The organism is Deltaproteobacteria bacterium IMCC39524, from assembly GCA_029667085.1.
GTDB lineage: Bacteria > Desulfobacterota > Desulfuromonadia > Desulfuromonadales > BM103 > M0040.
The window spans coordinates 170,490-228,160 of the sequence record JARUHJ010000004.1 but is presented as its reverse complement, the minus strand read 5'-3'; the positions used below and the strand labels follow the sequence as shown (position 1 = coordinate 228,160).

Below are 57,671 nucleotides of genomic sequence, written 5' to 3'. Positions count from 1 at the left end.
CCGCCTCCATGAACCCTGCAGGGACGATAAACGACAACACCTGGGAGGTCCATGACGCTCATTTTAATTCGGTTGTTATCGGTACCAACTGCAACATCTGTCACGCCAACACCGCCATCGACGCGACCACCTTGACTGCCAACGCCACCGACCATCGTGCAGGCGGTCAGCACGTCAACGGTGTGCAGGATGTCGTTTACAACGCGACAATTCTATATAATGCCCTTGCTGGTGAAACTTACGATTCCAACGGCGACGGCACCTGCTCGGTCTACTGCCACGATGCGACTTCTACGACCCTTCCCGCCGGTAATGGCCTGTCCGCCGACTGGGACGTGGCTGGCGCCATGGAATGTGACTCTTGCCACGGTGGCCGACCTCTCCTTGATGGCACTGTGATTTCTTCTGGTACGCATACCCGGCACGTTTCAGATCCTTTAGGCCCTCAGCTTGACTGCTCCGATTGTCATGATACGGGTGCCGATACCGGTACCAATGCCGGTCATATCGATGGCCTGCTTACTCTCAACTCGGCATTGCTCGGGGTTCATGGCGATGGCACCCTTGTCTCCGATACCGCGGACATCTGTTTGAATTGTCATGGTTATGATGGCGAAGCGGGTGAAGTCATGCCCAAGTGGAGCGATCCAAATACAACCGACTGTGCAACCTGCCATGCCGGCAGCGCCTGCGGTGGAACTTTTGACGGCCAATCTCCGCCCCTGATGCCATGGGCCCGAACTGGCGGTCACGACCGCAAGGATGCAGATAATGGAGCCTATCCGAGCGGCTACAGGGCAGCAGAAGCTGACTGCCTGACCTGTCACGTTGACGACAGCCCCAACCACTGGGATAGAACCTCTTATGCGTCCTCTGCCGATGAGCTCGATCTGCTGCTGCTCTATAACACCGCCGGATTTGCCCCTGCACCTTACGTTGGCCAGGAAGACCAGTACTGTGCCAACTGCCACGGTGACGCACCCAGCCGAAACCATCCGACCCATGTTGCACAGAATGCAGATAATCAGAACATGGCGACCCACAAAGGCAAAAAATGCGTGGCCTGTCACAATGTTCACGGCGAAGAGTTTAATCTCACCATGATCTGGAGTTCCCCGAGCGACCAGATTCCTCACGACCAAACATCTACCGGTAAATACGCCGCCGGGAACGTTGTTTTCACCAACAGAACCGACTTTACGGGCGGTAACCAGAATTCCTACGATGAGGATGATAATTGGCCCGACGGCGTTGATAATGTCGCGATTCTGGAAAGCAACGCTGACGATATCTGTGCTGTCTGTCATAGCGTGGCCGCAGGTATAGACCATAACAACATAGATAATATAAGTAGTAATTCGAGTCATGCTAGCCTCCCTGATCAACTTGGGACAGACTGCTTTGAGTGCCATCTTGCTCATAATTCTGCAGATCCGACGGATGTTTTCAAGCCCGGAGCGGGAACGTCATGTACCGGCTGTCATGGATACCCGCCGCCAATAGGCGCCCATCTGCTGCATAGCGCTACGACCAACGATGATGGCACTGATGATCGTTCAGACTGTGCTTATTGCCATGGTGCAGACGTTCTTAGTTACACCTACGCGGTCGGCGAGTTTAATCACAACGTCAGCAGGGCTTATCGTCAGGATGTGCTCAACACCACGATCGGTTTCAACAATGCTGCAACACTTACGGACAATACGGACGATACCTGTACCAATGCCTGTCACAATACGGACCTGTCCGACGGTACCTGGGCCGGCGATGCAAACGGCCTGGATTGTGACAAGTGCCACTATTATTCCAACAGTCCGTCCGGCCCTGCCAACGACAATCATGGCAGCGTTGGTGACGGTCGCGCCGAATCGATCAGTCTCAGCCATAGCGAGCACTTTGAAGCGGGTAAAGTCTGTGGTGATTGCCACGACATGACCAGCTCAGAATACAACAGCGGCATCCTTGGTAATTCCATTCCAGGTCCGCTGGCCCATATCAATTTTAACAGTGGTGTTATCGATTCGATTGCATACTATAACGGCGCAGCACTGGCAGAACCCAACGAAGCCGGTTTTGATGAAGGCGGTGGTGTGCGCGACGTCCTCCCCGCTCTTGGTTATGATGATCTCAACACCTGTTCAAGCGCCACCACCGGCTGCCATGCTACGGGCGCAGCGGAGTGGTATACCCCCATTGATGACGGCAATGCAGGTTGCCTGCAGTGTCACACTGATACCCTCGACACCAACTTCAACCCGACCTCTGGCCTGCACAACAATACCGCGCCCCTGACGGTAACCGGTAACGCCCATGATGGCAGCTTCTACAACGGCTCCACCTTGGCCGTCCCTGCTGATTGTGTCACTTGCCACACCACGGACCCCTCCAGCGGTCACATGGATGGCAACCTGCTTGGTACGCAGGCGGTCATCGACCTGGCCATTGGCTATAACGCAACCAACCTGACCTGTAACACCAGCTGTCACCTGGCCGACAAGAACGGTACTTCATGGGCCTACAAGTGGAGCCTCACCGCCTACAGCAACGCTGGCGATGGTGCCGAGTGTCAGAATTGTCATGGCGTATGGGACGATTTCCGGGCCGGCGTCAATCACCGAGGCCAGGTTCTGGCTACTGATCCCCAACCGAAAAATACTCACGGTAACGGGACCTTGGGGTGTAAAGACTGCCATGCCCTGCAGGCTGCAACCGGTTACACCTATACTCCCCTTACGGCAGACTGGAACGACAATGATCCGGGCCAAACCGGTTTGACTGCAGAGACCAGCAACCATGGTGACGGCCTGATCACGCTCAACTATAACGGCTTTACTTTCGGTCGTGACGGAGGCACCCTCTCCGGTTGTCTCCCTTGTCACAGCCCCCAATATGACGGGATCAACCCAGGCCAGTTCTCTTTTACCACAACCAGTTGGCCATTAGACCAGGTGCTCGGTGATACCCTCGCATCGACCTGCTATCAGTGCCACGGTGGTCAGCATACCGGCCCGGCTCAAAACAGTTTCTGGCCGTATGGTGATGGCAATGAACAGAACAACGCTGAAGACAATAACTCCGGCGCGCACAACACTCATATTCTGGAACTCGCCAGGGTGGTTTACCCGTCAGATGTTGGCGCGAACGATACAGAGATGATCACTAACCTGCTTACGGACAACACTCTCCACCCAGGGACCTCCGAAGAGAAGCAGAAGGAGCTGTGTTCCTACTGTCACGTCACCCCGAACCTGGTGGGCGACTCTGGTCATAACGATGGCCTGCCGGCCGATGTTAACAACAACAACTTCTACTTTATGGTGGGTAAGACGCTTGACGGTGACGGCGTCTATTACAACAGCAGCGCCATTGTTAGCCTGCAGGACACCTGTGCCTCGATCGACTGCCATTTCAATAAGGATACAATAAACGACGTCTACGGTTGGTACGACGGCAACGACGGCGACTGCATCATGTGCCACGTCGATGTCACCGACGGTTCAGTAGTGGACTCCAACGGCGGCACCCACGTCGCCCACATGAACTCGGCGGTTCTCGGAACCACCGCAAACTTCGGCATGACGATCGCCTGTAGTGATTGCCACGGTCCCGGTACGGTTTCCTGGGATAGCAATGCACCCACAACCTCGGACGGCGTTGCACCGACCAGCAACCATATCGATGGCACCTTTGCCGTCGAAGGTGGCGACAAGATTGACGGCAGCACCTATGTCTACACCACCGATGTGGGCTGCGGCACCAACTATTGCCATAACGATGGTAACGGCGGAGCACCTGCTTATGATACCAGCCCCGACTACAGATGGGGTGTGGGCCTGACCGACTGTGATATCTGCCACGCTGATCCGCCGGCGGCAACGGCTGCGCACACGGACCACATGACCAGCACCACCTACGTGCCGGGCGGTTGTGGTGAGTGTCACACGGCTGCGGATGACATCAAACACATCGATACCAAGGTCGATTTTGGCGGCGCGATCACGGACCCGCTCAACAACAGCGGTTGGGACAACACCTGTACCAACAACTGTCATGCATCAGCACTGGGGGGCACTCTCTGGTCCAGCACGACGGTGGTGAACTGCGTCGACTGTCACGCAGGCACTTTTGTCGGCGGAAACAACTGGCGCGGCATAACAGGCAAGAACTACAATTCTGTGTCCGGTCTGCATGCCACCACGGCAAGTAATGTCACCTCACATGGAGAGAACCCGCCCGACATCTACTGTGTCGACTGCCACCTCGATTATGATGCGGCACCACCCAGCCATGTTGACACTGTCTGGGAAGATGATTTGACCAGCAACGGAGAAACCCGCTTCCTGAATTCTGCCACCATGACCTATGGCGAGCAGGCTCCCAACAGCTCGACCTGTTCCGGAACCGGAACGGCTCTCGGCAGCTGCCACAGTGATGGCGGCAACTGGTTCCGACTCTGGTCAACAGACGCCGATGTCGACTACGTCGCCAGTCCGGATCCAAGCCAGGCGGTTTGTAATGTCTGTCACGGAACCTATTCGAGCATCGCCAATTCAACAGGTTGGCGTGAGGGCACGGTCCACTTCCGATCCGGCTCCGGTGCGAACGAACTGAAGGGCGATGGCTCCCACACGCCTGATGACCCGAACCAGTGCGAAGCCTGCCATGGTTATGATTCGGCGATTTCTCACGAAGTGGCGAATACGATCACATTCTCCGGAAGTGGGACCACATTTACCCTCGCATCGGGCGCAACGGGTTGGTATTGTACCAACTGCCACGATGATCGCAGTGCCGAGGTTGCATATAATACTGGCACCCACACTTTCCTCGATTCGCTGGCGTTCCCGGCATCTATCAATTATGTGGCTGGTACAGAAACTCCCGAAGGGGGCTGCACCAGCTGCCACGGCCAAGATGAGTCCTGGCCGCTCCTGGCTTCTCGCGACGAAGCGGATTGGCCAAACCGTGACGGTAAGCACACTGAGCATGTCCACGCCATTGCTGCGCACATGGGCGCCGACAACGCCACCAACCGTGACAACACCTGTAATTACTGTCATGAGAACCATGGCGGGAGCGGCCCGACCCATGATGATTCAGCGCTTGGATATCCGGACTACATGCCTTCGGCCGACTGGGCCTTTACCGACATGTTCGGGGTTGATGATACTGATGTTATCGTCAACTACGCAAACCGTGGCTCGACAGCGGTCGCTCCTTATGAGGAAGTCACCTGTACAAACGTCAACTGTCACTTCAGTAACAGCTACACGCCGCAATGGTATGACGATGTCTATGGCCCTGAGCAGATTACAGATCTGACTTCGCACCTAGGCGATATTCCCGGCCGGATCAAGCTGACCTGGACCTCTCCGGGCGGCGACACGAACTATCCGAACACAACAGCGTACAAGTACGACGTCCGCTACAGTGATGACGGCGGTTCTGTCGACTGGAGCGCTGATTATAACTCGGCGACCAACTTTGTTGGCGGCTTGCCGATCACGTATCTGCGCGGAGAGGCAACTGAGTTGATGGTCGATAACCTGGACCCTGCCAAGAGCTACCGGTTTGAGATTAAAGCCCAGGATACTGCAGGCAACTGGTCACCGGTGTCCAATACGGCGACAGACGTACTCTCACCTGCAGCTGACCAAGTCGCTCCAGACTTCTATGGCATTGACAGTGTGAAGCGTGGTGACGAGGGCGGTGCCCTTAACCTCTGGTGGACCAACGCCGAAGACCACTCGATGTACAACATGGCGACTCTGGCTATGAAGCCGATCACCTACGACATCTGGTGGAGAGATGAAAATGTTGACGGTGACCTTGATATGGATAATCCTACTCACGGACCCCAGGTGACCGGCTTTACCGGAACCGCCTACGAGATTGAGGGCCTGGTAAATCAGGATACCTACCAGGTGGGTGTCCGTGCCTGTGACGCGGAAACACCCAAGAACTGTGATGACAATACCATCATCGTGAAAGGGACACCGACCAAGGTTCCCGACACCCCGCTCTCCATAGATATTTATACTAGCGAAGGCAGTTTGGTCATGCCGATAGATGGCATACCGGCTGGCTCGCCAACAGGGCCAACGGCATTCGGCGAAGGTGCAGCCGGGATTACCTTCTACGCTCCGGCTGCCGGCGCGGAGACCAGGTATTATGTCGACAGCTTCTCGGCTTATATTGATCCGGGGAACACCAGTCAGACCATTTACGCGCAAGCCGGGGTCTGGACTGGCAGTAGCTTTGTCAGCGGCGGGGCCATGGGTCAATCAGCCTTTTCAAAGCGTTCGCCAAAACTGGCGACATTCAAGATTGCTGATACCGGTGGCGTTATTGTGCCTAATGGCCAGTCTATTGCAGTTCGGCTAACGACAGAAACGTCGAGCGGCAATACCGCTAACGTCGAATATGGCTCGGGGACAACCGGCGGCTCAGCAACGATTGGCTCACGGTTTATCAACACCGTCCCAGCCGCCGTTACGGGGGCTGCGCAACTCAACCCGGGTGAGGCGATTGTTCAGATTTCATGGACGCCGGGTCTCCTTGATAGTGACGGATTGGACAACGCGACAGAAGACCCGATTCACTTCGATGTCTATGGGACAGACACGGGTGGCGCTCCTTACGAATACGTCATTGCCGAAGAACTCGATTTTGCCACCAACAACATTGAATGGAACACCCAGGCCGATGGCATCACCGGCGGTACCCTGGGGGTTCTGATCAGGGCCGGTGACGGCTATGAACACACGCCTGTAGAAATTCCTGTCTTGCCTCAGACAACCGCTGACCCTTGGGATTATGTCGCTCCCGATAAGATTACCGATCTGAGTGTCAGGTCGCGGCCCAAGTCGGGTACGGTCACGCTAAGGTGGACGACTCCAGGCGATGATACTTACAACAACGGTCGCGCCAGTGCCTTTGATATCCGTTATCTGGATTCCGATATTGCCCTCACTGATTACAATAGCGCAACTGTGTTTAAACGTTCGCCTGCCCCCGATTTCGGTGGCCATATCAACGAGCTCGAGGTCACCGGTTTACTCCCCGATACACCTTACTGGTTCGCGATGAAGACGATGGACGAGGCGGGTAACCTCTCTGAGAAGTCTAACATTGTCGGCCCGGTCAACGGCGGCCCTCGCTGCGGCATGTGTCATACCACCGGCCCGAGTGTTGTCGAGTCGGAAGGTAACCACAAGCTGCACGGCTACACCCTGAACGATTGCACAAAGTGTCATGGCGCGGTTTCTGCTAACTACGGCCTCGACCACCAGGATGGCCAGCTGACCATGGGTTATCTGCAGGACGGGCCTGTGACCCCAACGATCAATGGCGCCATCATCACCTACTATAATGCGAGTGGTGTCATCATGTATCAGGACACTGATGGTTTTGGCGGCTTCGGCGATGGCAGTTACAACTCGGTAGGTGTCGGAATCGACGACGGCGGTTGCTTCAACTTCGGCTCACAGGGCTTGTTCGGTTGCCACGGCCTGGCCGGCGAAGATCCCGATGGTGCTGGTAGTCAGTACCCGCTCTATAACACGCCGATCTGGCTTAAGTCTGCCAACCTGGACTGCGGTCGCTGTCACGGTAATCCGAACCGGACTACCGATCTCTACGGTCGTGATTATGACAGCACCGTGCTCTATAATGCCGTTCAGGATCAGATTATCGGTTCACCGGGCGCCGACAACCGCGGTGGCTGGGATTACAACTCCGCGAACGTAGATGAACGTAAGCATATCGGCCAGCATGAGAAGCACCTCAACTACAGCTTCCGCTTCAGCAAGGGCGACAGCTGTAACCTCTGCCATCCAGGCCATTACGATCTGAGTCAGGTGGAAGAGCTCGACGGCAAGCACGGCGACATGATCGTCGATGTGGAGCTCGATACCATCGCAGCAGGTCCCGATGCCTACTACGCTGAAGGCACTACTGGTGTAGCGGGATCTTGCGGTAATATGGACGCCTACAGGTGTCATCCTTACGATGAAACCCCTCTGTGGGATAACCAGGACAACTTCCCCTGTATCGGCTGCCACACCATGGGTGGCGTTGACAATATTTACAATATCGGTCACCTCTCGGATGAAGTCGGAAGCCTTGTAGTTGATCCTCTAGAGCAGAATAGCTACGAGGGCAACCCGGGCAACTGTACCTGGTGCCACTTTGCCGGTCATCCGCGCGATGATGTTAATGGCACTGCCCTGATCCTGCCCAACAACGCGCTGGTCGGTGTCAACTACGCGTCGGAGGGCATCCACCTGCGCAAGCAACCAGGAGGCACAGGCGGCGGGCACTCGGTTTACCAGACACAGGCTGAGCTCTGCTGGGGCTGTCACGATGCACAAACAGACCAGGTCAGTGAGTGGTATGCCGATGATGGCCCGGGCGGTACGCCGAACAATAACCTGAACACTGTTTCATTGACGGCCGGCGATTCCAACTATAACTACGGCTACCTGAACCAACTCAACTGGATTGGTGCTACCTGGACCAGTGACAAGTTCGCCTACAAGACCGGCCTCATCATGTCCACGCATTCGACCAATACGGGTGGAACCAGCTTGGTCTATAACTCAATCATTAACGATACCAATAACGGCAACACGAGTATTGATGTCTGGTCGGAAGACCTGGATACGGTTGGCAACCTGCAGTGTCACAACTGTCACGATGTCCACGACATGAACTTTGCTGAGAACGATAAGATGAACGGCCCTCCCTACCTGCGTGGCAGCTGGGTCCGTAACCCTTATCCCGAAGACGGTGCGCCGCAGTCCGGCACCGATTTTAGCGCCGGGCAGACGAACAATAATTACGGCGCCGTGCCACGCGCTGGTTCTGGCTACAATCAGTCGGGCGGCTTCCAGATCGACCAGAATAACCCGGACGCCACCAAGGGCCTGTCACTCTCTAACTCGGCCGGTATCTGTACATTGTGTCATGGCACAGTTGTCAACACCATGGACTACACCTCGGATAATGGTGGCGATGGTCTGTGGATGACTGCCGGTAAAAACGGCCACTCCAACTCGGCCCTTGGCGGTACTCCTGCTACCTCGGGGGAGGCGTCCGATATCCTTAACTTCACCAACGCCGGAGGACGGCACACGATCAGCGGTACGCCTCCGCCTGAACTGACCGCCAACTATGCCGACCCGCAGAACCCTTCGATGGGTTATCAAAGCGTGAACATCGCAGATGGCGCAACAAATCGCCAGGTGGACGGCTTCCGTTCGGTCTACAAAGGTACCTACGGCTGGTTAATTGAACCGAAGATTGATGCCAATTACGCCTACGCTTCGTATAGCTGGGGAGCAACTCAAGATAACGGGACCATCAATCAGGGGTATCATTCCTTTACCTGTTCCAAGTGCCATAACCCTCATGCTTCGCGTCTGCCGAAGTTGCTGATTACCAATTGTCTCGACACCAAGCAGAACAGTTGGGACGATGGCAAAGTTATTTCCGGCACCAGTGGCGGAGAAACTCTCTCTCCGAATGCCGACAACAATAACAAGTCGTTCTCTAACCTGACTTCGGCACAGAACTGTCACCGCCTCGGTGATCCCGCCCAGAATGGCGGTCAGGGTGGCACGGGCGGCGGCTGGAACCTGGTCACCCCGAGGCCCAAGATGCTGTAATGGCAGACCATGAAATGATGTTGAAGATTGAAGGCCGGGCTTGTCCCGGCCTTCTTTTATTGTTTTTCGTAGTTATTAAGGTGTCTATGGTTTGTATCCTTGCACGGAGAAGGGGCTTTTTTGAGTCCTTTGCTCAAGAGACCTGTTTTTGATTGTGGTTTGGAAATAAGGAGTGCCTTTAGTTTTTAGGCAAAGAAACGGCTGACCCGAGCCACTGGTGTCACGTTAACTGTTTGTCTCTACAGAGCCCTGGCTGCGGGCTTCGTCAAGCAGCCCTTGCAGGTGTTCACGGATGTTGGGGTAAAAAAGGGCCGCCCACTTTAGCTCTAAAAGCTGTTCAAGGAGTGGTATGGCACTCTCACCATGCTTGGCATCGATAAGACCTTGAGCAAGTTTAAGGGCGATAAAGGGATTGTTCGGGTGGCTTTCAAGCGCCAGACGAAGCATTCTCTGGGCTTCGTAAGGCAACCCCTTCTCGCCGGCCTCAGACGCTAAAGCCAGGTACTCGAGGCTGTATACCGGGTCGTGCTGTACGGCTTCGGCAAGGTGGCCGAGTGCGGCGCCGGCGGTTGCTTTGAGTTCCCGGCTGACCTGGTACAGAGCGAATTGCAGCGAAGCGTCTTCCGGGTTGTTCTGGGCCAACTGCAACAAGAGCTTGCGGGTCTCTCCGGAGAGGAACATTTCCGGCAGGTAAAGCGCGTTGGCACGCTGTTGCCATGCCTGGGGCAACTTCTCGTCCAGCATGTCAGGTTGTTTAAATAGCTGGGCGAGGACATCGCCAACAAATCGCGAACTCAGCGGGATTTCGCCAGAGACCTGTGAATAGGAGACGCTGGCGAAGATGGCTTTAACCTGTTGGTCGCGCAGCTGCTTCAGCGTCTGGTAAACAAGCGAATAGATGCCGGTTTTGATCTCTCCCTGGTAAAGTGGCGCCAGAAAACTGAGGTCGAAGTGGAGAACTGCCGGTCCGGAAATCTTGACCTCTGCCTGAGGGTGCAGGGCATGGAACGGCAGCCCCCGCACTGTTCCGGAGAAGACTCCGTCATGCAGAGTCAAGCTTTTCGCTTCTTCGTCAGACATTGCGCCAAATTCGACCATCTGAGTACGGAAGGTTTCGACCGAGAGAGTTTCTTTGTTCACACCTGTCGGCATCATCCAGTAAACTGCTGAAAACAGGCCGGCTTCGAGCGCTGAGTGGAGAGCCATCTTCGGCATAATGGCAGGATCTGGGCTATCGTAGCGTAAAGCTTCCCGGTCTTGCGCGGCGAGCCGCTCCAAAAGCCTTTTTTGAATGGCAGCGGGGGCCGGTTGCATCAGGGGGTCGTTCGAGTAGAGCAGTAACGCGGGGCGCAGATCCCGAAAGGTGTACCACTTCTGCAATGCCTGGAAGGGCAACTCGTAATGCTTCAGTTCGATCGAATCATGCAACAGGATCTTTCCCTGCGGTGTTTCGTTCGCAGACTCTGCTGCCTTGTGTGGCAAACTGGCAGCCAGGGCGTCTTGGCAAAGATGGACACCGGAGAAGAGCAACAGCGTGGCACAAATCAGTGTGATGTGACGGAACATGGAAACTCCAGGCCGAGGATCATAACAACTCAAGGCGATTTTTAGAATTATTGAGGTGGAGGTAAAGGCTCATCTATCAACAGGTTGTGATCGTCTAAACGAGCGGAGCATGTTATATTATCAAAAACTCATACATGGTGGAAGTGTGCATGAAAAGTTTGCCGTTATTTCTCAAGAATTCGGAGTCAGGATGCGTAAGCTATTAATTCTGTTTGTTATCCTAATGGTTTATGGTTGCACAAGCATGACATCTCAGAACTCGGTGCTACGCCACGAGCAGGATGAAAGCAGGGTGCTCACCGAGAAGGAATTTATGGCGCGTGTCTCTCAGTCGGCGGACATTATTTACGATGGCATGAACGCCATCAGTGAGGCCGCTGAGCGGTATGCGCTTGATCATGATGGTCGCCTGCCGCCTGGGAATCTGAAGACAATAAAATCCCAGTTTCTGGATTCTGGCTATCTCAAGGCATGGCCGGAGGTTCCCCCTTTCGCGTTTGCTGATCCTGTTCAGTACGAATTTAATTATGTAAACGGATATGACAACCTGGATAACATCGGGGCTCATGATGATGTTATTTTTGTGCCGGATCTAAAAATTGAGGTTTGCGAGGAATTTGTCCGACGTTATTCAAACTCCGCTACGGAAGACCTTATCTACGACCATGAAGCGAATAATGATAGGTATCCCGGAGAGACGATCGGCAGGCATGTGAAAATTTATGCCATTACTTGGGACAGGAGTGAGAAACCTGATTATTGTGATATCGAGTGGGTGATGCAATATAACGATTGATCTCTGTTAAATCGGTGACAGTATACTTATCTCAAAGTATGCGAAGCTAGTAGGTCTCCTGTCGCCGAGAACCTGGATGCACTCAAACGGGGAGACTCGAATTGTCTGACCCCGTCGAATTAATAGGTCCAATGACATTTCTCAATCGATTGTGTTGTATGTAAGAACGGGTGGGAAAAACACTGGGCTTAAAATGTATTGAAATCTACCTCTGTTGATCACTTGAATGCAGTCTTCTATGAAACCGAAAAAACCCCTGGGATTTTCATCCCCTATACTCCATTGTTTTTTTCTGCTGATTCTGACCTATGGTCTTTACTATCAGACTTTTTATAACGAATGGACTCTCGATGACCTGAAGGTTTTAGTCAACAATCCAGACATAAAGTCGTTGTCAGGCTTTTTTGAAAATACCAAACCGGGCAGGCCTTTAAGAGAATTTACTTTTTTAGCTGATTACGCCTTCTTCGGGCAAAGCCCGTTCGGCTACCATTTCCAGCATCTCTTTTGGCATGGGCTTAATGGCATTCTCATCTATCTTCTGGGGCGAAAGCTCTTTTCCCGGGCGCTCCCCGCACTTTTGGGTGCGGCCCTTTTCCTGGTCCATCCACTCACGGTTGAAGTCGTAGCCAACATTTCCCATCGCAAAGAAAGCTTGTCGCTGGCCTTTTCTCTCCTTTCTTTATTCGTGTTTGGGTGGGCTCATCGCAGCGAAAAAAGCAAACGGTTGATTCTCTTTCTCGGGTGCTTTTTGCTCTACCTGGTTGCCTGTACGGCAAAACAAAATGCGTTTCTGGTCCCCTTGCTCTGGCTCGCTTATGAATACCGTTTTGTCGCTTCGGGAAAACGTGTCCTGGCAATAACCTCGCCAGGGAATTCATTGATCATTCTTTTCTGCGCTGGTTGCAGCGCATATCTCTGGAAATTGATCTCTATGGGCGGGGTGGGGGCGCTGCAGCTGCATGCGTGGAAGGCCATAAGCCGCATGGATTTATACCCGAAACCTGATTTTATCGATTATGTTCACCTGCTGCTGAAATCTTGGGGAACCATGCTGGCAAAGATTGTGTGGCCTGTTAACCTGGCTCCTGAGTACTCTATTCAGGCCCCGGCGACATGGCACGAATTCCCAGTCATCCTGGCTGTTCTTACGAGTGCCTCGGTGTTGATAGCCCTTTATCGATCCAGCGGGCAGCATGAATCTAATGTCTTCTTTGCGCTTCTCTGGTGCCTGACCTTCTGGTTGCCAGTCTCCAACCTTTGGCCTGCGGCAGCGCTGGCTGCGGATCGGTATTGGTATGCGATTCTTCCCGGACTGATTTATTTGTTTTTGCAGGCAATAAGACCGCTTTTTGAAAGCCATCACAAAATAACAGCGGCAGTGATTGTATTTCTGTGCCTGGCTTTTGCGGCTATTAGTTTTCAACAATCACAGTACTGGCGCACCAATGCTCTACTCTGGCAACGTGCCGTGACTGTCAGCCCGCAATCCTCGGTTGCCAATCACAATATGGGGGTCACTTTGTATTTGAACGGTGAGGTGGAGCCGGCGCTTGAGTATCTTCACAAATCGGTGTCATTATATCCTTACAAAAAAATTGGTTACTATAACCTTTCTCAGATCTACACCAGGCTTGGCCGACATTCTGAGGCCCTGGATGCCAAGCATAAAATGCGTCTTCAACCACCTTGGGAGCGCCACTAGCAGCCTGAATTCGGTGACAAGCCTGAATTCGGTGACAGTATACTTAATTCAAGGCATGCGAAGCTAATAAGTATACTGTCACCGAATTGATTTGGTTGTATTGACAGGTCGCTCGCTTTGGTTAGACTGGGTGGCATTGTATTGTTATGAAATTTTTGAATGGAGGGAGTCATGGCACGTATTGCTCGGGTTGTTGTCCCCGGCTATCCACACCATGTCACGCAACGTGGCAGTCGTCGTCAAGCAACATTTTTCCGCGAAGAAGATTATCAGAACTACCTGGCCCTGATGGCACAATGGTGTCGCCGTCAGAGAGTCTCGATCTGGGCCTATTGCCTGATGCCAAACCATGTACACCTGGTTGCCGTGCCCGAGACTGCCGAAGGACTGGCGCGCGCCATCGGTCAGGCACATCGACATCACGCCCTGATAGTCAACGCAAGGGAAGGCTGGAGTGGCCATCTCTGGCAGGAGCGTTTTGCCTCATTTGTCATGGATGAGTCATACCTAATGGCGGCCGTGCGCTATGTCGAGTTGAATCCGGTGCGGGCTGGATTAACCACCTTTGCGGAAGATTATCCCTGGAGCAGCGCCCGAGCACATTTGCATCAGGCGGATGATATCCTTGTGAATACAGCTCCCATGCTCGAGCGGGTTGACGATTGGAAGGGCTTCCTTGCCTCGGGTGATTCTCAACATGATAGCCGGTTTATCCACCATGCAAATACAGGCCGACCGCTTGGGCGAAAGGAATTTATCCTGGGACTGGAGCGTATCTTTAACCGGCCGATGCGTCCTCAAAAACCCGGCCCGAAAAGGTAAATGATTACAATTTGGTGACAGTATACTTATTTCCCGGCATATGGTTGGGTTAAGTATACTGTCACCGAATTAATCGATGGTTGGGATGTTGAGTTCTGCGAGTTTTCTGTGTAGGGCTTGTTGTGCGTGGGGTTCGCCGTGGACGAGGCGAACGTGTTTGGGCTTTTTGCGCATGCGTTTGATGAAGTTGACCAGGTTCTGCTGGTCGGCATGGGCTGAATAACCGGAGATGCTGTGGATGCGGGCGCGGATGTCGTAACGTTTGCCGTCAAGAACGACATAGCCTCCCTGTGGACCATATTGCTGGATGGCGCGTCCCGGGGTGCCAGCGGCCTGGTAACCGCTGAAGAGGATGTCGGTGCGTGGGTCGCTGATTGTGGCTTTCAGGTAGTTGACGATGCGGCCGCCACTACACATGCCAGAGGCGGCGATGACGATACAGGGTCGCGCTTTGCGTTGCAGATAGTCGACGGTGTAGAGATGATCCTGATGACTGTCGATCGTGGTCATCTGTTCGAAAGCGAGAGGCCTGCGGCCGCGTTTGAGCTTGCCGCGTGCTTCCGCATCCCAGTAGGGCTGCAGTTGCCGATAGAGAGTTGTGAAGCGGCTGGCGAGGGGTGAGTCGAGAATGATTTCCAGCTCTTGCCAGGGCAGGTCGCATGCAGCAAAGCTTCGCTGATTGCGGTGAATTAAATCTTCTATTTCGTAGAGAAGTTCCTGGGTTCGACCAATGCTGAAGGCTGGAATCAGGATGACGCCGCGATCCTGGAGTGCGAGTTCTATCATTCTCTTTAGCTTTTTCTTGCGGTGTTTGCGGTCTTCGTGAAGACGGTCACCGTAGGTGCTTTCAAGGACCACCAGGTCGGCTCCATAGGGAGGCTTCGGCGCTGGAAGGAGAGGGGCATAAGGGGCACCGAGGTCGCCGGAGAAGATGATGCTCTCTTGTTGGCCGTGATGCTTTTTGAAACGGCATTCCAGATAGGCGGAGCCGATGATGTGACCCGCAGGTTGCAGGCGAATGCTCAGGCTGTCCCTAGTTGACGTTTCAACCTGTTGCCAGCTGTTGTACTCGATGGGGTGCAGTTGCTTCTTGATGATTTTTAAAAAATACTCGATTTGCCGTTTGTCACGGGTGAAGCTGATTTTCAGGGCATCCTCGAGAACGGTTGGCAGGAGGTGTGCGGAGGCCAGGCTGCAGAAAATCGGCCCTTTGAAGCCTGCGGCAATCAGGTAGGGCAGGCGGCCGACGTGATCAATGTGGACGTGGGTAATGACCAGACCACGAAGATGCTTGACGGCAAAGGTGATCTCCATTTCTTTGCCAGATTCTTTGCCTTGAAAGATCCCGCAATCGATCAGAAGGCCACACTCTTCTGAGATACGCAGTTCGTGGCAGGATCCGGTTACACTGTGCTGAGCGCCATGGTGAATGAGTTGATAGCCAGAGGCTGTGAACATGTGGTGTTCTCCGGAGGAGGCTGATGGCTAGCAACCTGCCGGACTAACCATGAACTGGCTGCTAGAGGTTGAGTTGCTTATTAGTGTCTCTTATCCTTTTGAGTGGGCGGATAGATATTAGACGAAACTTAGAAAGTTTTCCACGAATTATCTGTGGCTATGGTCGTCAGGCTGTCACTTACGGGTAAACCGGGCGTCTTTTTGTGACAGTCTGGTTTTGTCTTGTGCTTTTAGGCTCATGTTTTGCAAGTATAATGTATGACCATAAGGCTCGTTAGGTTGTTGAAGATACGGAAATCTTCGTGAGCCTTGTTGGTTCGGGTTGATTTGTTGCTATATTTCGCTATATTAGAAGTGCTTTTCAGAAGCGTTCCTCTGTACGGAGTGCGTGCGGAATCGATTCTGATATATGATTTACAATCGTAATGTCGGTGAAAAGGAGAAAGCCATGAGTAAGAAAGCAGGTATTTGGCTGATAAGCGTTGCACTACTTGCCTTGGCGGCTGGTCCGGCCATTGGGCAGGAGTTTGTTGACGTTTCCAAGCAGGCGGGTGTCGCTGATGACGGTCTGGGTAAGGGGGTTGCCTTTGCCGATGTCAACAACGATGGTTTCGTCGACCTGTATGTGTCGAATAAGGGAGGCAGCAACAAGCTTTTCCTCAACAAAGGTGACGGCAGCTTCAAGGATGTGACGGCCACCGCCGGAGCCGGTATCGACTCTCCTGGGTTTACCATGGGTAGCGTGTTCGGTGATTATGACAATGATGGTGACGTCGATCTCTACCTGGCGACAGGTGGTCAGTACGAAATTGAAGCCAACCGCCTCTTCGCCAACAATGGCGATGGCACTTTCACTGATGTGACCGCCGCTGCTGGCGTTGGCCTTAAAGAGTTTACTTACTCGGCAAGCTTTGCCGATTACGACAACGATGGCGATCTTGACCTCTACTGCGCCAACTATGGTGTCGGTGCCAAGAACGTACTCTTCGCTAATAACGGCGACGGTACCTTCACTGATGTGACCGATGCTGCCGGCGTGGGCGATAAATCCTGGAGCTGGATGGGCGTTTGGTCCGATATCGACAACGATGGTGATGTTGACCTCTATGTTGTCAATGGACGTTACCCGGCCGGTGAGCCAAACAAACTTTTCGTCAATAACGGTAACGGTACCTTTGTCGAAGGTTCTGCTGCTGCGGGTGTCAACGATGCCAACTGGGGCCTCGGTGGCAGCTTTGCTGATATCGACAACGATGGTGATCAGGATCTGTTCGTTTCCAATTATATCGGCGGCAACAACCTGTACCTGAACGATGGCGTTGGCGTCTTTACCAAGGCCAGTCACAAGATCGCCGGTGAAGAAGGCTGGGGCAAAGGGCCGACCTTTGGTGACGTTGATAATGACGGCGACCTGGACCTCTACGAAGGTGACTGCAAGCTGGCCAACCAGATGTACATGAACGATGGTGACGGCAACTTCGTTAACGTCGCTGCTGATCAGCCTCAGCTGCAATGTGCAACCGTTCGTACCAAGGGAACCGCTTTTGCTGATATCGACAACGACGGCGACCTGGACCTCTATGTGATCAACTGGGGGGCCGAGAACAAGCTTTACAAGAACAACCAGAACGATGGTAACTTTGTCAAGATTGCCGGTCTCGGCTTTGGTGCCAAAGTTGCTCTCTACGATGGTGAGCAACTGGTCGCGACCCGTGAAGTCAGATCTGCCACCGGTTTCTGTGCTCAGGAGCCTGCTGTCGTGCATTTCGGTGCTGAGGCTGGCAAGGCTTACGTGGCAAAGATTTCCAAACCTGGCAGTGAAGCGGTCAGTCTGGCTGTTAAGACGGGTCAAACCGTCAAGGTTAAATAAGGAATTCGTAAAGATAACCATAAAACCGTGGGCTGGTTCTCAGATGGGCGGCCCTCACAGAGGAGGATGTTATGAAGAAGTACATGAAGCCTAGAGTTGTAGGGAGCAGTAACGTACATCCCTGCTAAAGAAAAAAGAAAGAGCCGGCGATAAGCCGGCTCTTTCTTTTTGTGGTTATTTTTTAGTGGGAGGGACGGTTAAGTTACAATGCTTGGACAGAACCTTGAATGGGGTAAGTTTTGTTCCTCAACCCTCACTCCTTTACCAATGTGATCTCGATATCATCAAACATCAAGCTGTTGCGGTCATGGGCGCCTTCCCGGAAGAGAATCACGTGAACCATATGGGTCTCAGGACCTGTGGTGAAGGTGAAGGAGTGTGTGTCTGAGGTTGTACCGGTAACACGTTTCCCCTCGTGTACGCCACGGTAATGCTTATTGTGTAACTCTTCTGTGTACTGAGATGGAATCCAGAGGAACTGGTCAAATTCGAGGATGCCGATTCCGGCCGACGCTCCTTCAGGCAGTTCCGCAGCCAGTCTAAAAGAGACTTGGTATTTAGACTGCGGTTCAACCGCCAGCGGCGAGAAAAAACCGACAGAGTCGATGGTGTTGATGCTGCGGAAGGTCCAGCCGCGGTTGCCTGAGCTTTGTTCTTCGGCCACGCCGGTGACTTTGACCAGGTGCTCGATAAAGGTGTTCCAATAGGGCAGACGGTCGCTATCGTCTGCTGGCCTGAAGTCGCCGGCCCTTGGAAAGAGCGAGAGTTTGGGAGCTCCCTGGAAATCTTCAAAGACTGGTGGCTTGGGTGGCTCTTGCTTCTCTTGCTCAGCCTGAGAATCCGTTTCTTCGAGGCTCGTGGCCTGTTCTGAAACGATTGTTAGTTCTTTGGTTTCTTCCTGGTCTTTTTGTGCTGACGCTGGCGGTGTTTCAACAGGTTGCTGAACCTCTTCCTGGCATCCTGAGGCAAAGAACAGAGTAAGGCAAAGGCTTGCAAATATCAGTGTGCGCATAGGAGTTCCTCTTGGTTGGCAAAGTTTTCGCATTATAGTTGAGAACACAACGCGAATCCAGTCTAACTGAACAACCACAGCAACAGTTCTTGTTGTTTGCTTCTAGTGTCGGTCAGAGTTGTTGACCGAATGTGCGTGTGAGGGCTAGAATTCGGTATCCGGTCATCTTCTCCATCTTGAGGACGTATTTATGAATAACTTATCGAGGGTCTGTTTATTTTTGGTGGTTGCCAGCCTGATGCTGACAATTACCTCTCACGCCGCCCTCATCAAAGGTAAAGCGACAGTCAGCTCAGGGGCCATCGCCGGTATTGTCGTTGTCGCTTATCCGGCCGAAGTCATGACTTTTGACGGCCCGGCTCCGCACTCTTCCAAGGCGACGGCAGACGACGGTCTCTTCTCGCTGGAGCTGCCCGGCGGGCGGTATTACCTGTTCGCCGAGGGGGCGCAGCTGTCTGCTTTTTATGGCCGGAATCCGATAACCGTACCGGAGGAGGGCCTGACTGATGTCAACCTTCTGCTGACCCCCGACAATCTTCCTGTTCCAGGAGAACCAACTACACTGGAAACCGGGGTTGCCGGTACCGTCAGTGTTGATGGGCAGCCGGTGCAAGGTGCAATTGTGACCGTTTACCCGGATCTCTCCAGCCAGTTGAAGGGCATGGGCTTGGGAATGGCGGCGCCGACAGATGAGCAGGGCTATTTTGAGCTGCCGCTCACTGTCGGCACCTACTACCTGGTGGTCAGGGTCCGTCAGAGCGGCCAGATGGCAGGGCCTTTAAAAGCCGGGGATCTATTTGGCTACCTGGCCGGGAATCCTTTGGTCATCAATGAGGGCGCTCCGGCTCGCGTGCATATCCCACTGATCGAGGTCCCGGAGAAGGTGTCTCGCCATGCGGCCAACCTGTTTGGCAATACCTCGATTTCCGGTGTGGTCCTTGATCCAAAGGGAGAGCCTGTGGCCGGGCTGCAGGTCCTGCTCTACGAAGATTCGATGATGCTCAATCGACCCCTTTATGTGTCGCAGAAAACCGCTGCAGACGGGCGCTATCAATTATCTTTCCCTAAAGGGGGATACTACTACCTCGCTGCTCGCAATGAACTGGGCGGAACACCTGCTCCTGGAGAGGTCTACGGGCGCTACCAGGGTACGCCGGATCACTCGATCAAGATAGAGACGGGCAAAGCCCTCGTCGATATCGAGATTGTCGTTGATGAAGTCTATTAGTTTGCAATGCGAAGGGTGAACCCTGATCGTAAGCAGAGAGGGACAGTCACCATGCGTGCGCTGTCCCTTTCTGGTTGAAGGAGGAAATTATGCTGAAATACGATGAACTGGGCCAAGGTCTTCCTGTGGTGCTGCTGCACGGTTTTCCGCTCTGCCGGCAGATGTGGGCGCCGCAAATGACTGCTCTTGCTGATGCCGGTTACAGGGTTATCTGCCCTGATTTGCCAGGCTTCGGCGAGAGTGCTCCCCTGGCAGGGCCGGCCAGCATGTCGAACTATGCCGATGCCATCATCGAGCTGCTCGATGAACTCGGTATTGACCAGACCGTGGTTGGAGGCATGTCGATGGGGGGCTACGTGTTGCTCGATCTGCTTGAACGTTATCCTCAACGACTGCTGGGGGCGATGTTCCTGGTCACACGGGCGGCTGCAGACGATGCCGCTGGCAAGCAGAAACGTACGATGATGGTGGAGCAAGTCAAGGCTGGCAACGTCCTGACGATTCCGGAAACCTTTGTCCCCGTTCTCTTTGCCAAGGAAACGCCCCGGCAAAATCCCCAGTTAATTCTCACGGTGCGTCAATGGGTGGAATCGACTCCCTCCTCCGGGCTTATCTGGGGGCTTGTGGCCATGCGCGAGCGTTATGATGCCGTGGATAAGTTGCCTGCCTTTGCTCTTCCTGCCCTGGTGGTCGGTGCCGAGCAGGATCTGGCTGTGCCCCTTGAACACTCTCAGGTGTTGGCAGAAGGCTTGCCTGACGCTATGTTGAAAATTATTGCCGGGGCCGGGCACATGGCAAACCTTGAACAGCCGGAGTTGTTTAACGCGGCATTGCTCGATTTTCTTGACAGCCTGACTTGATTCGTCCCTTCTGGCACATAGGCACGACATTCTTCGCCAAAGCTGGCGCATTTTTGTTATTATTCCAGCTATGAAATGGCTTCTCCTTACACTCTACCTGCTTGTCCTCGCCTGCCGCCTCTGGCTGCGTCACCTGAATCTGCAACACCTGAAAGCCTACGGCCAGGAGGTCCCTGCCGGTTTCGAAGGGATTGTTGACCGGCAACTGCTTGCCAGGACATCGGCCTATACTCTGGCCACCAGTCGGGTCGGCTTGATCGAATCGTTGTTCTCGAGCCTGCTGCTGCTCCTCTTCGTCTTCGGTGGCTTGTTGGCATGGTACAATGGCTTGATTGTCGGTGTGACAACGTCTTTTGTTGGTCAGGGCTGCCTGTTTGTCCTTGGCCTTCTCTTGGCGCAAACGCTGATAGACATCCCGTTCAGTCTTTATCGCACTTTCGTTATTGAAGAACGCTTTCAGTTTAATACCTCGACTCCGAAACTGTGGATCACTGACCTGCTCAAGTCTTTAGCTGTCGGTATGATTCTTCTCTCATTACTCACCGCGGGTTCCCTGGCCCTCGTGCAAGCCAGCCCGAAACTCTGGTGGTTGTGGGTTTGGGGGCTCTTTGCCTTGATGACCTTGATTCTGATGTACCTCTCTCCGGTGCTGATAGAACCGCTTTTTTTCAAGTTTCAGCCATTACAGGATCAAGCGCTGGCCGAACGCGTCAAGGACGTTATGAAGCAGGCCGGTTTGCAGGTTGAGCGGGTTCAGCAGGTCGATGCTTCGCGGCGGAGCAAGCATTCAAACGCCTATTTTACAGGCATCGGACGCGTCAAGCGAATCGTCCTCTTTGATACGCTTCTGGAGCAGATGTCCGATGATGAAATTCTCGGTGTCCTTGCCCACGAAGCAGGGCACTGGAAGCTTGGACATATCTGGAAACGCTTGTTAAGCATGGAGTTGGTTTCTCTTGTTGTCTGTTGGTCGTTCTGGCGGGTGCTCTCTTGGGATGGCTTGTCTGGTTGGTTTGGCCTTGTTGAGCTTTCTTTTCTCGGCAAGGTCCTGCTGGTTGGCTTCCTGGCCAGCCTGGTCAGTTTCCCTTTGACGCCATTTTCCAGTTTGAGGTCAAGACGCCACGAATGGCAAGCTGATCAGTTTGCCCGTAATCTGACCGGTGAGCCCGGGTCTTTGGCCAGCGCCCTGGTGAAACTCTGTAAGGAGAATCTGAGTAACCTGCATCCGCACCCCTTTTACGCCTGGTTCTATTACTCTCACCCGCCTGTTGTCGAGCGGATTGCCAGGCTGACAGGCACAGAGAGACGTCTTTAAGCGCCATGGCGGCTATTCTTTTTACCACAGTTCTGGCTCTTTCTGCGCTGTACGTGCCGCAGCCATTATTGCCTGTCCTTTCCGCTGAGTTTGGCGTCAGTCGGGAGACCGCAGCGCTCCTGACGACGATTGCATTCATCCCTTTAAGTCTTGCTCCGCTCTTCTACGGCGCCTTGCTTGAATCGGTTTCAGCGCGAAAAATGTTGCGCTTGGCGGTTCTGCTTCTGGCCGCAACTGAGGGACTGATGTTCCTGGTTGAGCCGTTCGCCTGGTTGATGGCTTTGCGTTTGCTACAGGGTCTCCTGATTCCGGCTATGCTGACGTCCTTGATGACCTACGTTTCGCAAGTCTCTGCGAAAAGCGATATGGCGCGGGCGATGTCCTGGTATATCGCGGCAACTATTTTGGGCGGTTTTGCCGGTCGTGCCATCTCCGGTCTGATTGCGAGCCTGTTTCATTGGCGGTTCAGCTTTCTTCTCCTCGGTGTCGGCCTTTTGGTCGCCTGGCTCTGGCTCGGGCGTATTGCCGATACGGACGCGGTTAAGTTGGCGCGACCGAGTATGAAAACGATTGGTGGCGTTCTCTCTGACCCTGTCGTACGGACCACTTACGCCATGGTCTTTTGTTTCTTTCTGGTCTTTGCCGCGATGATGAATTTTCTGCCTTTCCGTTTGACTGAGTTGAGCAGCAACGCCGATGAGTTTCGCATTGGCCTGGCTTATTCCGGCTACCTGATGGGTATCGCGGTCTCTCTGAATGCTGTGCGCATTCATCGCCTCAGTGGTGGCCCCGAGAAGGTCATGGTTGCTGCTCTTGCTTTTTTTATAATCGCTTTGCTGGTGATGCTGATCCCGCAGGTCTGGGCTCTGGTCGGTGGCATGTTTATTCTTTGTGGTGCGTCCTTTCTGACTCATGCAACGGCAACCGGCTGCCTGAATCAGCATCTTACACAGTCCAAAGGTGTGATTAATGGTCTCTACGTTGCCTTCTACTACGGCGGAGGGGCCATCGGCTCTTACCTCCCCGGTTATGTGTATCGAGACTTCGGTTGGAATGGTTTTATCCTTCTGCTCTGTTCGGTTCTCATAATTGCTTTGTCCCTTGCTGTGCACCTGTCACGTTTGACGGGTCTGTCCTCAACTCATGATATTCCAGCAGGGTGACCAGATTTGTTGAAACAGACTGTTAATCTCGTGGTTTGTATTGACACTGAGCAAACCCATAGTTATCTTTAGTGCTTCGTTTATTGAATTCACCCATAATTTTTCCAAGAGAGGGTTATTTATGTATTCCAGGTTATTTGTTCTCATGTTTGTTCTGCTGTTTGCCGTAGGTTGTTCTGCTGAAGAGGCCAAAGTTGCTCCCGAATTGAAGTTGGAGACCCCGAAGGATCGTATCAGTTACACGATCGGCGTGAATATTGGTCAGGATTTCAAGGGCCAGAAGATCGACGTTGATACCGATATCCTGTTGATGGGCCTTAAGGAGAGTCTCGAAGGTAAGGAACTCAAACTGACCGACGAAGAGATGATCGCCGAGATCCAGGCCTTCCAACAAAAAATGCAAGAGAAGATGGTTGCAGAGATGGAAGCCTCTGCAGGGAAAAATCAGGCAGAGGGCGAAGCTTTCCTTGCTGAGAACGCAAACAAGGACGGTGTCGTGGTCACCGAGAGTGGCTTGCAGTACAAGGTCCTTGAAGCGGGTGAGGGTGATTCCCCAGGCGCGGCGGATGTCGCAACCGTACACTATAAAGGCACACTGATCGACGGGACTCAGTTTGACAGCTCTTACGATCGTGGCCAGCCAGCGACCTTCCCGGTGGGTGGCGTCATTCCTGGTTGGACCGAGGCTCTGCAGCTCATGAAGCCTGGCGCAAAGTGGCAGCTGTTTATTCCTTCTGCTCTTGCCTATGGTGAGCGTGGTGCCGGTCAGGATATCGGGCCCAACGCGACTCTGCTTTTTGACGTGGAATTGATCAGTGTGGAAAAAGGGAGCAACTGATGACTGCCCCGAATCAACGCGCTGTTGCAGTTGGCGACCAGATCAAGGTCAATTATGTCGGTCGCTTTGATAACGGTGAGCTCTTCGACTCTTCTGAAGGGCGTGAACCTCTTGAGTTTACGGTCGGAGGCGAACAGGTTATCGCCGGCTTCGATCGGGCTGTTATTGGGTTGAAACCGGGAGAGAGCTGCAAGGTTGTGGTGGCTCCGGCCGATGGTTACGGTGAGCATGTCCCCGAGATGGTCGCTACAATCGAGCGTCAGCAGATTCCTGATAACGACAAGCTGATGCTGGGCAGTATGCTTGAGGTCAGCATGGAAGATGGCCAATCTCTGGAAGTGCAGGTTGTCGAGCTCTCCGACGAAACGGTCGTACTTGATGGTAATCACCCCCTGGCGGGTAAAGAGTTGCACTTCGAAATAGAACTGCTCGATTTTGTCTGAATGTCTGGTTGAATGACAAGGGCCGTCACTTTGTGGCGGCCTTTTTTCGTTCTGCTGTGAATCTGTGAAGACGCTCTTTCCTCGGGACCCTGCCGTTTTCTCTGGGCTTCGACTGCTTGTAATCGGTCTTTAGGCTCTCTGCGCTTATGTTTTGAGTATGGCGGCACGAACTCTGCAAGTCGTTAGGTCATGGTTGACTTTTAGCTCAGGGAGATTGAATTATGCCCAATAAAAAGATCGTCCTCTCCAATAACCCTCTCCTGCTGTCGATTCTGCACAACTCTTTTTTTCAACGAGAAGGCTTTGATATGGTTCTGGTGCAGGATGGCCAGACTGGTTTTCAGGCGATTGAAGCCGAAGAGCCAACCCTTGCAGTTTTTGACCTTATGCATCTTGGTGAGCAGGCCGTGGATTGTTGCCGGGCCGTTAAAGGCGATCCTTTGCTTGCAGCAACACCGGTCTTGCTTCTGCTCCCGGAAGACGCCGAGGAAGACCTCGCTGATGACTGCTGGGCTGCCGGCTGCGATGCGGTTGTCCATCGTCCTTTGGCGGCAGAACGGTTCCTGGATGCGGCGTGTGGATTGCTCGGGATTTCGCGGAGGTTGGCGCGACGTTTTCCGGTCAGCTTCCAGTTATCTTTTCTCGATTCCAAACAGAAAAAGCACGTCGGCCTCTGTGTTAATCTCAACCTCGGGGGCATGTTCCTGGCGACAGAAACGCTCTTTCCTGTTGATACGGAGTTAGCTGTGGAGTTTGTGCTGCCCGGGTTTAAGATGGCTTTACAAAGTGCTGTGCGGGTTGCATGGGTCAACCATCCGGAATGGCGCAAAAAGAACTCCATGCCCTGTGGTGTTGGCTTGGAATTCATGAGTGTTAGCCCGACATTCGTAGCGGCCTTGCAGGAATTTCTCGAGAGTATCAAGATCGACGACTGAACGTCTTGAAAACTTATTCTTTCAGGCGCGAATCCGGGTTCAACTCTGTGCCGCAATATTTGCAGTGGATGGCGTCATAGCTATGTTTCTCTGCGCCGCAATCAGGACAAGCCTGGGTTGATACCTTGCCTGTGATTGGTGCGACAAGTTCCGCTGTGACAATCCCCGTCGGTACCGCAATCACCCCATATCCCATGATCATGATAATACTGGCAACCGCGCGCCCGAGCGGCGATTGTGGCGATAGGTCGCCGTAACCTACAGTCGTCAAGGTGGTGATCGCCCAGTAGCATGAAACGCCGATCGAAGAGAACCCGCTTTCGTCGCCTTCGATGATGTACATCAGCGAGCCGAAGATCAGGACAAGGGTCAGTATGGCAAAGAGGAACACCGAGATTTTGCGAGCGCTGGCACGCATTGCCTTGAGGAGGTATTCCGCTTCGTTCAGGTACTGGGCAAGTTTCAGAACTCTGAAAACTCTTAACAGGCGTAGAACTCTGATGACCATCAGGTACTGCGATCCCGGGACAATCATGCTGATATAAGTGGGCAGGATTGCGATAAGGTCGACAAGCCCGTAAAAACTGCGGATATATCTCCAGGGTTGGCCGAGGGAGATAATTCTTAAACCATACTCGATGGTGAAGAGGATGGTGAATATCCATTCAATAACGTGGAGCAAGTGACCGTGTTCATTGCGAATCTCGGCAACGCTTTCAAACATGACGGCTATGATGCTTAAGATGATGGCGAGAATCAGGGCGACGTCGAAGAACTTGCCGGCCGGGGTGTCGGCTTCGAAGATAACCTCGTGCAGGAGCAGTCGCCAGTTTGCCGGCGTCTTGTCGCCTTTAGGTTGGGGCTTTTGGAATCGATTTGAGGGGGTGGTCGCGTTCACGCAGGGCTCTCCGCAGGGAAATAGGATCTACCGACATACTGCCAGTTGCAGGTCGGGCGGTCAATAACTCCGTCCCTTGGGTTTGCCACTAAACGAAAAGGCCCTCGTTAATGAGGGCCTTTCCTTGAACTGTTAGTTCTTTGCTGACCAGAGGCCATGTAGATTGCAGTATTCTCGAGCGGTTACCTTCTGAGCGATAACCGGGAAAGTCGCTTCGGGGGCCTCTCCTGGATTCAGATTCTGGCGATAAACCTTGCCGTCGGCGATCAGTTCGATCCACTCGATTGAGTGCTCGTCCAGCATGGGGTGTGCAACGCTGCCAACCTTTACGGTAATGCTGTCTGCCGAAATTTCGATGACAGGGACATGCTTCTCTTGGGCTGCATCTGTTGTGTTCTCGTTAAGATGCACCATCTTCTGGTTGCAGCAGGATAGGGCTCCTGGGCCACCGTGCACGAGTTCAACAATGTTGCCACACATCTCACACTTGTAGACTTCATTCAGCTGAGGCATTTTCTTTCTCCTTGTTGGTTAGTAGTTGGTCGGGGTTAATTCGAAGTGCGCCTGTGCATGGTTGCAGGCTGGGCATGGGTCGGGAGCTGAGGTCCCTTCGTGTTGGTATCCACAGTTGCGGCAGCTCCAGGTCGCTACCTGCTTGCGATGGAAGACCTGTTTGTCTCTGATGTTGTTGAGTAACTTCAGGTAGCGTTCCTCGTGGTATTTCTCGGCAACAGCGATCGACATGAAGACCTCTGCTATCTCCGTAAAACCTTCTTCACGTGCTTTTGCTGCAAATTCCGGGTACATGATTGTGTGCTCGTAGTTCTCGCCTCCGGCCGCTTCTCCCAAATTCTCTGCCGTTGTTCCGATGACTCCGGCAGGAAACGTTGCGCTGATTTCAACCTCGCCGCCTTCAAGCATCTTAAAAAGACGTTTGGCATGTTCGCGCTCCTGGTTTGCTGTCTCTTCAAAAATCGCTGAAATCTGGACAAAGCCTTCCTTTTTGGCCTGGGCAGAGAAATAGGTGTAGCGGTTTCTTGCCTGGCTTTCACCACAGAAGGCCGTCAGTATGTTCTTTTCCGTTTGGGAGCCTTTCAGGGACATGGCATCCTCCTTAAGTTGAGCAAAGCGAACCCGATTGAGACAAAGAATTCAAATGTTGCGTGAGAACTGGTGCCGAGTGGCGATTATAGCATAATGTGGACGACCTGCAATTTATGACTAAAACAGTCTTTTAGTCAAGTGTTTTTAGATAGATAGAGCTATCGTTCTTTATGAAGCTTTTACGACTTTATCTTCTTGCCAGGATTCAAGTTGTAAGGTTTGAACTGAACGGATCAACTTTTGAAGAGACTTCGGCATAAAATACAAAAGCCTCCCGTACTGGGAGGCTTTTGCGTGTTGCTTTAGGTGGGAATTATTTCTTGTGGCAATCGTTGCACTTGGTAGGGCCGCCCTTTTCCTTGTGGCAACCTTTACAAGAGTCTCCGTGAGCCGCATCTTTGTCGATCTCGATTTTGGCCGGAGTGCCTTCGTGGCAGGCAGTACATTCCATCTTCTCGCCGTGAGTTTTGTGATCAAATGTGACCGTCCCTTTTTTGTTCTCATAGGTGACCATGTCAGCGGCATAAACGACGGTGAAAGCGAACGCGACCAGCATGATGGCAATCATCAGTTTTTTCATGTTTCTCTCCTTTTGGTTAGATTAACGCAATAAGTATTGGTTAATTTATGGAATTACTGATTTCAGGTCAAGATTTTTTTGTAGGTCACGGTAGATTAAGCTTCTTTCAATTGTTGATGAGGATGTTATAATTTGTTGGTATTATTAATGATGTTGGCGTTTCTTGGGTCTGGTAACTTTTTTCTATTGGGAGTCTGAGCTGATGATGCGTTGGATTGTGATTGGTTTGATGGTGCTTTTTACGATGGGTTGTGCTTCCCGGTGGGAGCATTCGACCAAGCGGCAAACGGAGTTCTCTGCTGACGACAGGGCCTGCCAGAGCGAGACAGGTGGCCCTACTCAGGGGATAGAGAAGAATCAGGAGAGGGTGAGCTACGAGAGTTGCATGTGGCAGAAAGGCTGGCGGAAGAAGCAAAAGATATGGTTCTTTGACCCTTCCAGCAAGTAACGTTATCTGAATATTTTCGTTTGACGGGCAGATCGGCTGTATGGCCGGTCTGCCTGTTTTTTATCGGACTTATAACCTAAATAAAGGTAGTAAGGAATTAACGCACCAGAAGTAGGCGCTTTAGGCGAAGGCGCGAAGGGGTAGAGAGAACCCGCAAAGAAAACCACTTCAAAAAAACGAGAATTGTCACCGTCTGCGTCTTGCTTGGTTTTCTTAGCGTCTTTGCCTTGGTCTTTTGATTTCAGCTCTTATCTGTTTTGGTGTAAAGACGTATTCGCTTTGTTTGGGGCGTAGACCTGTTTTTTTTGTTTCGCTGTTTCTAGCGGGAGATCGAATCGAGGTGGTAACGGTCGCGTATGATGCGCATCAGGCGGTTGACTCCACGTAGAGCTTCACGGAGTTGCCCCTGTTCTTTTTCCGGGAGCCTCTGCGGGTCAATGGCGTTGCTGGGCGTATTGCCGGCAGCGAGATCGCTCAATTGCCTTTTTAACCGAAAGTGAACCAGTTGAGAAAACGCCTCACTGATTGTTTCGCTGCATTTTTGGGACAGGATTCCTGCTTGTCCCAATTTTTCTAGCTTGTCCCAGGTGGTGCCCTCGCCGAGATTGTTTTCCAATGCCAGTAGGCTGGCGCCTTCGGTAATGGCAAAAATTCCCGCTTTCTTCAGATCCACCTTTCCCCTGTTCTTACCCTTTCGATCAACTTTGATTCGCCCGAATATCCCCAGTGGTGCGGGGAAGCGGACAATGTTTTTGGCGACGTGTGGGAAGAAGATCATGTTTGCCTGGGTGGTCTCATGGACGAACTTGTGGAGCGCCTTCTCCAGGGACCCATCACCGTGAATCGTTCGAAAATCCTGAAACATGCCGAAGTTGACCATATGCTCTCCCTTGGGTACGGAGATCCATTGTTCTATGAGCTCCTGCCATTCGCTGAGGCTATGACGCCACTGCGGGTTGCTGGCCATGGTGTTTCCCGGGCAGCGGGGGATGCCGACAAATTCCAGAGCATCAACCAGTCTTGAGGCGAAGCGGGCGCACAGCTCCAGATCCTGATCTGAAATATCGTCGGAGTAGACCATGGCGCTGTCCTGGTCGGTGCGCAGGGTCTGCTCACCGCGTCCCTCACTGCCAAGTGCAAGGTAGGCTGCTTTCGCTGGCAGGACGATTCCCTCCTGGCTCTCCATAAGGGAGATGATGCGATGCGTGAAGCCGTCGTTGAAATGGGCGATCAGGTGGACCAGGCTTCTGGTGTCAGCCCCGGCGCTCATCGCCCTTTTCACCATATCGAGTATGCGGCTGTTGATTTCGCGAAGGTCGTCAAGGGACTCTGCCGCTTCCATTTCCTGGGTCAGATAGAGGGGGCTGCGTGTTTGCATGCTGAGCAGATCGGTCGCGTTGATCACGCCAATCAGTTTCTTCTCTTCGTTGACAACCGCCAGGCGATGAATGTTGTTTTTAGCCATTTTGAAGATGGCCTCAAAGACATAGGCCTGATTGCGAACGGTCACAACTCCGACATGCATGATGTCACGCACACGGTGTGAGGTAAGGTCCTCACCGGCCGTTGCTATGATGTCTCGTAAATCTCTGACCGAAAGGATGCCGGTCGGGGTCTCATCCTCAACCACAACGAGTCCGGCGATGTTGTGCTCTTGCATTAATCGAGCAGCGTCAATGACGCTCATGTCGGGAGGGCAGGTGATCGCTGGAGTCCGGCAGACGCTATCGATATGCAGGAAAAAAAAACTCTCTTCGGAAAAGTTGTTGTTTGGCATGACCTCTCCAGAAATAAAACAGGGGGAATTGTCGCTATTGTCTACGCTTTTGACTCCAGATGCAACCGTTCGTTGCTGAATACGGAGGCAGTAAAAACCGCGGTGTGGCAAGCAAAACAGCACGTTCACTACCAAACTTGTGTTTTGCTGCTATACTTGTTACGCGCAAGTGGTGGCCCTTTGGGTGTTGTGGCTTTTGCGCGTTTTGAAAGGGCTGTTTCACAAAAACGAAACAACGTTATATTTTTTTATTGACTAAGTTGTGTAACTCAAGCTATCTTCTCGTTAAACCTCCTTATCTTTGGGGTTTTTACTGATTACACAAAGAGAACGATGGTTAAAATCTGGTTTTAAGGTCTTTTTAAAGGTTGGCTTTTACAGGTTTAAGCAGTCGTTTAATAAGGTGTTTTTCAAACGTTGTAACTAGAAATTAAAACTTCGTCTCCAATAGGCCAGAGCCACTGACCTGGGAGACACTAACGGCATCGGAGTTATCCCCATTATTATCCGAGCAGAGCTATAAGGAGGTGGTTAGGGAGTTCACGTTCGGCACTTTAAAGATTTAAGAGTTTTTTTAACTAACCTGAAGGAGGTTATTATGGACAAATCTGGAGAAGCATATTGGAAAGCAGTACTGACGTTGATCGCACAGGTTTTAGCTGTTTGGTTCTTCGTCTCATTCGGCTGTGGCATCTTGTTCGCGGATGCACTCAACAGCATGAGCATCGGTGGTTATCCGCTGGGCTTCTGGTTCGCACAGCAGGGTTCGATGTATGTCTTTGTTATTCTGATCTTCGTCTATGGGAAGCTCATGAATAATCTCGATATCAAATTTGACGTTCACGAAGAATAAAGGAGCTAATTAATGTCACTTCAAGCTATGACTTATATGGTTGTCGGCGCTACCTTTGCTCTTTATATCGGTATCGCTATTTGGGCCCGCGCTGGTAGCACCAGTGAATTCTATGTCGCTGGTGGTGGCGTACCACCCGTTCTCAACGGTATGGCAACTGGTGCTGACTGGATGTCTGCGGCATCCTTTATCTCCATGGCCGGTCTGATTGCCAACATGGGCTACGGCGGCGGTCTCTTCCTCATGGGTTGGACCGGTGGTTACGTTCTCCTGGCGATGCTGCTGGCGCCTTACCTGCGTAAATTCGGTAAGTTTACTGTGCCCCAGTTCGTTGGTGACCGTTTCTACTCCAAGTCTGCCAGCTGTGTGGCGGTTATGTGTCTGTTGGCCGCCTCGCTCACCTATATCATTGGTCAGATGACCGGTGTTGGTGTTGCTTTCTCCCGTTTCCTGGGCGTCTCCAATACAATGGGTGTTTTCATCGGTATGGGTATCGTCTTTATGTACGCGGTTTTCGGCGGCATGAAAGGCATCACCTACACTCAGGTCGCGCAGTACTGCGTTCTGATTCTTGCTTACACGATTCCTGCAATCTTCATCTCCATGACTCTGACTGGCAATCCTTTGCCGCAGCTCGGCCTCGGTGGCGACTTTGTTGGCACCGACATGACTCTTCTGGGCAAGCTTGACCAGGTTGTAATGGACCTCGGTTTCCCACAGTACACCACGATGACTCGTATCAGCACGCTGAACATGTTCGTCTACACCATGTCACTGATGATCGGTACTGCCGGTCTGCCGCACGTTATCATGCGTTTCTTCACGGTTCCTTCGGTTAAGGCTGCTCGCTCCTCCGCCGGTTGGGCGTTGGTTTTCATCGCGATCCTCTACACCACGGCTCCTGGCGTTGCTGCTATGGCTCGCCTGAACCTGCACGCTTCTGTTAACACGTCTGTTAAGTCTGGTGGCGACCTCTTCGCTGAAAGTGCCAGCATCAAGTACGATGAGCGACCTGACTGGATGAAGCGTTGGGAAGTAACCGGCCTGCTCAAGTTCGAAGACAAGAATGGCGACGGCCGTATTCAGTACTACAATGACAAGAACGCTCCAGCTGGTGCTGTTGCTGCTGGCTGGAAAGGTAGCGAACTGTCAGTAAACCGCGACATCATGGTTCTCGCGAATCCTGAAATCGCAAAACTGCCTAACTGGGTTATCGCACTGGTTGCTGCCGGTGGTCTGGCTGCTGCTCTTTCAACGGCTGCCGGTCTGTTGCTGGCGATCTCCTCGGCGATCTCCCACGACCTTTTCAAAAACATCTTCATGCCTGACATGAGCGAGAAGAATGAGCTGATGACCGGTAAGATCGCCATGGCCTGCTCGATTCTGGTCGCTGGTTATCTCGGTCTCAATCCTCCTGACTTCGCGGCAGGTACCGTTGCTATCGCCTTCGGTCTCGCTGCAAGTTCGATCTTCCCGGCTCTGATGATGGGTATCTTCAACAAGAAGATGAACAAAGAAGGCGCAATGGCTGGTATGCTCGCTGGTATCGGCGTTACCATGCTCTACGTTTTCGCCCACAAAGGTATCTTCTTCATCAAGGGCACCTCGTTCCTCGGTCTCTTTGGTGGCAAAGCGAACTTCTTCATGGGCATTGAGCCTAACGCCTTTGGCGCGATCGGCGCATTGGTTAACTTTGCTGTTGCCTACGTGGTCAGCAAAATCACTCCGGAATGCCCTGAGCATATCCAGCATATGGTCGAAAGCGTGCGTACCCCTCGCGGTTCCAAAGCTGTTGACGGTTCTCACGCTCACTAAATTTCAGTGCAAATCTGATTTGGCTTTTGCCTGATCTCTTGACCCCGCCAGCCAGTCTGGCGGGGTTTTTTTACAAAATTTAATTGCTTAGCCCAACATCCTCGGGTACAAGAGAGAACAAATTTATTTATGGCTCTGTTTCGGCAGGACCACGGGAGTATTGAATGGTTTTTGACATAAGTATTGCGATCACATGGATGTTGTTCCTCGCCCTTTTCCCCATGGCTTTTATCTGGCTGCGCAGAGCCTGGCGGATTTTTATCAAGCACGATTATTCCGAGGTCGCTTTAAAACGTGGTGAGTCTCCACCGAACCCCAAGAAGTGGGCCCCTGCCACGGGCATTGTCAATTTGGCTGCTGGTGGTGCGGCACTGGTGACGATTGTCTGTGTTGTGCTGGCACTCTTTCCTTACAAGACCTGGAGTTCTATCGCTGGCGTGACACTCTGGATGAAAATTTTTGCAGACTTTATTGTCAGCCGTCAGGCTCATCCTTTTGAACTAGGCAGAAAAAAAGAGAAGGAGTGACCATGTCATACAAAATGATTCATTCCTGTATTCGCGTTATGGACCTTGAAAAGTCTGAAAGCTTCTACCAGGAGGCTTTTGGATTTACTGTCGCAAGGCGCAAGGACTACTCTGAATACAAGTTCACCCTCAGTTATTTGCGCTCCTCCGGGAGTGATTTTGAGTTAGAGCTGACCTGCAATCATGATCAAGAAGAGCCTTATGAGCTTGGCAACGGTTACTCTCACCTGGCTGTGTCTGTTGTCGATCTTGAGGCTTCTCATAAAAAGCATGAAGAGATGGGGCTGGAGCCAAAACCGTTGAAAGGTTTGCCAGGACAGGGCGCAAGGTTCTATTTTTTAGCCGACCCTGATGGCTACCTGGTTGAGGTTGTAAAGGCCTGAGACTATAGAAATAACATCGAATAAAAAAGCAGGCCTTGTCATTGGACAAGGCCTGCTTTTTTGTGGAGCCGTTGATCCGAATCGAACGGACGACCTGCTCATTACGAGTGAGCTGCTCTACCGACTGAGCTACAACGGCGTGGGCGTTTACGGGGTTTTTGTCTCACGGTCCATGTGAGACATACAACTAAAGTTTTAGCACTTTGTAGTGCTTTTGTATGTTTTTTTTACTGCTTGTTTGAGTTTAGGTCAATGTCTTTATTTAACGACAGAACACTTATACTTCAAGAGAAGATTGACGACAACAATTCTTTCTTCTGGTCGAAGTGATCTCATTGTTGCAATGTATTCTTTCTCGTCTTCTGTTAGTTCCCCGCCGAGAGGTTTGCTTTCCGTTTCTCTCCCATAGAGATTATCAATTGTGACTTTATATTTGTCTGCAATTTCGCACAGCTTTTCGGGTGGTGGGTATACAGACCCGTGTTCCCATTTTACGTAAGTAGGTTTTGGTACGCCCAATCCTGATGCCATAGCGTCTTGCGTTAAGTGTCCGCGGAGCTTTTTAAGCTTTTTACCAACAGCCTCTTTCATAGGTTCTCCATGGCATCGCCGCTTCTGTGAAGTCGGAGCAACAGGTTGACGACTTTTAGTTGGTCAGTTGGTTCTAGTGAGCGGAGTACCTCAATATATTCTGTTTCGTCTTCTGTTAGTTCATTGCTTAGAGATTTACTTTCCGTTTTTCTGCCATACAGATAATCAAGGGTAACTTTATAGTGGTCCGCTAAATTTATACCACTCTGTACTTTTGGTTGGATGCCATCTATTTCCCATGAAGAATATGTGTTCACAGAAACACCAGCAATTTGAGCCGCTCTAGTTTTAGATATGCCGTTGTCTTTTCTGAGTGATGCCAGTATTTCTTGAACATTCACAGTGAGTCCCCACCCCCTAAAGAAAGAAATTAAAGCTACCTTCTATGCGATCTATAGCTCCTGGTCAAGCGCTCTGTAACCAGCTAGAAGCCTATGATCGTCTTATATAAGGTTTACACATTGTCATCCTCTCACAAAGGAGTTCTATTGACAACTTAGGAGTGTGAGACAAGTTTGGGACAGTGAGAAAAAAAAGGTGTATGTTGCTGTAATTGTTAGGTTTTTAAGGAAGGGCGGATGATTACGAGTGAGCTGCTCTACCGACTGAGCTACAACGGCAAACATTGTTAAGGCACCGATATTTAGAACAAACTCAGTTGTCTTTCAATTAAATTTCATGTCCAGTTTTATACATGGAGTGAGGATGAAATTCATTGAAAAGGTTCAAGGATAAAGCTTGAACTCTATAGTCAAAAGCTGGAACCTTTTACATTGAACCCTGAACCGATGCCACAAAAGCGCCAGTTTTTTCTTCAGCCTAGTCCTTTCTCCAGATCTTCCCAGAGGTCGTCAACATCTTCAAGCCCGACGGAAATGCGTAAAAGACTCTTGGATATCCCTTGCTGCAGCTTGTCCTGAGCAGGAATGGCGGCGTGGGACATCGACCAGCAATGGGTGAGTATGGTTTCGACGCCGCCCAGACTCGGTGCGATAATTGGCAGTTTGACGTTCTCAAGAAGGTTTTTGATCTGACCTTCGTCTTTGAGTTCAAAAGAAAGGATCGCTCCGGCTCCTGTCGCTTGAGAAAAGTGCAAGTCGCGACCAGGGAAATCTGTGAGTCCCGGGAACCAGACGCGAGCAACCGAAGGATGACCCATGAGTCTTTCAGCAAGCTCTTGTGCGCTCTTTTGAGCTGCTTCAAGCCGCACCTTAAGGGTCTTGATGCCACGGGAGAGTAAGAACGAGTCAAAGGGAGAGAGGACTGCCCCAAAGGCGTTCTGGAAATATTTCAGGCGCTTGCCCAGATCTGGATCAGACGTTGTCACCAACCCTGCGAGTATATCGCTGTGGCCACCTAGAAACTTGGTGGCACTGTGAATTGTGATATCAATGCCGAGGTCCAGAGGACGCTGCATCAGCGGGGTCATAAAGGTGTTGTCGAGCAGGGTGATCAACTTATTCTCTTTGGCGATGTTTACCATGGCTCTCAGATCGGTAATCTTGAAGAGAGGGTTGGACGGTGTCTCAAGAAAGAGAGCTCGGGTTTGCGGCGTGATTGCTGCCTTCACGGCATTGATGTCGGTTGTGTCAACCAGACTGACCGAGATTCCTTGTTGCGGTAGAACTCCGGTGATGAAACGCCAGGAACCGCCATAGAGATCGGCCGCTGCGATTAAATGGTCACCGCTTTTGAGGATTGCCAGGCTGCTGCCGATAGCGGTCATCCCTGAAGCATAGGCAAAGCCCCGTACGCCACCTTCGAGCAGTGCAATCGCATCTTCGACCTGGTCTCTACTTGGATTGCCGCTACGGGCATAATCATATTCACCGGACACTCCGCCCTCGTGATGATAGGTGGAGGCCTGGTAAATAGGCACCGTTGAAGCCCCGGTTGCCGGGTCACGGTCTGTGCCCTGGTGGACCAGTACTGTTGCTGGGCGGTATTTTGAGTGGTACATCTTTTGGTGCTCCTGAAATGGATAGGATTTTGTAGTTGGAGAATCTAATTCTTCAAGCGTAACGTAAAGTCGCCAAGTGAAAGAAAGATGCAAAGAAGATCTCTAGGGTTTGAATGCGTGAAACTTAACCCTTTGCGGCTTGCCTCACCTCTTTTCGCCTTTGCGTTTCGTCTTTGCTTTGAGCTTGATTTCTCAGTTAATTCACCTTAAGTCAAGGCCTGTTCCAGATCGGCAATAATGTCCTCGACGGACTCGGTGCCGACGGAAAGTCGTAGCAGTCGTTCACAGATGCCAAGGCGTTCACGCTCAGCTTCCGGGATGTCGGCGTGGGTTTGTATTGCCGGGAGGGTCATCAATGATTCTACGCCGCCAAGGCTCTCGGCAAAGGAGATCAGTTTTAAGCGTTTAAGGACAGATCTGGCATGCTCAGCAGAGCAGACTCTGAATGAAAGCATGCCGCCGAAGTCCTTAGCCTGGTTCTTTGAGAGTTCATGGCCGGGATGTTGTTTCAGCCCCGGATAATAGATTTCAGTGACTTTGGGATGTTGCTCGAGCCACTTTGCCACTATTATGGCGTTTTTGCAGTGCTGGTCAATTCGCAGGGCTAGCGTTTTCAGGCTGCGCAAAAGAAGCCAGCAGTCAAAAGGTGGCAGAATTGCGCCGGTCGAGTTCTGCAGGAAGTAAAGTTTTTCACCAAGCTCTTCGTCTCGAGCGATGAGTACGCCGGCACAGAGATCGTTATGACCTCCTAGATATTTGGTGGCGCTATAGATGACAACGTCGGCGCCGAACTCGAAAGGCCTCTGCAGGAGCGGGCTGAGGAAGGTGTTGTCTACGGCGAAGAGGATTTCGTGTTGTTGACAGAGTTTTCCTAAGGCAGCAAGGTCTGAAATCCCAAGCAGGGGATTGCCGGGCGTCTCAACCAGAAGTGCTCTGGTTTGATCGGAGATCGCCGCTGCCACAGCTTCTGTGTCTGTGGTGTTGACGTAGGAGACGGTCAGGCCGAAGTTGGCAAATATCTGGTCAAGAACGCGATAGGTGCCGCCATAAAGGTCTTCACTGACGATGAGATGATCGCCCTGGGAAAAGTGCAGGAAAAAGGTTGTGAGCGCTGCCATTCCCGAGGAGAAGACGAGCCCGCGTGAGCCCCCTTCCAGCTCCGCCAGGCCATTCTCGAGAACCTGCCTGGTCGGGTTCCCTGAACGGGTGTAATCGTAGCCGGTAGATTCGCCTACTCCTGGATGTCGATAGGTTGCACTCGGATAAATGGGAACGCTGATTGCGCCGGTTTTTTCATCGAAGCCGACACCCAACTGGATCAGATTGGTTTCTTTGGTAAAATGAACTGCTTTTTTCATCTTTCCTCCTCGGTGGGTGAGAGGGGAACGAAAAAACCCCTTCTCGGATTTTGAGAAGGGGCCTGGAAAGACAATAAACATGTCCTCTAAGCTCCGTCCCCATCTTCCCCCGATATTCCGGGGCAGGAATTAGCACCTGGCACTCCCCGTCACGTAAAGCTCCGGGTCATCGGTTGCTGTGGCTTCAAAGGGCCTGTCCCTCCACCACTCTTGATAAAGACGCTGCTGTTAAGCAACTATTTGACCACAGAGATAAAGAAATATGCTGGAAATGTCAACTGAAAAGGTAATGATTGACTGTCGTTCATATCCTAATTTCTGTGGAAATACCTCAGACTATGCCTTCGAAGAGAACGCTGGTGAGATAACGCTCACCGGAGTCAGGCAAAATGACAACGATCGTTTTGCCCTTGAATTCTGGCAGAGCCGCTAGTCTGGCAGCGACAGCCCCTGCCGCGCCACACGAGATCCCTGACAGGATGCCTTCTTCGCGGGCCAGCCTCCGGGCGAATTCGATCGCCTCGTCATTGCTGACCAGCTCAACGCGGTCAATCAGGTCCAGATCAAGGATCTCGGGAATGAAACCGGCCCCGATACCTTGAATCTTGTGCGGTCCCGGCTGCAGCATCTCCCCGGCCAGTTGCTGGCTGATCACCGGGCTATCTTCTGGCTCCACAGCGACCGAAATGATCTGTTTGCCGCGAACTTCTTTGAAATACCGTGAAATGCCGGTGATAGTACCGCCGGTTCCGACTCCGGAAACGATGACGTCAACATTGCCATCGGTGTCATCCCAGATTTCTGGGCCGGTGGTTTTGACATGGATTTCAGGATTGGCCGGATTTTTAAATTGATGCAGCAAGACGTAGCGATCGGGGTCACTCGCTGCCAGTTCCTCGGCTGCAGCAATCGCTCCACTCATGCCTTTTGCGCCAGGGGTCAGGGCCAGGTTCGCTCCGAGGGCTTTAAGGACCTTGCGACGTTCCAGGCTCATTGTCTCCGGCATCGTCAGCGTAATCGGGATGCCGCGCGCAGCAGCAACAAAAGCCAGGGCGATGCCAGTATTGCCACTGGTCGGTTCGACAAGCTCCTTGCCGGGTCCGAGTAGGCCTTTTTCCTCAGCATCCCATATCATTGACGCGCCAATACGGCACTTAACCGAGTAGGCCGGGTTACGCCCTTCTATTTTGGCAAGGATGGTCGCCCCGCCTTTCGCTCCTACACGATTCAGCTGCACAAGGGGAGTGCGTCCGATCGAGAGAGAGTTGTCTGTATATACCTGGCTCATGGCAAACTCCTTAAATCTTTGAAAGTGTGTGTTTATCAGTTTAATCTATCTTGAGAGATCTGCATCTCGTTAAGTATGAAATTTTATGGGGATAACTTATACGTCCTTTAAAAAAGGGCTCTTTCTTTGTAAACAAGAAATTAGATTGGTCACTATGTTGAGTATGTTCCGACAATACAAAAATGCACTACATCAGTCAAGAATAAAATTAGAACAAACAACGGCAGTTTTATGTAGAAATGCTGTGGCTTACAAATTAGGAGATGGGTAATTTCCCAGGTTTCTAAATACGAGGGAAATAAAAAATGACTTTTGCTCATCGGCAAAAATCATTTTTTGGGAATCTGGTTGTGCCCTTTGGTTAGTGGCGAGTGTGACACTTGGCGCAAGGGAAGGTGTCGATGTCCTGACCGTTGAAGTTGCAATCTTCGCATGACATTTCGAGATCACCCCAGACCGGCTTGGTAAAATTAGGTGTTTCTTGGGAGAGTCTTTCCTTCTTCAATTTTTTGTCAGGATTCTTTTGCATGATTTTCTCCTTTTTTAAAAATTGCATTATACAAGATTAATTCTAGCCGAAGTATCGAAAATATCAAGCTTTTTATGTTTTATTCAGGTGGGGTGAAAATTGTTACGCGAAAGGCGTCAGAAATACAGCCTTGCTAAAAAAGACTGTATTTCGGCGATGTAAGGATTTTCCTAGAGAATATAGTGCAGGATTTGATTGCGCTGGCAATCAGCCGCCCAGGTAAGCTTTTTTGACTTCCGGATTACCGAGTAATTCTTCGCTGGTCCCTTCGGCAACAATATTGCCAGTATCAAGAACATAGCCTCGGTGGGCTAAGTGGAGGGCCAGGTTTGCATTTTGCTCAACGAGAAGAATGGTCATCCCTTCTTCATTCAACTGTTTGAGCTTACGGAACAACTCGTACTTCAGCACGGGTGCCAGGCCCATCGAAGGCTCATCCAAAAGCAGAATTTTGCAGCCGGTCATCAACGCCCGGCCAACCGCCAACATCTGCTGTTCGCCACCAGAGAGGGATTCGCTGCGCTGGTTGCGGCGCTCTTTAAGGCGCGGGAACAGATCGAAGATCCGCTCGTATTCGGCATCAAGATCGGCAGCCTTGGCACGGGAGTAGGTGGCAATCTTTAAATTCTCCATGACCGACAGGTTGCCGAAAATCCGCCGTCCTTCCGGAGACAGGGCGAGATGCATCTTTTTTACCACGTCGCTGGGCTTGGCCTTGAGGATCGATTCACCCATAAACTTAATATCACCACCGACAACGCGTGGGGCTTCAGGGGGTGGCAGCCGGGTGATGGAGTAGAGGCTGGTGGTCTTGCCGGCCCCGTTGGCGCCGATCAGGGTGACGATCTCGCCCTCGTTAACATGAAAGCTGATCCCGTGCAGCGCCTGGATATTGCCGTACTTGACTTCGAGATTTTCAACTTGCAGCAGCATCAGATTACATCATCTCCCAGATATGCGGTGATAACCGCGGGATGGTTGCGAATTTCTTCCGGTGTGCCTTCGGCGATTGTTTGGCCGAAGTCGATGACCTTGATATGGCTGCAAAGCTCCATGACCACGTCCATGTGGTGTTCGATCATCCAGATGCTGACATCGAAATTGTCGTAAATCCAGCGTATCAGCCGGATCAGATCTTTGACATCATGCGAATTGAGGCCGGCAGCTGGCTCGTCGAGCAGCAGTAGCTTCGGATGGGTCGACAAAGCGCGGGCGATCTCCAACTTGCGCTGGGTGCCGTAAGGCAGGTTCTTCGGAAACTCATCTTTAAAGCGTTGCAGATCAAACACCTCGAGCAGCTTTTGCGCTTCCTGTTCGATTTCATCTTCTCGCTGCTTATATCGTTTGGTGCGGATGACACTGTGGAAGAAGCCATAACCGAGCCAGTAGTGCTGGGCGACGCGGATGTTGTCGAGCACTGTCATGTCGTTCCAGAGGCGAATGTTCTGGAAAGTGCGGGCAATGCCGAGCGCGGTCACTTTATGCGGTTTGAGGCCAGCCGTTGGTTTGCCGCCAACCAGAATTTCTCCCTCGGACGGCTGGTAGAAGCCACTGGCCAGGTTGAAGACCGTGGTCTTGCCGGCGCCGTTGGGGCCGATTAATCCCGTCAGTTTCCCCGGCATCAATTTGACATTAAAATTGTCAACTGCGGTCAGGCCGCCGAAGCGTTGAGTCAGCCCGTTGATTTCGAGGACCGGCGCATTATCTGTCTGTTCTTGTGTCTGTGCCATTATTTAAACCTGTAAAATTTCTTCAACTTGGGGAAGACATCTCCCAATTCCCGGTTGCCCATGATTCCTTCGGGGCGAAACTGCATGACAATGATCAGCATCAGCGGGATCATGACCCATTTGATGACGCCTGCCGAGGGTTCCCAGTCGGGAAACATAAAGGTGACAGGTGAGAGCAGGCCGTCGATGATTGCCTGGGAGCGGAGCACTTCCAGCAAGCCGGTGAAGATGATGGCGGAAATGACAGCGCCAGAGAGAGACCCCATGCCGCCAAGATAGACCATGACCAACGCCTCGGTCGATTTGAGAATGTTGAAGGACTGCGGATTCACGTAGCCGATGATGTGTGCGTAAAGTCCACCAGCGCATCCTGCCAGCCCGGCAGCGACCATAAAGTTAATGATTTTGATCTTGTTGGTGTTGACGCTCATGATTTCGGCCGCCACTTCGTCCTGGCAGATGGCGTTGACACCTTTGCCGTATGTGGAGGAGATGAAGCGCCGGATCACCCAGACCGTGAAGATGGTGAAATTGATGACCCAGAAAAGCATCCATGGACCATCGAAGATGTCGATCATCGCCCATGTGGTATCTTTCATCCCCTGAAAACCGCGCGAACCGCCGACGAAGTCAAGATTCTCTATGGCCGAGATGATCATGTAGTTGACGGCAATGGAGATGATCGCCAGGTAGTCATCGCGGGTCTTGAAGGATGGTACCGACACCAACAACGAGGAGACGGCAGCCACCGCACCGCCGATCAGCAGGATGATAGGGAAAACGATCAGTACTGAGGCTGCCGGCAGCAGAGGTTCTCCGAACTTAGTGCCGAAGCAGAACACCGAAAGGATCGACGAAATATAAGCGCCGATGCACATGAAAGCCGCGTGGCCACAGGTGAATTCGCCCATGTTGCCGTTGACCAGGTTCAGGCTGGTGGACATCATGATGTTGATGCCGATGGTCATGACGACAATTTGGATGTAGCCGTCGATGAGGTTGAAATGAGCGGCGAACAGGAGCCCGATAGCGAAGACGACCAGCAACATGTTGAGAGAGTATTTTTTCATATCTTTATCTCCCAACCTATATCTTGGTTGACTGCGGAATGCCGAACAGCCCGGAGGGCTTTATCCACAGAATAAGCAGCAGGATGGTGAAGGCGAACAGGTCCCGGTAGGTCGAGGGGAAGACCGAGACCACGCCCACCTCGATGAAGCCTAGCAGGAAGCCGCCGACAAACGCCCCCTTGATGTCACCGATGCCGCCAACCACTGCGGCGATAAAAGCCTTCCAGCCGATCAGCATTCCCATAAACGGCTCCAGAACCGGATAGCTCATGGCGAACAGCAGCCCGGCCAGACCGGCAAACCCTGAGCCGAGAACAAAGGTGACGACGATGATGTTGTCGACGGGAATGCCCATCAGCGGGATAGCAAATTTGTCATATGAGATGGCGCGCATTGCCATCCCGACCCGTGTACGGGTCACCACCCACTGCAGAAACAGGAAAACCAGAATAGCGGTCACAATCACCATGACCTTCAGGTTGGTCAGGGTGATGCCGCCAATATTCCAAATCTGTTTTTCAACCAGTTCGGGAAATTTCAAACGGCTTGCACCAAGCATGGCCAAGTTCGAGTACTCAAGGACCAGACCGCACATCAGTGCAGTGATGACCACGTAGAGCCGGTGTGCGCCTTTGCGCCGCAGGGGCCGGTAGGCGATCCGTTCCAGGGTCACGCCAACGAGCGAGGTCAAAACCATGGTCAGGGGCACAGTGATGACGAAGGCCATGATCGGTGAGAGCCCGGCGATCGGGCCGATCAGGAAACTGGCCACGAAAAAGGAGATGTAGGCTCCGACCATGAAAATATCGCCATGGGCGAAGTTGATCAGGCGCAGCACCCCGTAGACCAGGGTGTAGCCCAGGGCAATGAGAGCATAAAAGCTCCCCCACTGCAGGGCGTTCAAAACATTTTGAATAATGAAATCCACGAGACCCTACTTCCTTGAAATAATTATTGAGGGTGTTACAAAGCGCGCGAGCTGTGCAGTTGTTTTTCTTCGGCGCTCTACTTTAGTCTTTTTTTGTGAATGCATCAATCGTTGATTTTCTGGTCTTTGATGACGAACTCGGGATTGGATAAAAAAGGACGAGGGCCCGCGGACCCCCGTCCTTTTTCCTGCTTAATGTGTTTAGCGTGTTATGGGCAAACAGACTCCTCGAAGACAAAGGTTCCCTCGTCAGAGACTTTAACGATAACAGCGCACTTGATCGGGTCGCCCTGCTCATTAAACTTGGATGAGCCGGTGACGCCGTCAAAAGACTTGATAGCAGCCAGTCCGTCACGGATGGCTTGGCGCATCTTGCGCGGGTTGGAGTCGACCATGCCGGCGTTCTTGATCCCTTCGAGCATCAGACCGATGGAATCCCAGGTCAGGGCGGCATAGTCAGCCGGCTCTGAGCCGTACTTTTCGGTGTAGCGATCGATGAAAACCTTGGTCGCACCCTTGGCGCCGGCTGCAGCGTAATGGGTTGAGAAGTACTGACCGTTGCACTGCTCGCCACAGAGTTTGACCAGGTCCGGGGTACCCCAGGCGTCGGAACCCATGAAGGGACCCTTGTAGCCGAGATCACGCGCCTGCGGGATGATCAGGGCGACCTGGTTGTAGTTTTCCGGAACAAAGATGAAATCAGGCTTGGCGGCGATAATGGTGGTCAGTTGGGCTGAGAAATCCTGATCCTTGGTGCCATTCGACTCGTAGGCGACGACCGGGCCGAGCCCCTTGGCTTCCCAGGCAGCTTTAAATACTTCTGCCAGGCCGACAGAATAGTCGTTGGCGACGTCGAAGAGCACTGCTGCGGTCTTGGCACCGAATTTCTTGGCCGCAAAGTCAGCAACGACTGGTCCCTGGAAGGGGTCGAGGAAGGCGGCGCGGAAAACCCAAGGACGGTCCAGCGTGGTATTCGGATTGGTCGACCAGGGACTGATCATCGGCACGCGGTTTTCGTTAGCGGTACCGCCGCCAGGGACTGCCTGCTTGGAAGAGTTGGGGCCGATAATCGCCACGACCTCTTCCTGCTCGATCAGTTTGAGGGCAGCGTTGACTGCCGAGTCGGCTTTAGATTCGTTGTCCATATAGATGAACTCAAGCATGTACTTCTTGCCGCCAACCTCAAGACCTCCGGCGCCGTTGATATCGGCAAGGTACATTTCAGCGGCGTTTTTGGAGCCTTCCCCAACTTCGGGGATGTCCCCGGTCATCGGGATGTTGAAGCCGATCTTGATGGTGTCGGCTGCAAAGGCGGGGGTCGCGAGCAAGGCGACCAGGGACAATACAACAAGTAGTTTCAGCTTTTTCATCTGTCTCCTCCACGGGTAAAAATGAGCAACAAATGTCATGTGCCACGGGATGTGGAACATCTACGGTAATTAATATCATTTGTCCTGTAAAACCAGATATTTAAGTACACCAGTACAACACCGTTTTGTCAAGTCTATTCGCTAGTTTTCTCGCGGCTTATGACTGCTAGATCGGTTTTGGACTCAATACTTGATTTTGGCAAAAGGCGATTGACTGGAAGCGATCAGTGCGTCTTCGAGGGTGTTAATTCCTTGAGCTTTCAGCAGGGGAATGAGTTTTAGAAGGATTTCTGCGGTGACCAGGGCATCGCCAAGTGCTGTGTGACGGCCCACTATGGTGAGGTTAAAACGTTCGGCAATCGCATCCAGGGAGTGTCCCTCCTGGTTCGGGTGAACGATCGATGACAGAAGCAGGGTGTCCAGGACGGGGTTGTCGAAATGCAGGCCGATGGCCTCTTCCTTGAGTTGTAGAAATCGCATATCAAAGGCAGCGTTGTGTGCGACTAACACCGAATCTATGGCAAAGGCGTGGAAGTCGGGGAGAACCTCGGTGATGATCGGCTGTGCCGACAGCAGTTCGGGGTCGATGCCGTGGATTTCGACAGAAGATTTTGGTACCGGTCGTTGCGGGTTGACCAATTGGTCGATACATTCATCGTGCAGCAACCGACCGTTGACAATACGCACGGCTCCAATCTGGATGATTTCATCACCCATGGAAGGGTTCAGCCCGGTTGTCTCGGTATCAAATGCGACGAATGCAAGTTTGCGCAAAGAGATCTTACCGAGAGTCTCCTGGCCGGGTTGGTGAAAGAGGTCGAACTCGTAGGAGACCGGGCGGGGCGACACTGATGATTGCAGGTCGGCAGTTTCCTCGGCCAGCGTAGTGGGTAGCGTCACCTTGATGCCGGTGCAGAAGATCGTGTCACTCTTGATAATGGAGACCTCTCCTTCGTGTGCGGAGATGATTGTTTGCGGAGAATCAGCGGCGCCGTCGCTGTCCATGAAGAGTGGTGATGTCTGCCAGTCATGGAGCGCTTGAGTGGGAACCGCTTGGTCCTGCCATTGCACTGTAAGGTTTGCCAGTGACCCTTGATCTTCATCGAGTTGCAGCTTGATTTTGCTCACCCCATATTCAGCATTCAGCAGGCCCGCAAGAGTGGTAAAGGCCTGAACTATGGCGTAACTGTCGAGCTTCATCCAGATGCTTTGATTGACATGCGTTTCCGTTTGGATGGAAAAACGTTCGTAAAGGTTTTTTGCGATCAATTTTAGCAGGGTGTCGGCAATCACATTCTCACGATTGCCATAAGCACGGTGGTGTTCACCGTAAAGTTTTCTGGCCAAAGCCAGGTGTTCTTCCAGGTCTTTGGTGACCCGCGTGATCGCCTCCCGGTGACGATTGCAGGCGTCCTCTCCCGTGCCAGGCATCTCGCAGATGCTGTTGATCCCCTTGTGCAACTTGCCGAGAGAGTTCTGCACTGCATCGATCATCCCTTGCAGAAGCAGGTCACGGTCACTGTCAGCATCGATTTCGCCGGTAATGTCCTCCAGGGAGAGTACAAACCCTGAGAGTTGATGACCTGATTCGCCATCATCGGTCACCGGTGCCATGTTGACGCGAATGAAACGGTCCCCGCAGAGCTTGGTCATCAGGCCGAGCGCAGGCTTTACCTGGTCTAAGGCAAACGCGTGGTTCATGACTTCCAGGGCATGTACCAAAGGATCTCTTTCCAGGCTACTGAAAATCGACCTTCCAAGGCCGATGGCTCCTCCTTGCTGAGTGCTATCGCTTCCTTGAAGCATCTCCTGTGCCCGGCGGTTGTAAAGCAGAATCTTGCCGTCTCTGTTGCAGACCACGACCCCGTAAGGCAGCTCTGACATCAGGGCGGCAAGACGATTGCGTTCTCGTTTGAGTGCTCGATTGGAATGGCTGATCTTGCTGTCAACCTCACTCTGCAGTTTTTGAAAGGCGTCGGCCGATTCGTTGATGATATTTGCCAGCATGATCATCTCTCGGGCGCCTTCAACGGAGATGCGGAAGTCGGGGTTGGCGGCAGTGATCAGGCGGGTCTGTTCGGCCATGCGCAGCACCGGTATGACGTAGTAGCGAAAGAGCAGGCTGACCATGGTGCAGATGAAGGCCACCAGGGCGATCGAGCCGACAAAGGGGAAGGGGATCAGTTTTTCAAAAAGGCTTTCAGCAACGGCTTGTTCTTCCGGCGCCAGGTTAAGGTAAGACGCCGCAACGCTGCCGAAGATCACGGTGAAGATCACGGTGACGATGCCGATTATGAAGATCCAGTATTTGACTGCGGGGGATAGGTTTTCGCCGAAATGTTTCCGCAAAGGGATCTCCTTCGAAAGTGAAATCTCAGTCGTTCGTGTAAATAGTATGCGATATAGGGGTGCGGGTTCAACTAGAGAAGTCTTTTTTGTCCCCTGCCTTTGTCAAAAAAGCCCTCTCTTGAACCTGACGATCTTTACTTCTCTCCACTCTGCACTGCTTGTTGAAGGAACCTCAGAAGGGCCGAGGCTTCGTTGTCCGGGTCGTAACGACCTGGCTCTGGAGAGGATAATTGTTGACGCCTTTTTCTGTTGAGCAGCTGTCTGCTGTAAACCACGAATTCCTCCTGGCTGGTATAGAGCAGCCCGTTGGTTTCGTGTTGTACGATCGCGACATTGCCGGGAATCTTGTGCGCCAGGATCGGAACACCAAGTGTTGCGGCCTCCAAAAGGCTGTTTGCGAGACCTTCGGTTTGAGAGTTGTTGACAACGACATCGGCCTCGCGCATGGCGCTTGCCATCGCTTGGGTGGGAATAGCGCCAAGGTAGTGAGCCCAAGGTCGTGCCTCAAGTGCTGACAGGAAACGTTGGCTGTACTCCTCTTCAATGATGGGCCCGCAGAAGGCAAGCAGGACGTCTGAACTGTGTGTGATGACCTGATCAAACAGTTCAAGTAGCTCCAAAGGCCCTTTCACAGCGCGCAGTCCCGCCGGGCAAAGGAAAAGTGTCGCATCTTTTGCGAGTTGATGCCTGTCGCGCAGGAGATATTCCTCCTTGCCCAAGCTGATCCCTGGTGGAAGCTCTCTCAGATTTACGCTGAGCTCAGGGTGACTTGAAGAGAAGGCTTTTGCAAGTAGTGGGTTCTGAAGCAGGACGAGTTCCGCTTGACGCAGAATCGTATTGATGACGTCTTGCTGCAACGGGTTCTCAAGGCCGTGATTAATGTCTGTGCCGGTAAGTAAGACTACCGTTGGCAGCCTGCGGTCGGCTGTCGCTTCCAGCCACGGCTTTCCGGTACGGTAGGCGTGTAGCAGGATGGTGACGTCGGGGGCAAAGGCCTGAATGCGTTCCAGAAAGCGCGGTTCCGGTCGCAGGCCGGTCTCCTCTAAGACAACCTGCTGGCCGTGAGCGCGCAGGCCTTGCTGAAAACGCGTGGCGGTCACCCAGTTGCCGCTGATACGATCCTGTTCTGGTACAACAATCAGGATGCGCATGATAAATCTCCAAAATGACACAACCGGATATGGCGGCGTGCAATGATCTGTTTCGCTTCCGGGGAGAGTAGAGCCAGAAGCTCAACTTCACGTTGAGGGCCATCAAAAGGATTGCCCGAGTCACAGCTGTAGCCAGGGTGAACCATGAGTTCCCAGAAGCCTTCAGGGATATTTTCAAGAACATGATAGAGCCTGGTCTGGTCGAGTTGATTGAGTAAAGGCATGCCCATGAGGCCGTCCGGTGCTAGTAGGCCCGCAGTCATTATGATCTCCTTGGCTTTATGACCAAGCTGACAGTAGAGGGCCAACTCCTTGCCCAGGGGGTCGCTCGGATCTTTAAGACTGATGTCTGCCGGCAAGGCTGAGCGCATGGCGGGGATACCGTATTCGCGAGCGAGCTCCGTGACCATTGTTGTCAGGCAAGGAAACAGCTGGCAGTGCTGGTGACCATCGAGGTGGTCTGGTTGTACACCTGCTTCAAGAATGCGCTGAACCTGGGCCTTGAGCTCTTTGCGGATCTCTTCAGGGTCAAAACAGTTGGCAGTCAACTGTCGCCGCAGTTCCTTTTTTCCTGGCAAGTTGCCGGAACTATCTGTGAGGCCTTTGATCGGTCCGGTCAGAGCTCTTCCGTCTGCGAGGTTCAGGTGGACTCCAACCGGAAGTTTAGAGTGCTTTACCTGTTTTATTGCCGTGTTGAAAGATGAGCCATTGGCCAGTATTGAGGCGCTGGTCACTATCCCTTTTTGCTGCGCTTCCAGGATGCCACGGTCGCGCAATGCGTTGCAGCCAAGGTCATCAGCATTGATAATCAAAGAAATCATGTTGTGAATATTAGTCCAGCTTGGCTTCTCGAGCAATTGTCTTGCTTCATATAACAATGAAAGTTTTGCCAGGACGCATTGGGTCGTCATCACTCAGAGGCAGTTGATGCGACAAGATGGGTCAGAAATGTTGTGGGAGGTGACAGACAAAAAAAGGGGGCCTTGTGTTCAATCAAAGCCCCGGAGGCAGCCTATCAGGAGGTTAGGAGGTGTTTTTGATGTTTTCTCTCTCAGAGTGGTAATGCCGCTTGAAGGGTTCATGAGCCTGATCAAGGGCTCTGAGAGTTGCAGCGTTGATTCGTACTTTAGAGGAGTGGGTGTGACGGGAGTGTTGAAAAAATGTGAAAAAAACGTGAAAAGTTATTTTTTGAGAGAAACGGTGAAGCAGGAGCCGGTCGGTTGGTTGTCGCTTATAGAAATATCCCAGCCTTCTCGTTGGCAGATACGCTGAACAAGTGACAAACCAAGACCGAGCCCTTTTCTGCTGTGTGATTCACCGCGGTAAAATGGCTTGAATACGGCTTGCTTCTCGGACTCCGAAATGCCACAGCCTGTATCGCTGACTGAAAACCCTTTCGCCTGAACGGTCAGGGTGACGCCCCCTGTTTGGGTGTGATGGATTGCATTAAATATCAGGTTGTTAAGAACCGTCCTCAGCAGGGGGGCGGGAAACAGACCGTCCAACCTTTCTTGACCTGACTCGCCTTCTTCCAGGGAGAAGGTGAGCCCTTTCTCTCCTGCTTGCTGTTGCCACTCGTGCAGGGCCCTGTGAATGACATTGGTCAGCGAAGCTGATTCCTGCTCGGTGTCTTTGCCACGGGCCAGGGTCAGAAAAGCGTCGACCAATTCCTGAATCTCCCTGGTCGCCTTGTTGATCGTATCAATGCGTTGGCGAGTGTAGTCATCAAGCTGATCTTTTGCGATGAGCAGTTCACAGGAACTTTTTATGACCATCAAGGGGGTGCGGAGCTCGTGGCTGACATCGCTGGTGAAGAGACTCTCCCGCAGTAGAGATTCCTGCAGCATGCCGATGGTTCTGTCGAAAGCTTGCGCCAGCCGGCCCACCTCATCATTTGTGTATCCGGAAGAAAGGGGCGGTGCATCAAGTAGGAGCTTCTCACGGTTATGGACCTGATCGGTTAGCCTTTTGACCGGGGCGATGATTCGCCTGATCATCATGATGCCGAGAATCAACGAGGCGATGACACTGAGGAAGAAACCTGCAATGACAGTGATTTGCAGGAGGTTTTCATGTTGCCCTGAATTCGTCTGCTCCCGGACAAGATAGAAAGGCCTTTCCTGTTCTTTGCGCATCAGGACATGAAAAGAGCTCTGTTCACTTTTCACCTCGTTGAAGCCAGGCTCCAGGTCCTGCAGGTAATAGGGCAGGCCTTCCGTGCCACTGTAGAACTGGGTCCCAAGGTCCAGGTCTGGTGTCTTTCCACGTTCGTAGTCGACCAGAATGTCCGGAAACTTTCGATTAAACTCAGCGGTGACGAGGTCTTCTTTAACAAGGTTGATCGCGGCCATGATACCGAAGCTGAAGAGCCCGCTGACCACTGTTGTCAGGAGAATGAAAGAAATCAAAATCCTTTGCGAAAGGGGCGATTTAAATTCCATCTGATTGAGCTTTCAGGCAATAGCCGATGCCATGCACTGTGTGCAGCAAGGGGGATTCAAAGGGTTTGTCGATGGTCTGGCGAAGGGTGTGGACGTGGCTGCGTAAGCTGTCGCTGCCCGGCAGGTCTTCTCCCCAAAGGAGCTCTTCAAGGGCCTCCCTCTTGACCACGTGAGGGCTTTTTTTCATTAATATTTCCAGTATTTTAAGGCCGATTGGGCTGAGCTTGAGGCTCGTCCCCTGGCGGGTTACTTCCAGGCTGTTCATGTCGTAGCTCAGGTCACCGATCGTTAACAGGTTTCTTTGGCTGGTCTGGCCGCGGCGTAAGATAGCTTCGACCCTGGCATGCAGCTCGGGCAATGAAAAAGGTTTGACCAGATAATCGTCAGCGCCGGCCTGAAAACCGGAGAGCTTGTCATCGACACTGTCTCTAGCCGTGAGCATAATGATCGGTGTGTCGACTCTGGCGTCCTGACGCAGTCTCTGGCAAAGGGTGATGCCATCCATGCCTGGCAGCATTAGGTCGAGGATGATCAAATCAAAGGATTGTGTCACCGCCAGGTGCATGCCACCCAGACCGTCGTAGGCGCAGTCGACAAAGTAGCCTTTTAGCTCCAGGAAGTCGGCGATGTTCTGAAGAATTTCTGGTTGATCCTCTATGATCAGTATGCGCATGTGGCTTGTCCTCAGGGCGGTCAGATGTTTATGCATTGCCATAAAAATCCTGAAGCATCTTAAACTGAGACAATTATAAGCTGTTTTGAAAGGGAATGGCAAAAAACCTTTCCTTCCCAGGGGGATTTTCCGGTCAGTTTTCTTGTTACGCTGTGAAAAAAATGTAGAGATGATTGGGTGTAAATTGTGGCGCGTTATGAAATGGGTCTCCTTCCTGTAACAGCTTGTCATTGTTTCGCTTTGCAGAGTGGTTTTAAGAGCTCTTTACAGTCCGCCCGGATTCGGCTAGACTGCTTTTTCACTCAAATGCAATGGAGGAGATTCTATGTCAGTCAACAAGGCCATTTTAGTCGGTAATCTAGGGAAAGATCCTGAACTTCGTTATACGCCGTCAGGCACGGCAGTCTGTACCTTCTCCCTGGCAACAACCGAACGTTTTAAAAACAAGCAGGGAGAGCAACAGGACAAAACCGAGTGGCACAATATCGTTGTCTGGGCTGGTCTTGCGGAAATTTGTGGTAAGTATCTGACCAAGGGCAAGCAGGTTTATATTGAAGGACGTATCCAAAACCGATCCTACGACGACCGCGATGGTAATAAGCGCTACATCTCCGAAATTGTGGCAAACGAAATGCAGATGCTCAGTCGTGCCGGAGACCAGGGCGGCGGTAGTGGAGGGGGCGGTGGTCGTCCGACCACTCCGGCGGAGAATTTTTCATCTGCTCCACAGGAACCACCTTTCAACCCCGATGATGATATTCCGTTCTAATTCGCAGCTCTGGAAGATGAACTCTTCGGGCAGGACTTTTCAGGTTCTGCCCGTTCTTGTTTCTGTCTGTTTTTCATGTTTGCGCCTCCAGTTAGTTTCTGGTAACTTTGAGGTCCTTGATTTTACCTGTGGGGAGTTATATGTCACTCGAGCAAAGACGCAACCTGCTCATTGAACTATTGAATGATTCCGAGGAAGACGTTCGCGTTGCTGCGGCCGCCGCCCTTGAATGCCTTGAATCGCTCCAGGACCTGCAGCAGATTATTCAGGAGCTCAAGTCAGACAAGCGTGGCCAGCGGGTCAAGGCGATTTTTGCCATGGAGAAGGTTAAGTCGACGGATATTTTCCCGCATCTGATTGGCTTGCTGAAAGACCCTGATGCCGATATCCGGGGTGCGGCAATCCAGGTCCTCGGTGCAAAAGCCCACCCTAAATCGCTCAGCAGTCTGGTCAAGCATCTCAAAGATCCTTCTCCCTCCGTTCGCGTTCATACTGCAGAAGCTCTTGGCCACTTTGATGATGTGCGCCTTGCTCCTTATCTTGTCTCCTTGCTGGCAGAAGATGATGAGCAGCTGGTAGCGAGTGCCGCGAGATCTCTTGGTTCTATCGGTTCTCCTGACAGCGTTGAACCACTGATGAAGTTGACCAGGGATAGTCGCGCGACAGTACGCGTTGCTGCTGTTGAGGCGTTAAGTGAATTGCCGCTGAAAGGCTAGTGCCGGCGACTGGAGGCTGGTTTGTGGGGGCTGGTTGAAAAATTAATAAAGGGCCGGAAGATGATTCTTCCGGTCCTTATCTGTTTTAGGAGTCAAAATCGAAGAAGTCTGTTACGTCGATGCCCTTTGTCTGTGGATCGACTTCGGCAATAATGCTTCTTGGCTGGTTTGGCCGTAATTGTATTCTGCGCGGTTCTTCGAGGAGTGCGCCCGCGGCGTTGAAGATGATTTTGATGTCGACCAGGCTGGTGTTTTTGGTGTCAACCTTGGTGACCAGACCGATTTCGTTGTTGTCAAGCCGGACAAGGCTGCCGACCGGGTAAGCACCGAGCGATTCAACAAAGGGCATGACAAAGTCAGGGTGTAATGAAGACCCGGAAATCTCTTTAAGCCGTGCAATGGCCCTACGGGGTGTGAAGGGCCGTTGGTAAGAACGTAGCGTGGTCATTGCGTCGTAGGCGTCGGCAATGGCCGCCATCTCAACCAGCGGTGAGGCGATGTTGTCGACGGCATTGGAAGGGTAACCAGACCGGTCGTAACGCAGATGATGGCCGAGGACAATCTGCATGACTTCCGGGGTAACATCCTCCATCTCCTTGATGATTTCTGCGCCGAAACCGGGGTGCTCTTTGATTGCGTCAAATTCGGCATCGGTCAGCCTTCCTGGCTTGGTGATAATGTCGACATCAATACGCAGCTTGCCAAGATCGTGCAACAGCCCGCCGAGGCCAAGGGTTTTAAGTTGCTCCTCGGTTAGATTGCAGGCTCTGCCGACGGCAAGGGCCAGTACCGAGACATTGACCGAATGGGTAAAGGTATAGTTGTCGTAATCTTTGAGCATCGACAAGGCCATCATGGCGTGAGGTTCTGTCATGGTTAACTGGGCCATGCTCTTGACGACGTTGATTGCTTCGTCAGAAGAAGGGATCTCGCCCATGCGTACATCCTGGAAAATCTGGTCAACGACCTTTAGCGCCTTACGATAGACCTTGCGTGGTTTCTGGTCGTCGTCATCATCTTCCGCAGCGACAGCGCGGATTTTTTTGACCCCTTGCGAAGCCAGGGCGTCAGCAAAATCCTGACCTTTGCCGCCTCCGGAATGGATCAGGTTCAACAACGACTGGATCTCAACGGCCGAGAGGCCTGCCATGAATTCAAAGCCTATCAGTTCGCGAGATTCAAGAAGCGTTGCAAGCTCGGTGGCCGCCGGGAATTCATCCATGAAGAGATGGTCTTCGACAAAAAGAGTCCCCTCCAAGAGTCCCATCCTGATTAACTTTTTGTGCTGTAATAAACCGAACAGGCCGTCTTGCAGGGACTCGACCTGTTTGGCTGTGGCGGGATGGTTGACAGCGTAGAGGCGTAGCCCTTTAATGGCCGCTGCCAGTACCTGTACGACCTGTTTTATTTCATCAACGTTCATGTGTTTGCCTTGTCCAGCTGCATGAGGGCCTGTGCTGCTGCCCGAGCGACAGTCGTGGCCTTGTCATTCGTCGCTTTTTCCAGAGCTGCACGTGTGCTCTCTTCTGCTATGTCACCGAGCGCTGCCGCCGCCGCAACACGTAGTTCATCGTTCAGCTGTTTGTGCAGCCAACGTCTTTTTGTGATGATCTTCAATAGCTCTGGTATGGCTGCGGGATCGCGAATCTCACCGAGAGCGCGAATGGTGTCTTTTTTGAGGTCAATGCCCCTTTGGCTCCAGCCCTTTTGTTTTAACATCGACAAAAGGGTTGGCGAAGCAACTGTCGCGCGCATGGCTCCGAGCGAAAGGATGGCCTGGCGACGCAGATCCTGATCGTCTGAGGCAGCGGTCTGCAGCAGGATATTAATGGCGCGTTTGCCGCCAATTCTGGTCAGGGCGCGAATGGTCTCCCTGCGGACGCGGATGTCATCATGTTGCAACAGCAGGGTGAGTTCAGCCAACGAGTCCTGGCTGCGAATGTCGCCGAGGAGAGCGACGGCATTACGCACCACGAACCAGCGATCATCGCTGAGATATTCATTGATGAAAGGCAGCGAGACCGGGCCGCTGCGCACCAGGACCTCGTGCAGTATCTTGCGTTTTGTTGCGGAGCTCTCGCCAGACAGAATTTCTAGCAGGCGTTTTGTGATTTTACTGCCCATGAAGGCCAGTATCTGAATGAGGGTGTTGCGGGTTTTCTTCTCGGTCTTTTCTTCAGTCAGGTATGCAACCAGGTAATCGGTTGTTGTGTCGGTGGATAGTTGACCAAGACACAGTCGGGCATTTTGTCTGCGCTCCTCGGAATATTGTTTAGCTGTAGCGCTCCGGCATAAAAGGAGAAAAGCCCGCATGACCAGTGGACGCTGTTCGTCGTTCAGTTGAAGCCTCAGCAGAGAAACCAGTTCCTGCAGGGCCTTCTGAAAACGGGCGTCATTGTTTTCCTGCTCCATCCTGGCCAGAAGTGTCTCCAGGGCCAGGGCGTCAGACTGGGCTTGAACTTCATCCACGTCCTCTCCACCAGCGAGTACTGCGGCGGGGTCGAACTCCGGGTCTTCCGGGAGCGACTCAATCTCTTCCCGACGCTCCAGAATATCATCCAGATCGCGGATGTTGGTCCAGATCGTAGTCAGTCGGGCTTTTTCAAGAATCGCCTGGATGCCGCCCTGCTTTTGGAGTGTTTGAGGGTCGAGCAGCAGGTAGTGGACAAAGTGATGCAGGTCACTACTATTGAGATCGGCCAAAAAAGTCAGGTGCTGAATTCTTCGGGCGAAGCAGAATGTTGCAAGTTGAGTAATGACCTGGTTGCCTTTGGCGACCGGGCTGTCATCAAAAAGAAAGCCCTCTTTGCGGATTGTCACGGAAAGGTGGTTGCCTCCACCAAGGATCGGTTCAAAGCTACGCAGACTCTCCTTTGCCGCGGCCTGTAAGGCCGGGTGCTTCGCAGGGTAGTACCTGACGGATTTGATCTGTTTGACCACACCGGTGAGGGCGGTCGCGATCAGGTTGTGGAGTTCGCTGCCATTTTGCATCTTCAGGGTTCCGGTATCTATCCTGCAGGCTGGTTGAGTGAGGGTCACAAAACTTCAGTGCATTCTAAATGATTTTAATCGCTTTGACCAGTCCCGAGGCTATTGTTGCCGACACTTTCTTCTCCTGGTGTTTCACGAGTGTGTCTCATTGATTTTTTTTGCAAAGTCCTGTCGAGAAATGTCATGATATCTCGTCTCTACTCAAGAATGATTATTCCATACAGCTTTGAGGAAAGGTCGCATCATGATTCTCGGTCTCACCGGTGGGATTGCTTCGGGGAAAAGCTTCGTTGCTGATTTGTTTGTTGAGTGCGGTGCTAGCCTGGTGAGTGCTGATCTCCTCGCCAGGGAAGTTGTAAATCAAGGCAGCCCGACGTTGGCCAAATTGGTGGATGCCTTTGGGGTGGAGATTCTGACAGCAGGGGGAAGTCTGAACCGTGAGGTGATGGCGCAAAAAGTTTTTTCCGATCCCTTAGCCAGGCATCGACTTGATCTCATTACTCATCCTGCAATTGCCCATCTTGCTGAATGTCGCTTGATGGCGTTGAAAAATTCACCCCATGATCTGATCGTCTACGAGGCTCCACTTTTGTTTGAAGCTGGCGCCGAGAGCCGGGTTGACCAGATTCTGGTTGTGGTGATTGATCCTGCTTTACAGGTGGAACGTCTCTTGACGAGGGATGAAATAAGCGAAGCGGAGGCCAAGCAGAGGATTGCTGCCCAATGGCCGCAGGCAGATAAGGTGCAGAAAGCAGACTTCGTGATAGACAACTCAGGTTCGTTAGAACAAACACGTCATGCGGTGACTTCTCTGTATCACTATCTTGTCGAGACGGTGGGCTCCGGTCCTTCGAGGCCCTGAATAAACTCGATTGCTTGGGTAAACATCTCTACGCGATATGGATTCTCCTCACGGGTTAACACATGAGGGACGTCGGTGCCGTAACACCGGTAGTCTTTAATCTCACTCGCCATCCTGTCTATCAATTCACGACCGCTTTCAATGTCGACAGTTTGATCCCCTTCACCGTTGAATGCCAGTACCGGGCAGGTTATAAGTTGCAGCTGGCTACGGACTCTTTTAATCAGTCGGTTGATCTGGTGGATGCCGGCGACCGGCCTGCGCCGATAGTAGTGCTTCTGCGAATTGTCTGCTTCTGCTTTTACCTGATAGGGACGAAACCATTTTAACAATCCGGCATAAGGCGCCAGCCAGTGTTGGATCCGCAGGTAGGGAGAGAAGAGAACCAGACCGCTCATCGGGTTTGTTCTTGCCGCCGCCAAGAGTAATAGACAGCCTGTACTCATGCCTATACCGTAAATTGATGAATAGTCTTTGCGGAGGATGGTGTAGCCCACCTGAACAGCATCGTACCAGTCTTCCCAACGTTTTTTGGCAAGGTCTTCCGGTGAAGTGCCGTGGCCTGGCAAGCGAATGGCGAGACTGGCAATGCCGGCAATGGCCAACTCTTCACCAATCAGGCGCATTTCCCAAGGCGTACCTGTAAAACCATGGACCAGCAGTGCCGCACTAGTCGCTCCCGGTGGCCGAAGCATGAAGGGGAGGTCGTTCGGTTCAGACACCCCTTCCTCTTGCGCGAGTTGACGCAGGGTCTGACAATCTTGATTCGTCTCGGAATGATCGAACGGGTCTGTTCCCACTGTCGCTTAATGCCTTTTAAGTGTCTTGATT

47 protein-coding genes, 1 tRNA gene and 1 riboswitch (1 of these 49 only partly in view) are annotated in these 57,671 nt (G+C 52.3%); of the genes, 20 read left to right on the top strand and 28 right to left on the bottom strand.

The window, feature by feature from the left end:
• Positions 1-9,668 carry the 3' portion of a CxxxxCH/CxxCH domain-containing protein gene (locus P9J64_11540; GenBank protein ID MDG5468952.1) on the top strand. It extends 1,882 nt beyond the left edge of the window, so 9,668 of the gene's 11,550 nt are visible here — the last part of the coding sequence; its start codon lies beyond the left edge, outside the window; it ends in the stop codon at positions 9,666-9,668.
• A 225-nt stretch (positions 9,669-9,893) separates the two neighbouring features.
• Here the strand turns inward: P9J64_11540 and P9J64_11535 are convergent, their stop codons facing one another.
• On the bottom strand, positions 9,894-11,234 hold the full coding sequence (locus P9J64_11535) for a hypothetical protein (protein MDG5468951.1): 1,341 nt from the start codon (positions 11,232-11,234) through the stop codon (positions 9,894-9,896).
• Between the two features lie 190 nt (positions 11,235-11,424).
• On the opposite strand from P9J64_11535, the gene P9J64_11530 reads away from it, so the two are divergent.
• The 3 genes from P9J64_11530 (at position 11,425) to P9J64_11520 (ending at position 14,557) form a co-directional block, all read left to right on the top strand.
• Positions 11,425-12,030: a hypothetical protein gene (locus P9J64_11530; GenBank protein MDG5468950.1), complete on the top strand. Its 606-nt coding sequence runs from the start codon at positions 11,425-11,427 to the stop codon at positions 12,028-12,030.
• A gap of 238 nt (positions 12,031-12,268) precedes the next feature.
• Complete coding sequence (locus tag P9J64_11525; GenBank protein ID MDG5468949.1) at positions 12,269-13,735, top strand: hypothetical protein; 1,467 nt, start codon at positions 12,269-12,271, stop codon at positions 13,733-13,735.
• Between the two features lie 171 nt (positions 13,736-13,906).
• Entirely contained in the window at positions 13,907-14,557 is a 651-nt protein-coding gene (locus P9J64_11520; GenBank protein MDG5468948.1) for a transposase, read from the top strand.
• A 69-nt stretch (positions 14,558-14,626) separates the two neighbouring features.
• Here P9J64_11520 and P9J64_11515 read toward each other — a convergent pair whose 3' ends face one another.
• Positions 14,627-16,015 carry an MBL fold metallo-hydrolase gene (locus P9J64_11515; GenBank protein MDG5468947.1) on the bottom strand — a complete coding sequence of 463 codons (1,389 nt, stop codon included), beginning with the start codon at positions 16,013-16,015 and terminating at the stop codon, positions 14,627-14,629.
• A gap of 448 nt (positions 16,016-16,463) precedes the next feature.
• Here P9J64_11515 and P9J64_11510 point away from each other — a divergent pair, with 448 nt between their 5' ends.
• Positions 16,464-17,885: a CRTAC1 family protein gene (locus P9J64_11510; GenBank protein ID MDG5468946.1), complete on the top strand. Its 1,422-nt coding sequence runs from the start codon at positions 16,464-16,466 to the stop codon at positions 17,883-17,885.
• A gap of 253 nt (positions 17,886-18,138) precedes the next feature.
• Here P9J64_11510 and P9J64_11505 read toward each other — a convergent pair whose 3' ends face one another.
• On the bottom strand, positions 18,139-18,897 hold the full coding sequence (locus tag P9J64_11505; GenBank protein MDG5468945.1) for a hypothetical protein: 759 nt from the start codon (positions 18,895-18,897) through the stop codon (positions 18,139-18,141).
• A gap of 190 nt (positions 18,898-19,087) precedes the next feature.
• Here P9J64_11505 and P9J64_11500 point away from each other — a divergent pair, with 190 nt between their 5' ends.
• The 7 genes from P9J64_11500 (at position 19,088) to P9J64_11470 (ending at position 25,679) form a co-directional block, all read left to right on the top strand.
• Positions 19,088-20,125, top strand: coding sequence for a carboxypeptidase-like regulatory domain-containing protein (locus P9J64_11500; protein ID MDG5468944.1), 1,038 nt, complete (start codon positions 19,088-19,090; stop codon positions 20,123-20,125).
• 89 nt (positions 20,126-20,214) lie between these two features.
• Positions 20,215-20,985: an alpha/beta hydrolase gene (locus P9J64_11495; protein MDG5468943.1), complete on the top strand. Its 771-nt coding sequence runs from the start codon at positions 20,215-20,217 to the stop codon at positions 20,983-20,985.
• A gap of 70 nt (positions 20,986-21,055) precedes the next feature.
• Positions 21,056-22,300 carry a M48 family metallopeptidase gene (locus P9J64_11490; protein ID MDG5468942.1) on the top strand — a complete coding sequence of 415 codons (1,245 nt, stop codon included), beginning with the start codon at positions 21,056-21,058 and terminating at the stop codon, positions 22,298-22,300.
• A 5-nt stretch (positions 22,301-22,305) separates the two neighbouring features.
• Positions 22,306-23,463 carry an MFS transporter gene (locus P9J64_11485; GenBank protein ID MDG5468941.1) on the top strand — a complete coding sequence of 386 codons (1,158 nt, stop codon included), beginning with the start codon at positions 22,306-22,308 and terminating at the stop codon, positions 23,461-23,463.
• A 121-nt stretch (positions 23,464-23,584) separates the two neighbouring features.
• Positions 23,585-24,301, top strand: coding sequence for an FKBP-type peptidyl-prolyl cis-trans isomerase (locus tag P9J64_11480; protein ID MDG5468940.1), 717 nt, complete (start codon positions 23,585-23,587; stop codon positions 24,299-24,301).
• A complete protein-coding gene (locus P9J64_11475; protein MDG5468939.1) occupies positions 24,301-24,744 on the top strand; it encodes a peptidylprolyl isomerase in 444 nt (147 codons plus the stop codon). Before P9J64_11480 ends, P9J64_11475 begins: the two co-directional genes overlap by 1 nt.
• Before the next feature lie 221 nt (positions 24,745-24,965).
• Complete coding sequence (locus P9J64_11470) at positions 24,966-25,679, top strand: PilZ domain-containing protein (GenBank protein ID MDG5468938.1); 714 nt, start codon at positions 24,966-24,968, stop codon at positions 25,677-25,679.
• Between the two features lie 13 nt (positions 25,680-25,692).
• Here the strand turns inward: P9J64_11470 and P9J64_11465 are convergent, their stop codons facing one another.
• From P9J64_11465 to P9J64_11450, 4 genes are all read right to left on the bottom strand, one after another.
• Positions 25,693-26,502 carry an ion transporter gene (locus tag P9J64_11465; GenBank protein ID MDG5468937.1) on the bottom strand — a complete coding sequence of 270 codons (810 nt, stop codon included), beginning with the start codon at positions 26,500-26,502 and terminating at the stop codon, positions 25,693-25,695.
• A gap of 207 nt (positions 26,503-26,709) precedes the next feature.
• Complete coding sequence (locus tag P9J64_11460; protein ID MDG5468936.1) at positions 26,710-27,090, bottom strand: desulfoferrodoxin; 381 nt, start codon at positions 27,088-27,090, stop codon at positions 26,710-26,712.
• Between the two features lie 18 nt (positions 27,091-27,108).
• Positions 27,109-27,681 carry a rubrerythrin family protein gene (locus P9J64_11455; protein MDG5468935.1) on the bottom strand — a complete coding sequence of 191 codons (573 nt, stop codon included), beginning with the start codon at positions 27,679-27,681 and terminating at the stop codon, positions 27,109-27,111.
• Positions 27,682-27,994: 313 nt separating this feature from the next.
• Complete coding sequence (locus P9J64_11450) at positions 27,995-28,261, bottom strand: cytochrome c3 family protein (protein MDG5468934.1); 267 nt, start codon at positions 28,259-28,261, stop codon at positions 27,995-27,997.
• Positions 28,262-28,463: 202 nt separating this feature from the next.
• Between P9J64_11450 and P9J64_11445 the strand changes: the two genes are divergently transcribed.
• The gene (locus P9J64_11445) at positions 28,464-28,709 is read left to right on the top strand and encodes a hypothetical protein (protein MDG5468933.1); all 246 of its coding nucleotides are present in this window, start codon (positions 28,464-28,466) and stop codon (positions 28,707-28,709) included.
• A 319-nt stretch (positions 28,710-29,028) separates the two neighbouring features.
• Here the strand turns inward: P9J64_11445 and P9J64_11440 are convergent, their stop codons facing one another.
• Entirely contained in the window at positions 29,029-30,486 is a 1,458-nt protein-coding gene (locus P9J64_11440) for a DUF294 nucleotidyltransferase-like domain-containing protein (GenBank protein ID MDG5468932.1), read from the bottom strand.
• Between the two features lie 598 nt (positions 30,487-31,084).
• Here P9J64_11440 and P9J64_11435 point away from each other — a divergent pair.
• The 4 genes from P9J64_11435 (at position 31,085) to P9J64_11420 (ending at position 34,064) form a co-directional block, all read left to right on the top strand.
• Positions 31,085-31,339, top strand: a complete 255-nt coding sequence (locus P9J64_11435; GenBank protein ID MDG5468931.1) for a DUF4212 domain-containing protein — start codon at positions 31,085-31,087, stop codon at positions 31,337-31,339.
• 12 nt (positions 31,340-31,351) lie between these two features.
• Positions 31,352-33,154, top strand: a complete 1,803-nt coding sequence (locus tag P9J64_11430) for a cation acetate symporter (GenBank protein ID MDG5468930.1) — start codon at positions 31,352-31,354, stop codon at positions 33,152-33,154.
• 164 nt (positions 33,155-33,318) lie between these two features.
• Complete coding sequence (locus P9J64_11425; GenBank protein ID MDG5468929.1) at positions 33,319-33,681, top strand: hypothetical protein; 363 nt, start codon at positions 33,319-33,321, stop codon at positions 33,679-33,681.
• Between the two features lie 2 nt (positions 33,682-33,683).
• The gene (locus tag P9J64_11420) at positions 33,684-34,064 is read left to right on the top strand and encodes a VOC family protein (protein MDG5468928.1); all 381 of its coding nucleotides are present in this window, start codon (positions 33,684-33,686) and stop codon (positions 34,062-34,064) included.
• Positions 34,065-34,127: 63 nt separating this feature from the next.
• Here P9J64_11420 and P9J64_11415 read toward each other — a convergent pair.
• The 17 genes from P9J64_11415 to P9J64_11335 form a co-directional block, all read right to left on the bottom strand.
• A tRNA-Thr gene (locus P9J64_11415) sits at positions 34,128-34,203 on the bottom strand.
• Positions 34,204-34,322: 119 nt separating this feature from the next.
• Positions 34,323-34,655, bottom strand: a complete 333-nt coding sequence (locus P9J64_11410) for a helix-turn-helix transcriptional regulator (GenBank protein MDG5468927.1) — start codon at positions 34,653-34,655, stop codon at positions 34,323-34,325.
• A complete protein-coding gene (locus P9J64_11405; GenBank protein ID MDG5468926.1) occupies positions 34,652-34,996 on the bottom strand; it encodes a helix-turn-helix transcriptional regulator in 345 nt (114 codons plus the stop codon). Before P9J64_11405 ends, P9J64_11410 begins: the two co-directional genes overlap by 4 nt.
• A gap of 473 nt (positions 34,997-35,469) precedes the next feature.
• Positions 35,470-36,615, bottom strand: coding sequence for a PLP-dependent aspartate aminotransferase family protein (locus tag P9J64_11400; protein ID MDG5468925.1), 1,146 nt, complete (start codon positions 36,613-36,615; stop codon positions 35,470-35,472).
• 206 nt (positions 36,616-36,821) lie between these two features.
• Positions 36,822-37,973 (bottom strand): PLP-dependent aspartate aminotransferase family protein, encoded by a 1,152-nt coding sequence (locus P9J64_11395; protein ID MDG5468924.1) that lies wholly within the window; start codon positions 37,971-37,973, stop codon positions 36,822-36,824.
• A 96-nt stretch (positions 37,974-38,069) separates the two neighbouring features.
• Positions 38,070-38,193, bottom strand: a riboswitch (SAM riboswitch).
• A 111-nt stretch (positions 38,194-38,304) separates the two neighbouring features.
• Complete coding sequence (cysK, locus tag P9J64_11390) at positions 38,305-39,261, bottom strand: cysteine synthase A (protein MDG5468923.1); 957 nt, start codon at positions 39,259-39,261, stop codon at positions 38,305-38,307.
• 361 nt (positions 39,262-39,622) lie between these two features.
• Positions 39,623-39,790 carry a hypothetical protein gene (locus P9J64_11385; protein ID MDG5468922.1) on the bottom strand — a complete coding sequence of 56 codons (168 nt, stop codon included), beginning with the start codon at positions 39,788-39,790 and terminating at the stop codon, positions 39,623-39,625.
• A gap of 207 nt (positions 39,791-39,997) precedes the next feature.
• A complete protein-coding gene (locus P9J64_11380) occupies positions 39,998-40,723 on the bottom strand; it encodes an ABC transporter ATP-binding protein (protein MDG5468921.1) in 726 nt (241 codons plus the stop codon).
• Positions 40,723-41,520, bottom strand: a complete 798-nt coding sequence (locus tag P9J64_11375) for an ABC transporter ATP-binding protein (GenBank protein MDG5468920.1) — start codon at positions 41,518-41,520, stop codon at positions 40,723-40,725. Before P9J64_11375 ends, P9J64_11380 begins: the two co-directional genes overlap by 1 nt.
• Positions 41,520-42,590 (bottom strand): branched-chain amino acid ABC transporter permease, encoded by a 1,071-nt coding sequence (locus P9J64_11370; protein ID MDG5468919.1) that lies wholly within the window; start codon positions 42,588-42,590, stop codon positions 41,520-41,522. The genes P9J64_11375 and P9J64_11370 overlap by 1 nt, the downstream gene beginning before the upstream one ends.
• 16 nt (positions 42,591-42,606) lie before the next feature.
• Positions 42,607-43,518 (bottom strand): branched-chain amino acid ABC transporter permease, encoded by a 912-nt coding sequence (locus P9J64_11365; protein ID MDG5468918.1) that lies wholly within the window; start codon positions 43,516-43,518, stop codon positions 42,607-42,609.
• Positions 43,519-43,727: 209 nt separating this feature from the next.
• Positions 43,728-44,888, bottom strand: a complete 1,161-nt coding sequence (locus tag P9J64_11360; GenBank protein ID MDG5468917.1) for an ABC transporter substrate-binding protein — start codon at positions 44,886-44,888, stop codon at positions 43,728-43,730.
• 183 nt (positions 44,889-45,071) lie between these two features.
• Positions 45,072-47,237 (bottom strand): exonuclease domain-containing protein, encoded by a 2,166-nt coding sequence (locus P9J64_11355; protein ID MDG5468916.1) that lies wholly within the window; start codon positions 47,235-47,237, stop codon positions 45,072-45,074.
• Positions 47,238-47,371: 134 nt separating this feature from the next.
• Positions 47,372-48,388, bottom strand: coding sequence for a glycosyltransferase (locus P9J64_11350; protein MDG5468915.1), 1,017 nt, complete (start codon positions 48,386-48,388; stop codon positions 47,372-47,374).
• Entirely contained in the window at positions 48,376-49,209 is an 834-nt protein-coding gene (locus tag P9J64_11345) for a ChbG/HpnK family deacetylase (GenBank protein MDG5468914.1), read from the bottom strand. The genes P9J64_11350 and P9J64_11345 overlap by 13 nt, the downstream gene beginning before the upstream one ends.
• A 360-nt stretch (positions 49,210-49,569) precedes the next feature.
• The gene (locus tag P9J64_11340; protein MDG5468913.1) at positions 49,570-50,829 is read right to left on the bottom strand and encodes a HAMP domain-containing sensor histidine kinase; all 1,260 of its coding nucleotides are present in this window, start codon (positions 50,827-50,829) and stop codon (positions 49,570-49,572) included.
• Positions 50,819-51,502 (bottom strand): response regulator transcription factor, encoded by a 684-nt coding sequence (locus P9J64_11335; protein MDG5468912.1) that lies wholly within the window; start codon positions 51,500-51,502, stop codon positions 50,819-50,821. The genes P9J64_11340 and P9J64_11335 overlap by 11 nt, the downstream gene beginning before the upstream one ends.
• A gap of 325 nt (positions 51,503-51,827) precedes the next feature.
• Between P9J64_11335 and P9J64_11330 the strand changes: the two genes are divergently transcribed.
• Together P9J64_11330 and P9J64_11325 are read left to right on the top strand one after the other, a co-directional pair.
• Positions 51,828-52,271 (top strand): single-stranded DNA-binding protein, encoded by a 444-nt coding sequence (locus tag P9J64_11330; GenBank protein MDG5468911.1) that lies wholly within the window; start codon positions 51,828-51,830, stop codon positions 52,269-52,271.
• Between the two features lie 140 nt (positions 52,272-52,411).
• Positions 52,412-52,987, top strand: a complete 576-nt coding sequence (locus P9J64_11325; GenBank protein MDG5468910.1) for a HEAT repeat domain-containing protein — start codon at positions 52,412-52,414, stop codon at positions 52,985-52,987.
• A gap of 85 nt (positions 52,988-53,072) precedes the next feature.
• Here the strand turns inward: P9J64_11325 and P9J64_11320 are convergent, their stop codons facing one another.
• Both P9J64_11320 and P9J64_11315 read right to left on the bottom strand, forming a co-directional pair.
• Positions 53,073-54,410, bottom strand: a complete 1,338-nt coding sequence (locus tag P9J64_11320; GenBank protein MDG5468909.1) for an HD domain-containing protein — start codon at positions 54,408-54,410, stop codon at positions 53,073-53,075.
• The gene (locus P9J64_11315; protein MDG5468908.1) at positions 54,407-56,026 is read right to left on the bottom strand and encodes a HEAT repeat domain-containing protein; all 1,620 of its coding nucleotides are present in this window, start codon (positions 56,024-56,026) and stop codon (positions 54,407-54,409) included. The genes P9J64_11320 and P9J64_11315 overlap by 4 nt, the downstream gene beginning before the upstream one ends.
• A 196-nt stretch (positions 56,027-56,222) precedes the next feature.
• Between P9J64_11315 and coaE the strand changes: the two genes are divergently transcribed.
• Entirely contained in the window at positions 56,223-56,840 is a 618-nt protein-coding gene (gene coaE / locus P9J64_11310; GenBank protein MDG5468907.1) for a dephospho-CoA kinase, read from the top strand.
• Here coaE and P9J64_11305 read toward each other — a convergent pair.
• Positions 56,798-57,562 carry an alpha/beta fold hydrolase gene (locus P9J64_11305; protein MDG5468906.1) on the bottom strand — a complete coding sequence of 255 codons (765 nt, stop codon included), beginning with the start codon at positions 57,560-57,562 and terminating at the stop codon, positions 56,798-56,800. The genes coaE and P9J64_11305 overlap by 43 nt on opposite strands.
• Between the last annotated feature and the right edge of the window lie 109 nt (positions 57,563-57,671).

Bases quoted from the DNA above. Each gene is read 5' to 3' on its own strand.
- P9J64_11535 (MDG5468951.1), bottom strand. From the start codon at position 11,234: ATGTTCCGTCACATCACACTGATTTGTGCCACGCTGTTGCTCTTCTCC.
- P9J64_11530 (MDG5468950.1), top strand. From the start codon at position 11,425: ATGCGTAAGCTATTAATTCTGTTTGTTATCCTAATGGTTTATGGTTGC.
- P9J64_11525 (MDG5468949.1), top strand. From the start codon at position 12,269: ATGAAACCGAAAAAACCCCTGGGATTTTCATCCCCTATACTCCATTGT.
- P9J64_11520 (MDG5468948.1), top strand. From the start codon at position 13,907: ATGGCACGTATTGCTCGGGTTGTTGTCCCCGGCTATCCACACCATGTC.
- P9J64_11515 (MDG5468947.1), bottom strand. From the start codon at position 16,015: ATGTTCACAGCCTCTGGCTATCAACTCATTCACCATGGCGCTCAGCAC.
- P9J64_11510 (MDG5468946.1), top strand. From the start codon at position 16,464: ATGAGTAAGAAAGCAGGTATTTGGCTGATAAGCGTTGCACTACTTGCC.
- P9J64_11505 (MDG5468945.1), bottom strand. From the start codon at position 18,897: ATGCGCACACTGATATTTGCAAGCCTTTGCCTTACTCTGTTCTTTGCC.
- P9J64_11500 (MDG5468944.1), top strand. From the start codon at position 19,088: ATGAATAACTTATCGAGGGTCTGTTTATTTTTGGTGGTTGCCAGCCTG.
- P9J64_11495 (MDG5468943.1), top strand. From the start codon at position 20,215: ATGCTGAAATACGATGAACTGGGCCAAGGTCTTCCTGTGGTGCTGCTG.
- P9J64_11490 (MDG5468942.1), top strand. From the start codon at position 21,056: ATGAAATGGCTTCTCCTTACACTCTACCTGCTTGTCCTCGCCTGCCGC.
- P9J64_11485 (MDG5468941.1), top strand. From the start codon at position 22,306: ATGGCGGCTATTCTTTTTACCACAGTTCTGGCTCTTTCTGCGCTGTAC.
- P9J64_11480 (MDG5468940.1), top strand. From the start codon at position 23,585: ATGTATTCCAGGTTATTTGTTCTCATGTTTGTTCTGCTGTTTGCCGTA.
- P9J64_11475 (MDG5468939.1), top strand. From the start codon at position 24,301: ATGACTGCCCCGAATCAACGCGCTGTTGCAGTTGGCGACCAGATCAAG.
- P9J64_11470 (MDG5468938.1), top strand. From the start codon at position 24,966: ATGCCCAATAAAAAGATCGTCCTCTCCAATAACCCTCTCCTGCTGTCG.
- P9J64_11460 (MDG5468936.1), bottom strand. From the start codon at position 27,090: ATGCCTCAGCTGAATGAAGTCTACAAGTGTGAGATGTGTGGCAACATT.
- P9J64_11455 (MDG5468935.1), bottom strand. From the start codon at position 27,681: ATGTCCCTGAAAGGCTCCCAAACGGAAAAGAACATACTGACGGCCTTC.
- P9J64_11450 (MDG5468934.1), bottom strand. From the start codon at position 28,261: ATGAAAAAACTGATGATTGCCATCATGCTGGTCGCGTTCGCTTTCACC.
- P9J64_11445 (MDG5468933.1), top strand. From the start codon at position 28,464: ATGATGCGTTGGATTGTGATTGGTTTGATGGTGCTTTTTACGATGGGT.
- P9J64_11440 (MDG5468932.1), bottom strand. From the start codon at position 30,486: ATGCCAAACAACAACTTTTCCGAAGAGAGTTTTTTTTTCCTGCATATC.
- P9J64_11435 (MDG5468931.1), top strand. From the start codon at position 31,085: ATGGACAAATCTGGAGAAGCATATTGGAAAGCAGTACTGACGTTGATC.
- P9J64_11430 (MDG5468930.1), top strand. From the start codon at position 31,352: ATGTCACTTCAAGCTATGACTTATATGGTTGTCGGCGCTACCTTTGCT.
- P9J64_11425 (MDG5468929.1), top strand. From the start codon at position 33,319: ATGGTTTTTGACATAAGTATTGCGATCACATGGATGTTGTTCCTCGCC.
- P9J64_11420 (MDG5468928.1), top strand. From the start codon at position 33,684: ATGTCATACAAAATGATTCATTCCTGTATTCGCGTTATGGACCTTGAA.
- P9J64_11410 (MDG5468927.1), bottom strand. From the start codon at position 34,655: ATGAAAGAGGCTGTTGGTAAAAAGCTTAAAAAGCTCCGCGGACACTTA.
- P9J64_11400 (MDG5468925.1), bottom strand. From the start codon at position 36,615: ATGTACCACTCAAAATACCGCCCAGCAACAGTACTGGTCCACCAGGGC.
- P9J64_11395 (MDG5468924.1), bottom strand. From the start codon at position 37,973: ATGAAAAAAGCAGTTCATTTTACCAAAGAAACCAATCTGATCCAGTTG.
- cysK (MDG5468923.1), bottom strand. From the start codon at position 39,261: ATGAGCCAGGTATATACAGACAACTCTCTCTCGATCGGACGCACTCCC.
- P9J64_11385 (MDG5468922.1), bottom strand. From the start codon at position 39,790: ATGCAAAAGAATCCTGACAAAAAATTGAAGAAGGAAAGACTCTCCCAA.
- P9J64_11380 (MDG5468921.1), bottom strand. From the start codon at position 40,723: ATGCTGCTGCAAGTTGAAAATCTCGAAGTCAAGTACGGCAATATCCAG.
- P9J64_11375 (MDG5468920.1), bottom strand. From the start codon at position 41,520: ATGGCACAGACACAAGAACAGACAGATAATGCGCCGGTCCTCGAAATC.
- P9J64_11370 (MDG5468919.1), bottom strand. From the start codon at position 42,590: ATGAAAAAATACTCTCTCAACATGTTGCTGGTCGTCTTCGCTATCGGG.
- P9J64_11360 (MDG5468917.1), bottom strand. From the start codon at position 44,888: ATGAAAAAGCTGAAACTACTTGTTGTATTGTCCCTGGTCGCCTTGCTC.
- P9J64_11350 (MDG5468915.1), bottom strand. From the start codon at position 48,388: ATGCGCATCCTGATTGTTGTACCAGAACAGGATCGTATCAGCGGCAAC.
- P9J64_11345 (MDG5468914.1), bottom strand. From the start codon at position 49,209: ATGATTTCTTTGATTATCAATGCTGATGACCTTGGCTGCAACGCATTG.
- P9J64_11340 (MDG5468913.1), bottom strand. From the start codon at position 50,829: ATGGAATTTAAATCGCCCCTTTCGCAAAGGATTTTGATTTCTTTCATT.
- P9J64_11335 (MDG5468912.1), bottom strand. From the start codon at position 51,502: ATGCGCATACTGATCATAGAGGATCAACCAGAAATTCTTCAGAACATC.
- P9J64_11330 (MDG5468911.1), top strand. From the start codon at position 51,828: ATGTCAGTCAACAAGGCCATTTTAGTCGGTAATCTAGGGAAAGATCCT.
- P9J64_11325 (MDG5468910.1), top strand. From the start codon at position 52,412: ATGTCACTCGAGCAAAGACGCAACCTGCTCATTGAACTATTGAATGAT.
- P9J64_11320 (MDG5468909.1), bottom strand. From the start codon at position 54,410: ATGAACGTTGATGAAATAAAACAGGTCGTACAGGTACTGGCAGCGGCC.
- coaE (MDG5468907.1), top strand. From the start codon at position 56,223: ATGATTCTCGGTCTCACCGGTGGGATTGCTTCGGGGAAAAGCTTCGTT.